Source organism: Ochrobactrum chromiisoli (assembly GCF_026241335.1).
Taxonomy (GTDB): Bacteria; Pseudomonadota; Alphaproteobacteria; order Rhizobiales; family Rhizobiaceae; genus Brucella; species Brucella chromiisoli.
In genome coordinates, this window is sequence record NZ_JAPHAV010000001.1 from 1 (window position 1) to 57119 (window position 57119).

The window sequence follows — 57119 nt, forward strand, 5'->3', positions numbered from 1 at the left end:
ACTGGCCAAAGACTTCGAGAAAACTATCGCTTCTTCCGAAGCGTGGATATACATCGCAAATATCCGCTTCCTCACACGGCGTATCGCAAGAGCCTGATATCATTACATTCATTATGATTCAGGCTCTGAGACAGGTACTATTTCCTTGTAATTAATCCGAGCCAACCTATTGAGAACCTCATAGCGCTCAGCTTTCTTTTCAGCCTGCCCTCCTTTCCTTCCATTTTCTCGGTTCTTACTGACGAGTTCTAAATGTTTTTCAGCAGCCCACTCGTGTTTCTTCTTGAACACATACTCTCGCCATAGGAACCCAAGGCGCAAATCATCACGAAGTGGACTATCCGACTTAGCAGCGGCTAAAATCATCAAGTTTGTGACGTACCAAATTCTACTAAACGGCGCAGAGAAAAGTGTCGAAGCCATCCAAATAACCCAAAAATCCGGGCATTCTGGCATCTCCTCACCTGCCATTGAAAAAATAGCTTCACCGATATTCGCGCCATCTAATTTTTCTCGTAACATCGGTGAAATTTCACCAAACTCTGTCCACCCCAACTCCTCTAATAGTGTGGAGTAGTCGAACATCAATTGCAGATTGGCGTCATCGTCAAAAACTTCGACATCCTTAAACGTGATGAATATGCCCCCTGCTTCTTTGACCCTTTTCAAAGCCTCTGGAATTCTATGCGTCGAGAGTCCAGCACAAAGATATTCCCCAATAATTTGAGCCGATGGAAAAGGCTTCTCGTCCTCATTAATCTCGATTTCGACAGGGAACAAAACTATGTCCCCGTCTCCCGGAATAGAGCGCTCGGAATACTCTTGCTGCCTTAATTTAGGCCATTGCTCGGGCTTCCCCTCAGGGAGCAAACGGTTGGGAAGGGAAAATATTTCTTCCTTAACCTCGACTTTAGGGACGGCGTAAAATTTCCGCCCCATATAATCAACGATAGGGTATTCGTCTATGTAGCGCGCAACCATCTAAACTACCCCTGCCATCTTAATGATTTGCCCTTTCGGGCTTTTTAAATAATTCGCCCATCGCTCCATCAAAACACGCCTCTGTTCCAAGAAATCAGTGCGTCGATAAGAGCGCTCGACCTTGCTGCCGACCGTGTGAGCAAGAATGGTTTCAGCAATGTCATGAGGTGTGGTTGTGGTTTCGGCAATCCAGTCCCGCAAGCTGGAGCGAAAACCATGAGGGCGGTACTCCATACCAGCACGCTCCATGTATGCCGCCATCGTCATATCGCTGATAACACCCTTGCGAATACTCGGGAAAAGAAAGCCGTCCCGCGCATGACGCCGGGCTTCTCCGATTATGTTCAAAGCTTCCTTTGAAAGTGGTACACGGAAATCTGATGTTTTCCCTTCCTCGCCCTTCATGGCCTCACCTGGAATCGTCCAGACATCGCCTTCGATCTGGTCGTCGTGAATGAACCGCAATGGCCCAGACCGAACGCCAGTCAAAATAAGCAGGCGCATTGCGAGGTGCGTCACGCTACCATCCTTCAATGATGCGTAGAAAGCGGGAACCTCTTGCCACGGCATTGCCGGGATATGTTTGACCGTGTGGCGCTGTTTACCGAGAAGTGCGCGGGCTTTTTCAGTGGCCTGCAAATCTACTTCCAAACCGAGAGCAGCAGCGTGCCTCATACAGATAGCAGGCGACCTAGAGCCTTTTCAGCCGTTGCCGCCTTTGAATGCCATATCGGTGAAAGGGCGTCACGAATATCGTTCTGATGGATTTCTGCGACAGGAACCTTGCCAAGCTTCGGCAACACATGAAGCTCAAGCGGACTAAACCAGCGCCCATTCTCGCCGTCGCCTTTCAACTCTGCCTTTCGGCTCTCAAAGGCGGATTTCGCTATATCTTCCAGCAAATGAAGATTGCGAGCAGCTTCGCGTCTCTCGCGTTCACGCTCATTGATCGGGTCAATGTTCTGCCGAACAAGGCCACGCCACTTTTCTGCATCCTCCCGCGCCGTCTTCAATGAAACCACGGGATAGGAGCCGAGGCCCATTTCCCGCTTGCGCCCATGAAGTGTGAAAATGAAAATCCACTTGCCAGCGCTCTCTGATTTCTTTTGCAGATAAAGCCCAGCACCATCGCAATATTTGCCGGACTTCATCTTGACGACAGCCAGCGCACTCAATCGGTTCACCGCGCCCATGCATATCGCCCTTCCCGCGCCAGATAGCCATAACGCCGATTTCTCAGCCCTTACCACGGCCCCTATCTCTGCTTGCGCTTTGGTGAGATTTATCGATAAGCCATGATATTGAACGTAACAAGAACACGCCCTGTGTTCAATAGGCTTGATATATGATGATAAAGGGTGATTTACAATGTAATTTCAATTAGTTGCAGACCACCCGCACCATATCAATCAAACTGCTTCAAGCGCCTGAGCAAGATCAGCGATCAAGTCGTCCGGGTGTTCAATACCAATCGACAGTCTTATGGTTGTTTCCAATACACCGATGCGTTCACGCACATCCACCGGAACACCGGAATGCGTCATTGCCGCCGGATGGCTAGCCAGCGATTCCGTTCCGCCGAGGCTAACGGCCAGCTTCAATATTTCCAGTGCATTGAGGAAGCGAAATGCTGCCGCTTGACCGCCTTTGATATCAAAGGAGAAAGTCGAACCCGCTCCGGTGCATTGGCGCTTGAACAATTGCCCAGCCGCCGAATTTTCATCCTCAAAAGGCAGATAATGCAGTTTTTCGACCCTGGGGTGCACCCGCAGGAAATCCGCAACCGCACGTGCGTTGTTGTTCGCACGTTCCATACGAATGCCAAGTGTTTCGAGCGATCGCCCCAGCATCCAGCACGAATGCGGATCAAGCTGTGTGCCAATGGCGCCACGCAGCGCTTTCACCTGTTTGACAACCGCCTTCGCGCCAAGAACGGCACCGGCAATCAGATCGGAATGGCCACCGACATATTTCGTCAGCGAATAGAGTGACAGGTCTGCACCGTGATCAAGCGGCTTCTGAAAAACCGGGCCAAGCAATGTGTTATCGCACACGATCACAGGGCGGTGGCCATTCTGCTTGGCGGCGATCTTTTCTGCAACGCGCCGGATCGCAGCAATATCGACAAGGCTGTTGGTTGGATTGGCAGGCGTTTCAATCAGAATAACCGACACGCGCCCCTTCTGTACCGCCCTATCGGCTGCCTCTTGGATAGAAGTCTCGTGGACACCGTCAGCAAAGGCCACAGCCTCAACACCGAAATTATGGAATGTCTTGGCAAGCAGCGTTTCTGTGCCGCCATAAAGCGGCTGCGAATGCAGAATCACATCACCGGGCCGAGTGAATGCAAAGAGGGTCGTGGCAATCGCCGACATGCCGGAGGAAAACAGCGCACCGCTTTCCGTGCCTTCATAAACAGCCAGGCGATCTTCTACGATCTCGCTGTTAGGATGGTTGAAACGCGAATAAACGAGCCCCGCCCCAACGCCAGCGGGAGGCTCTTTGCGCCCGGAAACAAAATCAAAAAAGTCGCGCCCATCTTCAGCGCTTTTGAACACAAAGGTCGATGTCAGAAAAACAGGCGGTTTGACAGCTCCCTCGGATAGCTCGGGATCGTAACCATAATTAAGCATCTGTGTTTCGGGATGAAGCAGATGATTGCCAATGCTGGTCTTCGATGGACGCGGCGCGGTCATGATAATCTCCTGAAAAACTTCTCCTGCCCTTAGAGGCCAGAGAAGTCTAACAGAGATATGGGGCAATCTTCTTGCGTTGTTAGTCTCTTATGCGACTGTGAGCGAACATTGCCCTGTGTTTAGCATTTTGCAGATTGCGTGATTTATTTGACCACAAGCACAGGTACAGAGCTTAAAGAGAGGATTTCAGCAGCCTGACTGCCAAGAAGTAGCTTATTGACACCACGGCGGCCATGCGATGCGATAACGATCAGGTCACTGCCTGTCTGCTTGGCGGCTTCAATGATGCCCTGCGCTGGCGACTGATTCTCAATGTGTAAAGTTTCGGCATGAACGCCTGCGGCTTCCGCCTTGGCTTTGGCTTTCAAGAGCAATTCTGTCGCCGCTTTGGTGATTGCCTCACGATATTCCTGAAAAGCAGCAGGGCTTGAGGCCCATTCTGCAGCAACCACGATCCCATAGGATGGCAGAAGCTCGGTCACAGAAACGAGCAGCACTTTCGAGCCAAACTTCTTGGCCAGCGCCACGCCCTGTTCAATGCCCTTATCGGCAAGCTCAGACCCATCGGTTGCAATCAGTATTGTCTTATACACGGCCCATGCCTCCAGTTTGCGATCACGACCCGATCATGTGCGCTCGTCGCAAAAAGAACATTGATGCGGATCAATCAGACGCCAAAAGCTTACAGACATAAGAGGCTGATCGAAAGAGCACGCGATCTGTTTTCACTTGAGCATTGCGCGATTTTCCAACAAATGATCATGCGCTTTAACGGCACGCAACAACCTGGAATATTCTTCTAGCAAGGAGAAATTTTTAGAATATAATTCCATTATTATCCAATCAGAAGCATGGAAGCAGCTATGCTTTTGCGCCATTTCCTCATAAACTTCGCCCTCAACAGAAGGAGATTATTCCATGAGCAAGCCACTTGGCGGAAAAAACGGTGAACCCGCAGGGCGCGGTCGCATCTATAATTCCATTCTCGATACAATCGGCAACACACCGCTCGTGCGCATCGACAAATTCGCCAAGGAAAAGGGCGTTGAAGCCAATCTGCTGGTAAAGCTGGAATTCTTCAATCCGCTGGCAAGCGTCAAGGACCGCATCGGTCTGGCACTGATCGAAGCGCTTGAGGCACAGGGCAAGGCTGTTCCGGGAAAAACTGTTTTTGTCGAGCCGACATCCGGCAACACCGGTATCGCGCTGGCCTTTGCTGCCGCAGCAAAGGGTTACCGCCTTGTGCTGACCATGCCTGAAACCATGTCGGTTGAACGCCGCAAGTTGCTCAAGCTTCTGGGTGCTGAACTCGTTTTGACCGAGGGTGCAAAAGGCATGAAAGGCGCGATCACAAAGGCTGAAGAAATTGCTGAAGGCAATCCAAATGCGATCATTCCACAGCAGTTTGAAAACCCGGCAAATCCAGAAATTCATCGCCTGACGACGGCTGAGGAAATCTGGAACGACACCAATGGCGAAGCCGATATTCTGATCTCAGGCATCGGCACCGGCGGCACGATCACCGGCGTTGGTCAGGTCATCAAGGCGCGCAAACCGTCTTTCAAAGTGGTTGCTGTCGAGCCAAAAGACTCGCCCATTCTTTCCGGCGGAACACCCGGCCCGCATAAAATTCAGGGCATCGGTGCCGGCTTTGCACCAAAGACCCTCGACACAAGCATCTATGACGAAATTGTTACCGTCTCCAACGAAGATTCCTTTGCCAACGCCCGTCTGATTGCACGTCTTGAAGGCATTCCGGTCGGCATTTCTTCAGGTGCCGCCCTCACCGCTGCCATCGAAATTGGCAAACGTCCTGAAAACAAGGGCAAGAACATCGTCATCATCATTCCATCCTTCGCAGAACGCTATCTTTCAACGGCACTGTTTGAAGGCTTGGAATAAGCAAAAGCGCTAAACAAAAAGCCAGAGTGGTCACCCACTCTGGCTTTTCTGTTGCCTGAAACCAGAACGAAATTCTGGAACTAGAGCATTTCCATCAAAAGTGCGAACCGGTTTTTCGATTCTAATTGACCGTGCGTGCCGCGCAAGCCGGGCCAGGTCCGCGCATATAATGGCGCTCTGGCCTGTAGCTTGGTGCGACGAATTCACGGATGACATTAACGCTGTCACGTAGCTGAACGATAATGTTCATCGTCTTCACCTCATCACGAATTTGCTGCTCGAAAAATAATGCCCGATACTGAAACGTTTAAGCTCTATTGAATGCTTTTCGCTTCCGAACATCTTAATGAAAACTTTAACCATTAAAGATGAATAACTCCTGAAGCGTCGTGGTTAAGGTTAAGTTAACGGTAAGGATATTCAAGTTTTCCACAGGCGTGGGAAATTAGACACAACTAAAAAAGCCGGTATCGAAATACCGGCTTTGGAGAAAAAAAAGACTTGATCAGCGGGTCGGAACGGGATGCTCTCCGCGATAATCATAAAAGCCACGGCCCGTTTTGCGGCCCAGCCATCCCGCTTCGACATATTTGACCAGAAGGGGACATGGGCGGTATTTCGAATCTGACAGGCCGTCATGCAGCACCTGCATAATCGAAAGACAGGTATCAAGCCCGATGAAATCGGCAAGCTGCAAAGGTCCCATCGGATGATTGGCACCAAGCTTCATGGCCGTATCGATGGCTTCCACACTGCCAACACCCTCATAAAGCGTGTAGATCGCCTCATTGATCATCGGCAACAAAATACGATTAACGATGAAGGCCGGAAAATCTTCTGCCACCGTGACGGTCTTGCCAAGCGCCGTCACAAAGTCCTTTGACTTGCGGAATGTATCTTCCTCGGTCGCAATACCGCGCACCAGTTCAACCAGCTTCATCAGCGGCACCGGATTCATGAAATGAATGCCGATGAAACGCTCCGGGCGATCCGTGGTAGATGCAAGGCGCGTGATGGAGATTGATGACGTATTGGTCGCAACGATCGCTTCCGGGTTCAGCACCGGGCAAAGCTGCGCAAAAATCTTGCGCTTGACGGTTTCGTCTTCTGTTGCGGCTTCAATGGCAAGATCGACGCCCGCCAGATCCTGCATGGAATTGGCGGCACGGATCAGCTTCATCGCATCAGCGCGCTGCTGTTCTTCGAGCTTTCCCGACGAGACCTGCCGCGCCATGTTGCCGTTGATGGTGGCAATACCCTTTTCGAGCCTGTCCGCAGCCGCATCATGCAGCAGCACGTCGTAACCTGCCAATGCGCAGACATGTGCAATACCGCTGCCCATCTGCCCCGCGCCAACAATACCGACTGTCTTGATTGCCACAGTACCAACTCCTTCATGCCAAGCATTCACGCTTATAAAAACGCTCACCTACCAAGACAGCTATAGGCAGAAAATGCAAGACAATCACATTCGCCGCCCCACTCGCCATTGTCGCAGGACCAGAGCATTTCCAGCAAAAATGCATAAGTTTTGTTGCGTAGGATAATGCGATAAAAACGACTCGGAGCGTTTCGCGTGGATCCATCAAAACGCGAAACGCTCTTAGAAGAAGAAAGCGGCAGGTCATCCCTGCCGCCTTTTAAATCAAAGCGCTTTTTCGAGCTCTGGCAGGATCGTGAAGAGATCACCGACGAGGCCATAATCGGCCACCTGGAAGATCGGTGCTTCTTCATCCTTGTTGATCGCGACGATCACGCGGCTGTCTTTCATGCCCGCCAGATGCTGGATCGCGCCGGAAATACCAACCGCAATGTAAAGCTCAGGCGCAACCACCTTACCCGTCTGGCCAACCTGCCAGTCGTTTGGTGCATAACCCGCATCAACTGCTGCACGGCTGGCACCAACCGCTGCGCCAAGCTTGTCAGCAACCGGCAGGATCACTTCCTCGAACTTTTCCGACGACCCAAGCGCACGACCACCCGAGATGATAATCTTGGCGGAAGTCAGTTCTGGACGATCACCGCCCGAAAGCGCATTTTCAACAAAGCGCGACAGACCCGGATCGCTCGCTGCATTCACGCTCTCAACCGCAGCCGAACCACCTTCGCCGGTAGCCGAGAACGAAGCCGTGCGCACGGTGATCACCTTCTTGGCATCAGTCGACTGCACGGTCTGGACCGCATTGCCGGCATAGATCGGACGCTTGAAGGTGTCAGCGGACACGACTTCCATGATTTCAGACAACTGCATCACATCAAGAAGGGCTGCCACGCGCGGCAGAATATTCTTGGCCGATGTGGTGGCTGGTGCAATGATCGTGTCGTAATTGCCAGCGAGTTCAACGATAAGCGCTGCCACTGGCTCTGCCAGCTGGTTTTCCAGCGCATCGCCTTCAGCAAGCAGAACCTTGCGCACGCCGGAAAGCTTGGCTGCTGCATCAGCCGCAGCTTTTGCGCCCTTGCCTGCAACCAGCACATCGACGTCGCCGCCGATCTGTGCCGCGGCCGTCAGAGCCTTTGCCGTCTGATCAGAAAGGCTTGCATTGTCGTGTTCGGCAATAAGAAGAATAGCCATGTGTTTGTCCTTTCCGATTTCTTACAGAACGCCGTCAGCTTTGAGCTTCTCAACCAGTTCAGAAACCGAACCAACCTTGATGCCAGCCTTACGGCCACCGGGTTCTTCGGTCTTCAAAACCTTAAGACGCGGTGCAATATCGGCGCCAAAATCAGCCGGTGACTTTTCCTCGAGTGGCTTCTTCTTGGCCTTCATGATGTTTGGCAGCGAAGCATAGCGCGGCTGGTTCAGACGAAGATCAACGGTCACAATCGCAGGCAGTTTCACATCAATGGTCTGAAGACCGCCATCGACTTCGCGTGTTATCTTGGCAGAACCATCGCCCAGTTCAACCTTGGACGCAAAGGTTGCCTGACTCCAGTTAAGCAGAGCTGAAAGCATCTGGCCGGTCTGGTTGGCATCATCGTCAATCGCCTGCTTGCCGAGAAACACGAGGTCTGGCTGTTCAGCTTCAACAACCCCCTTCAAAACCTTGGCCACGCCAAGCGGCTCGACGGTTTCTTCAACCTTAACCAGAATGCCGCGATCAGCACCCATGGCAAGAGCTGTGCGGATGGTTTCCTGCGCCTGTGCCGGACCAATCGAGACCACAACGATTTCCGAGACCTTGCCCGCTTCTTTCAGGCGCAGCGCTTCTTCAACTGCAATCTCGTCAAACGGGTTCATCGACATCTTGACATTGGCAAGCTCAACGCCAGAGCCATCACCCTTGACCCGGATCTTTACGTTGTAATCTACAACCCGCTTTACTGCGACAAGGACTTTCATCCGCGATTACCTCTTCAATGACTTTTGCGGCGCGACTATGCCGCCATGAATCTCTGCCCACATGTCAGAATCCGACATGAAAACGCTGCTGACACAAACGCCGTGAAACCGGCACCTCCCCGCAGCGTCAGGAACCGGACCGAAACCTAAAGACGGTTGACGTGCACGTCAATCACGGATGGGCGGCAATATCGATTTAAATGAATTTATTGTTACAGGTAGTCATTCCGTTTTCGCACTAACCCCGATCGCATCTGGTCCCTGTGATGCTTTCCACCATGTTTCGTCCTGCACGATCACAGGCATCCCAACTTCATAGCGTTTACAACCCCAATCTTGTGGGTTAGGAGAACCCCGTAAACATCCGGTCGCAGCCTACCCGGTCAAAACAAGGACTCAAACGATGAAAACACTCGTCATCTGCTCCGGCGGATTGGACTCTGTTTCGCTTAGCTATAAAATTGCGGCGGAACATCAGCTCACTGGCCTGATCTCTTTTGATTATGGCCAGCGGCACAAAAAAGAACTCGACTTTGCGGCCTCTTGTGCAAAGCGGCTCAATGTCCCTCATCAGATCATCGATATTCGCCCGATTGGTTCAAGCCTCACCGGTTCGGCCCTAACCGACGATGTTGATGTTCCTGACGGCCATTATGCCGAAGAAACAATGAAAATCACGGTCGTTCCCAACCGCAATGCCATTATGCTGGCAATTGCCTTTGGTGTGGCGGCAGCACAAAAAGCTGAAGCCGTGGCGCTTGCCGTTCACGGCGGCGATCATTTCATCTATCCCGATTGCCGCCCCGGCTTTATCAATGCTTTCCAGACCATGCAGGATCATGCGCTGGAAGGCTATGCCGATGTCAGGCTGCTCGCACCCTATGTGCAAAAGACAAAAAGCGACATCGTCGTGGATGGTGCGAAATACAAAACACCATTTGAGGCAACATGGTCCTGCTACAAAGGCGGTGCGCATCATTGCGGACGCTGCGGCACATGCGTGGAACGCCGCGAGGCCTTTCATCTGGCCGGGATCCAAGATCCAACGCTCTACGAAGATGCTGATTTCTGGCGTGCCGCCATCGAAAGAGGGGGTGCCTGATGTTTCGCATCACCAAGGAATTTCATTTCTCCGCCTCGCATCAGTTAACCGAACTGCCAGCCGATCATCAGTGTGCGCGGCTGCACGGGCACAATTACATCGTGGAAGTCGAGCTTTCCGCTTCGGTTCTCGATGAACACGGTTTTGTGCGTGATTATCACGAGTTGGCACCGCTCAAGCGCTATATTGATGATGAACTCGATCACCGCCATCTCAATGATGTGCTTGGCCATAATCGCGTGACGGCGGAAGTGCTGGCACGTCATCTCTTTGACTGGTGCAAGAGCCGCTGGCAGGAAGTGACGGCGGTGCGGGTCAGCGAAACGCCAAAAACATGGGCTGAGTATCGGCCCGGACATCAGCCATGAAGATCGAACCCGAAATTCGCATCAGCGAGATTTTCGGCCCAACCATTCAGGGCGAAGGCGTATTAAGCGGCGAGCCGACTGTTTTTGTGCGCACGGGCGGCTGCGACTATCGCTGCGCATGGTGTGACAGTCTGCACGCTGTTGAAAGCCGCTTTCGTCATGACTGGAAGCCAATGAGCGTCGATGCAATCTGGCATGAAGTGACGGCACTTTCTGGAAAAAGGCCCATAACAGTGTCACTTTCAGGTGGCAATCCAGCCATCCAGCCTCTTGGACCACTGATCGATCATGGTCACGCGCAAGCCTATCGTTTTGCGCTGGAAACTCAGGGATCGGTGGCGAAAGACTGGTTTGCGAAGCTCGACACGCTGGTTTTAAGCCCAAAGCCGCCATCAAGCGGCATGGTAACGGATTGGGATGCGCTTGCCGCCTGCATTGATGCGGCAGGACCGAAACCCAAAACTGTGCTGAAATTCGTGGTTTTCGACGATGCAGACTATGCCTTTGCAAAGGCCGCATCAGCGCGGCACCCGCATTTGGCCGTCTACCTTCAGCCGGGCAACCACACACCGCCGCCGCCCGAAGATGACAATGCCCGCATTGACATGGACGGCATCATGAACCGCATGCAATGGCTGGTCGACAAGGTAATGGCCGACCGCTGGTTTGAGGCGCATGTGCTGCCCCAGCTTCATGTGCTGATCTGGGGCAATAAGCGCGGGGTTTGAACTACCTGTTTTGTCCAGGCACCCACAACACATCCTTCGCGCCGTTTTCATTGACGGCGCGGGCAGCGACAAACAGGAAATCAGAGAGGCGGTTGATATATTGCAACGCCTCTTTCGAAACCACTTCGCCTTCGGTCTTTGCAAGCGCCACCATCAGACGCTCAGCGCGGCGTGAAACAGTACGTGCCAGATGCAGCGCTGCTGACGCTGCCGAACCGCCCGGCAGAATAAACGAGCGCAGTGGTGGAATATCGACATTCAGATAATCAATATCGGATTCCAGCCTTTTAACCTGTTGCTCAACAATACGCAGCGGTTCATAGCTTAGAGGCTGCCCATCATCCGGCGTTGAAAGGTCGGCACCAAGATCGAACAGGTCATTCTGGATACGCGCAAGCATCACATCGATATGCGTATAATCCACGCTCGTGGTATGAATGCGCACAAGGCCGATACAGGCATTGGTTTCATCAACCGTGCCATAGGATTCAACGCGCAAATCCGATTTGAGCCGCCGCGGTCCGCTCGTCAGACCTGTGGTGCCATCATCCCCCGTGCGGGTATAAATCTTGTTGAGCCTGACCATCTTATTGTCCACCCGTCTGGCGTGCGAAATAGACCGCTGCAACGATCAACACAATCGCGACAAACTGCAAAAGCACGCGCAACTGCATCATCCTGTTTGAAAAATTACCGTCGCCACCGCGCATCATATTGCGCAAGCCGATAATGAGCACAATCGCCACGGCAAACATCGCCACCAGAGCCGCGCCCTTGAACAGAACGTCCATTTACTTTCCTCCCATAATCCGCCGTCTTTTTTGGTCAAGACTGGTCGGACAGCATTTTATAGAGCCAGCGCGATGGTAGCAGGCGTCGTGCCAGAATACCCAGTTTCGCCGGTCGTGTAACGGCGTAATGCGGACGCGGGTTGTGCGCTTCCAAGGCATGCACAAGTACCGCGTAAACCGCTTCCGGGCCAAGCTTGTTTTTAGATTTTGTACCACCACCTTCAAGCTTTGCCATCTGGCGTTGGTATAATTCGCAATGCACGGAATGCTCAAGATCGATATTGGCCCGCGCATGTAAGGCTGCATTATAGGTAAATTGCGACGCAATCGGCCCGGGTTCAATCATAGACACCGCAATGCCTGAACCTTCGAGTTCCATGCGTTGCGCGAGCATCAACCCTTCGAGCGCAAATTTCGACGCCACATAAGCGCCACGCCATTTCATCGGCACAAGACCTAAGATCGATGAGCAATGTACGATACGGCCATGGCCCTGCGCGCGCATGGTGGGAATGATGCGGCGTGTGAGATCATGCCAGCCAAAGAAATTGGCCTCAAATTGTGCGCGCAAAGCATCCACTGGCAAATCTTCAACGGCGCCCGGCTGCGCATAGGCGCCATTGTTGAAAAGCGCATCCAGCTTTCCATCGGTTGCATGAAAAACTTGCTTGACCAGCGCTTCAATCGACTGTGGTTGCGTATAATCAAGATAGAAAGCCTCAATGCCTTTGGCTTTCAACGCTGCAATATCCGCATCTTTGCGCGCCGTGGCCAATACGCGCCAGTTGGCCCTATGCAAAGCCTCTGCACAATAAGCCCCAATCCCCGAAGAACACCCGGTTATCAGGATATTGCGCTTTGCATTTTGTGGAGCCATTGCTTTCTTCCTACAGTAGGATTTTGGCCAGAGTGCTTGATTCGCAAAAGGTTTAAAACAGTCCGCCCCTTGCATTTCCCAATTCGATACTAGATTGAAGGCCTTGAAATCCAATAAATGAGCCAAAGAGAGACAAATCTGCGGATGCGAAAAATACGACGTTTTCTCCGTCAGATCACCTTCGATGTTTACGGGCATTTCAGCAGCGACGATGGTTGGGCCTTTGCCTCTCATATAGCCCTGTCAGGACTGATGGCGCTGTTTCCGTTTTTGATCTTTGCAACCACACTCGCCGGTTTTCTTGGCACCAAAGAATTTGCCAACAATGCGGTGCACGTCATTTTTGATATGTGGCCTTCCAATATCGCCGCTCCCATCGCCAATGAAGTGATGAATGTTCTGACCGTTCAGCGCAGCGGACTTCTGACGCTGAGTGTGATCGCCGCCGCTTATTTTGCCTCCAATGGTGTGGAAGCGCTGCGCATGTCGCTCAACCGTGCCTATCGTGTCAGCGACCAGCGCTCGATCATTTTCTGCCGCCTGCAAAGCTTAGGTTTTGTGCTGATCGGTACAATCAGCCTGATGGCGATCAGCTTTCTGCTGGTTCTGGCGCCGCTTGCCGTGCGGCTGGCAGAACAATGGTTTCCGGACATCGCACCTTTCACCGGAACAATCGCCATATGGCGCTATACGATTACTGTCATCGTTCTCGTCTTGGCGCTGTTCATCGTGCATATCTGGCTGCCAGCCGGAAAACGCCGCTTGAGCGACATTCTGCCGGGCATCGGCATCACGCTGATTGCATGGCTTGCTGCCGCAACGGCCTTTGCAAAATATCTCGAAACATTTGCCAATTACGTCACCACCTATGCAGGCCTCGCCTCGATCATGGTGGCAATCGTATTTCTCTATATGCTATCGGCAATCTTCATCATTGGCGCAGAAATCAACGCGGCCATCATGATTTTCCGCAAGCGCGAACAACAGCCCGGACTTATCGACGCAAAGTAGTCAGCGCCACGCCAAAGGTTGTCACAACCATGCCCGCAATCTGAATAGGTCCCAGCGTTTCGCCAAAAATCAGATAAGCCATGATCGCAGCGGTTCCGGGCACCAGATAGAAAAGCGATGCAACTTTCGACATCGCGCCTTCGCGTATCATCACCAGAAGTGCCAGAATTGCGCCGATGGAAATCGCCAATGTCAGCCAGACCAGCGCAAAGATAAGCTGCGGCGACCAGACCATCACGCGTGTTTCAAAGGCAAAAGCACAAATCGCTGTCAAAGCGGCAGCAGCAATATACTGCACCGCCGTCCCAGTCTTCAAATCCGCCGCCGTACCAAAGCGTTTCTGCCAAACCGTTCCGGTGCTGATCGCCAGAACCGCCACAAATGCTGCCGCCAGGCTTTGCGGGTCGACGCCGCTGTGGCCAGAAAATTTCGGCCCCACCACCATTGCAACACCAACAAAACCGATCAGCAACCCCAGCCATTGCCGACCGCTTGCGCGCTCCCCCAAAAGAAGTGCTGCAATCAGTGTGGTCAGCATGGGCTGAAGCCCCGCAACAAGGCCCGACATGCCAGCCGGCAATCCGTGATGCACAGCCCAGAAAAGCGCTGAAAGATAAACGCCATGGATCAGACACCCGGCAATGGCTGCATTGATCAGCCCCCTGCCCTTCGGCCAAACGCTATGACTTGCCAAAGCCCAGAGGATCATGATGAGCGCTGCAATGGAAAAGCGCACCGCCATGAAGCTGAACGGTTCCGCATAGGGCATGGAAAGCCCGGCCCCAATAAAGCCAGTGGCCCAGAGCAGCACAAACATGATCGGGAAAAAGCGGGTGGCCATGATGCAGACTTTCTTGTTTTGCCTGCAATAGTCTTCCTCATGCGATTCCGCTATCGCATAAATCTCAATGCTGCGATCAATTTGCCAAATGCCGCAGTTCTGCCTATGAAACGGCATGGACGCTGAAAACAACACAATCCGCATTTTTGTCGATGCCGACGCCTGCCCGGTGAAGGCGGAAATCTATCGCGTGGCCGAACGCCATGGCCTGCCTGTTGTGCTGGTTGCCAACAGCTATATCGCCATCCCACGCGATGCAGAACGCGTTGAACGTGTCATCGTCTCGGACAAGCTTGATGCGGCAGATGATTGGATTGCAGAAAATTCCCGTCCCGGCATTGTCGTCATCACGGCGGATATTCCGCTCGTAAGCCGGTCCATTGAAAAGGGCGCATCGGTTATCGCACCCAATGGCAAAGTGCACACAGCAAGCACGATCGGCAACACGCTTGCAACGCGCAATCTGATGGATTCGCTGCGTTCTGCCGGGGAAGTTACACGCGGGCCAGCCCCCTTTTCACCCAAAGACCGCTCGGCATTCCTGTCGGCGCTTGAACTGGCCATTGTCCAGTTGAAACGCGCCGGTTTCGTATCAGCTTGAGCGCATCGAAGCGGTCGCGACCCCTGCGCCAATCAGCATAGTGCCGCCGGCACGGTTGAAAATACGCAAGGCACGCTCATTGGCGAAGAAACGTCGCGCACGTGTGGCAATCAGCGCATAAGCAAAAGCATTGAGAAATGCCAGCGCGAGGAACGTGCTTTCAAAGACCAGCATCTGCGTCATGAAATCACGATGCGGGCTTAAAAACTGCGGCAGGAAAGCCACGAAAAACGTAATGCTTTTCGGATTGAGCGCCGTTACCAGCCAAGCATGAAGCAGCATTTTGACCGGCTTCACCTGATCATGCCGCGCCTTGGCATTCATCGCGCCGCCGGATCGAAACAACTTTATGCCCAGCCAGATAAGATAGGCAGCCCCCATCCATTTAACCGCAGTAAAAACGGTTGCTGAAGCGGCAAGAAGTGCACCAACCCCCAGCATGGAAAGCGTCATGGCGGTGAAATCACCAAGCGCCACACCAATGGCCATCGGAAGGGCGGCCTTCCAGCCCTGCCCCAGCGCATAGGACACCACCAGCAAAACCGTCGGTCCCGGAATAATCAACATAACGATTGATGCGGCAGAGAATGCCAGCCAGACTTCCATGCTCATCGGCAATGTCCCCCTTTATGAGCATAAGGAAGCCACCAAACGTGAAACTTGTCTATCTAAAGTTTTTGTGCCGCTTCGATCAGCTTGATTGCATCCGGGCTATCCCACGGAGCTGGGCCGTTCATTGAAGCAATCTGACAGCCGTCTTTATCGACCAGCAATGTCACAGGAAGACCGAAAGCGAGATTTTTGCGCTTTAATTCATTGAAGCTCGACATGCTGGCATCGCGATTAAGGCTCAAGCTCTTCACGCCAATCTCTTCGAGAAATTTTTTCGGTTTCTCGTCCGATCCGGTATCAATGTTGATCGCGACGACATCAAAATCGCCTCCGCCCTTTTGAGCCTGAAGATGATCAAGCTCGGGCATTTCTTCGCGGCACGGCGCGCACCATGTCGCCCAGAGATTAACAAGCAGCGTCTTACCCTTGTAATCGCCAAGTGTCATCTGCTTGCCGTCAGGGCCGGTAAAAGCGATATGGGCAACAGAAATAGGCTTTTCAGCAGCCCGCATCGCAGCAACACTACCCGTCGCCGCTGCATCAAGAGCTTTCAGACTATCGGCCTTCAACGCACATTGTGCGGAAGCCTCATCACTTTGAACGTAAACTTTGCTGACGGGTGCATTGCCAGAAGGCCGTTCCATCACGTATACCGCGCCTATACCGGCGATGACACCGGCAAGTGCTGCAAGAAGGACGATCTTCCGGTTTCCTGACTTTGCCTTATCGTTGTCTTTTGCCATCTCGCGTCACTTTCCCTTAGTCTTGCATCCGAGGCATACGAGCATGAGCGAACAAAAATCAAGCAATCAGATGTGGGGCGGCCGTTTTGCCTCAGGACCCGATGCGATCATGGAAGAGATCAATGCATCGATTGGCTTCGACCGCAAGCTCTATGCGCAGGATATTCAGGGCTCGCTCGCCCATGCTGCCATGCTTGCAAAGACTGGCATCATTGCGGCAGACGATCATAAAAAGATCGAAGAGGGCCTGAAAACCATCCTCAAGGAAATTGAAGAGGGTAAATTCACCTTCTCGCGCAAGCTCGAAGACATTCATATGAATATCGAAGCGCGCCTTGCCGACCTCATCGGTCCATCCGCCGGACGCCTGCACACCGCCCGCTCGCGCAACGATCAGGTGGCTGTCGATTTCCGCCTTTGGGTCAAGCAGGAGATGCAGAAAACAGCGATTGCACTCAAAGGCCTGATCGAAGCATTTCTGGAGCGCGCAGAAGAGCATGCTGCAACCGTCATGCCGGGCTTCACGCATTTGCAGACGGCACAGCCTGTCACTTTCGGTCATCATTGCATGGCCTATGTGGAAATGTTTGGCCGGGATCTGTCGCGCGTGCGCGATGCGATTGAACGTATGGACGAATCACCTCTGGGTGCCGCAGCCCTTGCAGGCACCGGCTTCCCGATTGATCGTCACATGACGGCGCAGGCACTTGGTTTCCGCGAACCAACCCGCAACTCGCTTGATAGCGTTTCTGACCGCGACTATGCGCTCGAATTCCTGTCGCTTGCCGCCATCTGTGCGGGGCACCTGTCGCGTCTCGCTGAAGAAATCGTCATCTGGTCAACGCCGCAATTCAATTTCGTGCGCCTGTCTGATGCTTTCTCGACCGGCTCATCGATCATGCCACAGAAGAAGAACCCGGACGCTGCCGAACTGGTGCGCGCCAAAACGGGCCGCATCAATGGCTCGCTGGTAGCCCTTCTTACCATCATGAAAGGTCTGCCGCTCGCCTATTCAAAAGATATGCAGGAAGACAAGGAACAAGTTTTCGACGCTGCCGAAAATCTGGAACTCGCCATCGCTGCCATGTCTGGCATGATGCGTGACCTGACCGTCAATGTCGCTTCCATGAAAAAAGCCGCCGGTTCCGGCTATTCCACCGCAACGGATCTCGCTGACTGGCTGGTGCGCGAATTGGGCCTTCCATTCCGCGATGCGCACCATGTGACGGGCCGCGCCGTGGCTCTGGCTGAAAGCAAGCAGATTGACCTCGCAGAACTCACGCTCGCAGATCTTCAGTCGATCAATCCGGGCATTACCGATGCGATTTTCGGCTATCTGACGGTCGAGCAGTCGGTCGAAAGCCGCCAGTCATTCGGTGGCACTGCACCACAACAGGTGCGAAACCAGATTTCTTACTGGAAAAATCGCATCGCAAAGGCATAAGCTAACGATCGTGGTGAAATCGCTCCTGAAGGAGTGATTTCACTTTCAAGCATTTTGGGTTAGACCAGCCCCATAGGACAAATTCCGGGAACCAAAGCTGATGACAGGCCGCTCCGCCATTTCTTCCGTGCTTCTGATCGCAGCCCTTGCTGCCACTCTTGCCGCTTGCGGACGAAAAGGCCCGCTTGAGCCGCCGCCTGCGCAGATGATCACCAATGAACAGGGGCGCACGGTAGAGAAACCGAAGGAAGACAAGCCCTTCATCCTCGACAAAATCCTGTAATCCCCCATTCGGATTGTTTCCCGTGAATCATTTTGAATATCGCAACGGCGTTCTTCACGCCGAAAATGTAAGCCTGCCCGACATCGCAAAAGAAGTCGGCACGCCGTTCTATGTCTATTCGCGTGCCACGATTGAGCGCCATTTCCGCGTCTTCAGCGAAGCCTTTGCTGATATGGAAACGCTGGTCACTTACGCGTTGAAGGCCAATTCCAATCTGGCCGTGCTGAAAACGCTCGCCAAGCTTGGCGCAGGCGCCGACACGGTTTCGGAAGGCGAAATCCGCCGCGCTTTGGCTGCCGGTATTCCGGCGAACAAAATCGTGTTTTCCGGCGTTGGCAAAACCCCGCATGAAATGGATTTCGCGCTTCAAGCAGGCATTTACTGCTTTAATGTCGAATCCGAACCCGAGCTGGAAATTCTTTCGGCGCGCGCGCTCAAGGCTGGCAAGGTTGCATCCGTTTCGCTTCGCATCAATCCCGATGTTGATGCCAAGACCCATGCCAAGATTTCGACCGGCAAATCCGAAAACAAGTTCGGCATTCCACGCGTAAAGGCCCGTCAAGCCTATGCACGCGCCGCAAGTCTTCCGGGTATCGATGTCGTCGGTATCGATATGCATATCGGCAGCCAGATCATCGATCTCGAACCTTTCGACAACGCTTTTGCGCTGATGGCGCAGCTGGTTGAGGAATTGCGCGCTGATGGTCACAATATCCGCCACGTCGATGTTGGCGGGGGCTTGGGCATTCCCTATCGCACCGACAACAACCCGCCGCCGCTGCCCGCAGCCTATGCGGAAATCGTCGCAAAGCACATCAAGCCGCTGGGCCTTAAAACCGTATTTGAACCGGGGCGTCTGATCGTCGGCAATGCCGGTCTTCTGATAACAGAAGTCATTTTCGTAAAAGAAGGCGACGCCAAGAATTTTATCATTGTTGATGCGGCAATGAACGATCTCATTCGCCCGACCCTTTACGAAGCTTTCCACGACATCAAGCCAGTCATGGAAGCCAAGGATAGTACCCCACGCATCCGCGCTGATTTTGTCGGCCCTGTGTGTGAAACCGGCGATTATCTCGGCCTTGACCGCGAAGTGGCAAAGCCTGCTCCGGGCGATCTGATTGCTGTCTGCACGACAGGTGCTTATGGCGCGGTTCTGTCGAGTACCTATAACAGCCGCCTTCTGATCCCCGAAGTGCTGGTGGATGGCGACCGCTATCACGTCATTCGCCCACGCCGGACCTATGAAGAGCTGCTTGCGCTCGATTCCGTGCCGGACTGGTTATAAATTAAAGCGAAAGCCTCGTCTTTGCCATGATGCGTGTTATTCTATGAACAACCCATAGGCGTTACACGCATCAGAAAGCCACGATGACAAAACAGAGAAAAGACAGCAAAGACTTGCCAGCCCGCAAGCGCGATGCGTTTTTCCGCCTGTTTTCCGGTGAAGGCGCTGCCCTGCGCCGCCTTCGCCTGCGAAGTTTTCTGACAATCAGTTTCGAGCGCCTATGGCCACTCGTTCTGCCGCTGATTCTGCTGATTGCGCTTTTTGCAAGCTTAAGCTGGCTTGGGCTTTTTGCACTCATGCCGCGCTGGCTGCATCTGGGTATGCTTGGGTTCTTTGCCTTTGCAGCACTGGTTGCGCTCTGTCTGCCGTTCCGCTTTCGCCTGCCTGATGAAAATACCACCACCGCACGCATTGAAGATGTAAATGGCCTGATCCACGAGCCGTTGGCCGTGCAGACCAGCCAAATGGCGACCGGCAGCAAGGACCCTTTTTCCATCGCTCTCTGGCAGGAACATAAGCGCCGCATGGCCGGGCGGCTCAAAAATCTGCAATCAGGTGTTCCCCGCCCGCGCATTCCAGAACGCGATCCTTTTGCGCTGCGCGCAATTGTGGCGCTGCTGTTTGTGACCGCCTCTGCCTATAGTCTTAGCCCGAACAGCGGTCGTATTGCGGATGCATTTCATATTCGCGCCGGTGGCACCACAGCCGTTGCGCGCATTGATGCATGGGTAACGCCACCGCAATATACGGGCCGCGCGCCGGTTTTCCTCAGCACCACGACAGATGCGGCAGCCACCGCCAAACCCATCACCGTACCGCAGGGCAGCATCGTCAATATCCGGGTCATCGGTGGCCATTCTGAACGGCTGACCATGACCGATTCGACCGGCCATCGCAGTGACATTCAGCCCGTTGCCGCCAAAGAAGGCGAAAACCAGCAGGACCTTGTCGATGGCAGCCGTAACTTCCGTTACGATCTGCAACAGGATCAGACGCTGATGCTGTCCGGCACCGATGCGCGCTGGAGTTTTTCCGTCACGCCCGACAATCCGCCAACCATCCATTTTACCAAAGAGCCGAGCCATGCGCTGAACGGCACATTGCAACTCAGCTATGAAATTACCGACGATTACGGTGCGGCAAAAGCCTATGGCGAAATTGTACCCCTTAATATCGACCACGAAGACGAGGAAACGGTTCCTCTTTACGACGCCCCTGATCTGCCGCTTGCATTGCCGCGCCGTGGAACAAAAGAAGCGACAACATCCAAGGACCTGACCCAGCATCCATGGGCCGGTCAAAAGGTAGCGCTCACGCTGGTTGTGACCGATGCTGGCGGCAAGAGTGCGCGCAGCGAAACCAAGATCATCACCCTGCCCGAACGCCCCTTTGCCAATCCACTGGCCAAGGCCGTTGCCGAGCAGCGACGCATTCTCGCCCTTGACGCCACACAGCGCGACCATGTGCGCGATATGCTTTCAGCACTCATGATCCGCCCGGAAGAGACGATAAAGGACAAAGCCCATTACCTTGGTCTCGTCACCATCCGCACGCGGCTCAAGCTCGCAACCAGCGACGATTCCTTGCGTGATACGGCTGATTATATGTGGCAGGTGGCGCTTGGCATCGAAGACGGCAATCTGTCCGCTGCAGAACGCCGCCTGCGTCAGGCACAGGAAGCATTGCGCAGCGCACTACAAAATGGTGCCTCACAGGAACAGATAGAAAAGCTGACTGCGGAACTACGCAAGGCAATGCAGGATTTTCTGCGTGAATTCGCCCAGCGTCAGCAACAGAACCCCAATGCCCGTAATCAGCCAATAGACCCGAATGCCCGTATGCTGACCGACAAGGATTTACAGCGCATGATGGACCAGATTGAAAATCTGGCGCGTCAGGGTTCGCGTGATCAGGCTGAACAGCTTCTGTCGCAGCTGCAAGACCTGATGAACAACCTTCAGATGGGCCAACAGGGGCAACCGGGCCAGCAGGGACAAGGTCAGGGCCAGGCCAATCAGATGCAGCAGCAGATGAACAAGCTGGGCGATCTGATGCGCCGCCAGCAGCAGATGATGAACGAGACCTTCAAACTCGATCAGCAGATGCAGCAGCAGCAATATGGCAATGGTGAAGGTGAATTCTGGGATGATCAGCTTCCCGGCGATAACGGCTCTATGGGAAGAGGCGAGTCACAACAAGGTGGGCAGCCAAGCGATATACGGACAGATCTCGCTGAAGCCATGCGCAAGCTGCAACAGCAGCAACAGGCCCTTCAAGACGAACTCAAAACGTTCAACAAGGACCTCAAGGGCATGGGCATTGATCCCAATCAGGATCTTTCTGATGCGGACAAATCAATGGGCAATGCTGCCGATGCACTGGGCCGCAACGAAGGCTCGGAAGCAGGTGATCAGCAAGGCAGCGCGCTCGAAGCCCTGCGTCGCGGCGGCCGTGATATGATGAAACAAATGCAACAGGCCATGGGACAGAATGGTCAGGGCCAAAGTGGTCAAAATGGCCGTGATCCGCTTGGTCGTCAACAAGGCAGCAATGGTTTGTCCGACGGTGATGGCGTCAAGATTCCGGGCGAAATCGATATTCAGCGCGCACGCGAAATTCTTGACGAAATCCGCCGCAAGCTTGGCAACGCGCTGACGCCACAGATGGAGAAGGAATATCTCCAGCGGCTGTTGCAGTTCGATTGATACCAAAACAGCAGCTCGAAATTTGGTACTATTCCTTCACATGCCCGACATAAGGCAGTTGGCGGAAGGAATGTCCAACATCCATGCCATAGCCGACAACGAAATAGTCGGGGCATTCGAAAGCAACAAAATCGGCATCAAGATCGACCTTGCGGCGCACGCTTTTATCAAGCAGCACAGCAATGCTGACGCTGCGCGCACCACGTTCAATCATCAGTTCCCGCACGAATTTGAGCGTCTTGCCTGATTCGAGAATGTCATCAATCAGCAGCACATCGCGATCTTTTACATCGCTGTCTATATCGCGCAGCAAACGCACTTCCGTGCTGGTCGTGCCCTTGCCATAGCTGGAAACAGTGATGAATTCGACATCCGGTTCAACCCCTGCATCGTGCATGGCGCGAATAAGATCGGCTGCGAAGATAAAGGATCCCTTGAGGATCGAAATCGTCAGAAGATTGTGAAAATCGCGCTTGGCAATCTCCTTTGCAAGCGCGAGATTGCGCGCAGCAATTTCCTCCGGGCTGAAAAGCACGTCAATGGTTTTGCCGCCGACCTGAGGCATCTGCTGCGTCTCCTGATTTTTAAGCATAAAATTGCTTTGAAAGGCACGCTCTATACCATGCTTTCGCACAATTGCACCATTTGCCATTTGATTGATTTGATATAGCGTGAATCCCATGCACACAGACATCATCGAACTGCGCTCTTTTTACGATACGACGCTGGGTCATCTGACTGAGCGCTCCATCCGCATGGCGCTGGCAGCGCTCTGGGGACGTGTGCCGGGAGAGCGCCTTGTCGGCCTTGGCTATAGTCTGCCTTATCTCGACCGTTTCAGCGCGGACACCGAACGCAGCTTTGCTTTCATGCCAGCGGGTCAGGGCGCAATTGCATGGCCAAACCCGGAAAAATCGGCGACCGCGCTGGTTTTTGATGAAGAGCTGCCTTTGCCGGATTCCTCCATTGATCGCATCTTGATGGTTCATGCGCTGGAATATTCGGAAAATGCCGCTGAATCGCTCAAAGAAATGTGGCGCGTGCTCGCCCCCAATGGCAGGCTGGTGATCGTTGTTCCCAACCGGCGCGGCGTATGGGCACGTCTGGACCGCACCCCATTTGGCAGCGGTCGGCCTTACAGCCGCACCCAGCTTATAACCTTGCTGCGTGAAGCCAATTTCAGCGTCAACACGATCAGCAATGCGTTGCATTTTCCACCTGTCAAACGCCGCTGGATGATGCGCCCATGCATGGCGGTTGAAGGATTGGGACGCAAGTTCTGGCCGCTTTTTGCAGGCGTCCTGGTCGTGGAGGCACAAAAGCGGCTTTATCAAGGGCTGCCTGTTGCACAACGTTCATCGCGCCGCGTCTTTGTGCCGGTTCTGGCGCCACAGGGAACACCGGTCAGTGGCATGAGAAAAACCACGACGCAAGAACCCCAAAAATAGCGTTGCACGCTTTGACAGCAAGGTTTTTCTCGACTTGAACGCTGCGGCGGTTTATGCCCGCTGCGTAACCTTAACATCAGTCCTTTTGGCGGAGCCAAAATCATGACCAATATGCAAAACCTCTCCCGTCCCCAGCCTAAAGCCGGTCTGCTCGACATTGCAGCCTATGTGCCAGGCAAGGAACATGTTGAAGGCGTAGCAAAGGTCTATAAGCTCTCCTCCAACGAGACCCCGATCGGTCCCAGCCCTCATGCGGTTGACGCCTATCGATATTGGGCCGATCATCTGGCGATATATCCCGACGGACAGGCACTTGTGCTGCGCGAAGCCATTGCTGAATCGCAGGGCCTGAACATCGGCAATATCATGTGTGGCAATGGCTCAGATGAGTTGCTCGGCCTTCTCTGCCAGACCTATCTGGCACCGGGTGATGAAGCCATCATCACCCAGCATGGCTTTGCCGTTTATAAAATCCAGACGCTTGGCGCAGGCGCAACGCCTGTGACGGTGAAAGAAAAAGACGAGCGTCTTGATGTCGATGCGATCCTCGCTGGCGTTACAGAGCACACAAAAATGGTCTTCATCGCCAATCCTGCCAACCCGACCGGCACCTATCTGCCGTTTGAGGAAGTGCGCCGCCTGCATGCCGGCCTGCCGAAACATGTCGTGCTGGTTCTTGATGGAGCCTATGCCGAATATGTGCGCCGCAACGATTATGAATCCGGCCTTGCACTGGTATCGTCAAACGAAAACGTCGTCATGACGCGCACCTTTTCGAAGATCCACGGCCTGCCGGGCCTGCGGATTGGCTGGATGTATGCGCCCTTGCACATCATTGATGCGGTCAATCGTATCCGTGGCCCCTTCAACATGAATTCGGCAGCCATTGCTGCGGGTGCAGCAGCAATCCGCGATCGCGCTCATGTGGAAAAATCGGCCGAATTCAACGAAAAATGGCGGTCATGGCTGGTTGAAGAATTCACAAAGCTTGGTCTTCGTGTCACCCCGTCAGTGACCAACTTTCTGCTGGTCCATTTCCCGGACGATGCCGAACATTCGGCGGACAAGGCAGATGCGTATCTTTCGAAGCGCGGTTACATCCTGCGACGCGTTGGCAGCTACGGCTTTCCCAATGCATTGCGCATGAGCATCGGCACGGAAGAGGCCAATCGCGGCGTTATAGCCGCTCTCACTGAGTTTTTAAAATAGAGCAATGTCTACAACCCATTTTGAGAAAATCGCGCTTATTGGCATCGGCCTTATTGGCTCGTCGCTGGCGCGCATCATCCGTCGTGAGGGACTGGCCAATCATATCGCCATTGCCACACGCAGTGCCGAAACACTCAAACGCGCCGAGGAGCTAAACCTCGGTGACAGCTACTTTACTGACAGTGCGGCAGCCGTCAAAGACGCTGATCTTGTGATCATCTCGGTGCCGGTGGGGTCGTCCGGCACCGTTGCAAAACAGATTTCAGCACATCTGAAGCCCGGTGCCATTGTCACCGACGTCGGCTCGACAAAGGCATCGGTAATTGCGCAGATGCAGCCGGAATTGCCCGGCAACGTCCACTTCATTCCGGGCCACCCGCTGGCCGGAACGGAATATTCGGGGCCCGATGCGGGTTTTGCAGAGCTGTTCACCAATCGCTGGTGCATTCTCACGCCCCTGCCTGACACGGACCAAACGGCCATCGATAAGCTTTCCGCCTTCTGGACGGCCTGCGGCTCGCGCCTTGACCAGATGGACCCGCAGCACCACGATCTGGTGCTGGCCATCGTCTCGCACCTGCCGCATATCATCGCCTATAACATCGTTGGCACAGCCAGCGATCTGGAACAGGTCACAAAATCGGAAGTCATCAAATATTCAGCTTCCGGTTTCCGTGATTTCACACGTCTGGCGTCATCCGATCCGACCATGTGGCGCGATGTCTGCCTGCATAACAAGGATGCAATCCTTGAAATGCTGGCGCGCTTTTCGGAAGATCTTGCATCGCTGCAACGCTCGATCCGCTGGGGCGATGGCGACGCACTCTTCGACCTCTTCACGCGCACGCGTGCTATTCGTCGCAGCATCATCGATGCAGGTCAGGAAGTCGACGCGCCAAACTTCGGCCGTCAGGCAGCGAACCCGCCAAAAGGCTAAGGCTACAGACTGGGCAACCGGCCAAGCGGAATAAATCCGGCACTGGCTTTTCCCTTGCGAACGGCAATCTCGATAACGGGATTGCCGTTTTCGTCTTTCGGCATGGCAGAAAGAGCAAACAGAACAGTCGCGATATTGCCGCCCTGCTCCGGGAAAACCGTCTGTCCAGCCTGCGCAAAGGATTGGGGATTGATCATCGTAACCTTAAGGTCCGCATCAATCTCCCCTTCCATATCGATCGAAAACGGTCCTGAAACCGAAAGCATGGCACCATTGGGCATCGATAAGAATGCCTGATTGATCAAGCCGCTATGGCCGCGCATGCGCTCATTGAACGGCGACGGGCTGGGAGCCAGGAATGTTGCGGCATTGGCAACTTCCATATCGACCAGACCATCAATTTCGGGGCTTTTGGCATTGCCAATAACGGATGGCTCAAGCTTCAGCGCCGCAAAACGTCCATTGATCTTAAGCTGGTCATCTTCGCTGCTCATGCGGAAATTCATCTGCTCAAGCTTGCTGATCTGTTCCGTTTTCGTGGTTTCGGTTCGCAAGCCGACCTGCACATCGCGCGCATTCAACTCAATCTCGGTCGGGAAGGGTCGTTCAAGACGCGTGTTGGAGGTGAATGTATTCCAGTTGACTTCAAGCGGCTTGATACCGGGAAACTCGACAAAGGCCGGACCAGTCAGCGCATTGCTGAGCGAATACGGCGCATAGACCGGTGAACCGGACGTAAAGCGACCGGCACGCAATGACATGCCTTCAGAGGGCTTCTGCCATGAGACGCTGGAGCAAATCACATTCACGCGCAACGGATAGCCGCCCATATGCAGATCTTCGCACTGCACGCCGACACCCTGCGAAGCAAGCTTGGCCATATCGGCCTTGGCGCGCGCTTCAATCTTGCCTGCCACATAGAACCAGCCTGCCGTATAGGCAGCAACCAGCACAAGGACGATAACCGCAATCGTGATTGGGCGCTTTCTGGATTTCTTGTATTCAATTCCAGCATGCACCATCGAAAAAGCCCCGTTTCATCATAAGTATCAGACGTATCGGAACACGTCACCAATACGCATAAACGATTATATCTGTTTCTGTTCCCGCCAAGTGGTGTTCATATTATGGCAGGAATGAGTCATGCAAAGTTTCGCCGAATAAAAAAGAGTTATATCCTGAGAATCCCGATAAAAACTCGCCATAATAGAACATATATTGATGTCCATCATGACAATGCAGACCGACGAACAACGAATGAACGATTTCTGGGTATTTGGTTACGGCTCATTGATGTGGAGGCCGGGCTTTGCGCATGTCGAAACCATGCGTGCACGCCTGCATGGCTATCGTCGCAGCCTGTGCATCTATTCACACGTCCATCGCGGAACACCAGACCATCCCGGCCTTGTGCTGGGACTGGATGCAGGAGGGTCGTGCCTTGGCATCGCTTTCCGTGTTCCGGGCGATATGACGGAGGAGGTTATGGTTTATTTGCGCGAACGCGAAATGTCGAACAACGTCTATCATGAAAAATGGCTTGGCCTGCGCCTTGCTGATGGTCGCGACGTGAAAGCCGTAACCTATGTTGCAGACCGCCGTCATACCCAATATGCGGGATCACTCACAGCGCAGGATGCGGCAGCAATCGTCGCCACGGCGCGTGGCGAATCCGGCGCCAATGTCGATTATGTTGCAAACACGCTCGAACACCTGCGCAATATGCGTGTACGCGATCAGGCGCTGGAGCATGTGACAGACCTTGTGCGCCAAAACATTGAAAACCATAAGCGTGATGAGCGCTGATTGTTATTTTCTACGACAAGTTCAGATTTCGAAGGAGCAAGCCATAGTCCCGGACTGAAAATTTGAACTGAACGATGCCTCAACCCTTGTTCTCGCCCAATGCAACCGCTACATCTCGGCAGGCTTTCAAGGAGACTATTTTTATGATCGCATTTTTTCGCACCATTGATTTGGCGCTCGATATCTACACGTGGATCATCATCGCAAGCGCCGTTTTCTCATGGCTCTATGCGTTCAACGTGGTCAATTCTTCCAATCGGTTTGTCGCATCCATCGGTGAATTTCTTTACAAAGTCACCGAACCGGTTCTGCGCCCAATCCGCAATATCCTGCCCAATCTCGGTGGCATCGATATTTCACCGGTCGTGCTTTTGCTGATTATCTTCTTCATCCGCCAGTTTATGTGGACAACGCTGCTTCCGGCCCTTCTGTAAGAGGCCGACAACGTACCCAGCCAACAAAAACGCCCGGACTTTCATCCGGGCGTTTTTGTTTAAAACATATAAGAGGGATTACTTGCCCTTGGCGCGTTCAATCGCTTCAACGATGAACTTGCGTGCATAATCTTCATCACCCCAGTCACCGATCTTCACCCACTTGCCAGGTTCCAGATCCTTATAGTGCTCGAAGAAATGCGCGATCTGCTTGAGCGTGATTTCCGGAAGATCGGAGTAATCATGCACCTTTGCATAACGCTGCGTGAGGTTTGGCGAAGGAACGGCAATAATCTTCTCGTCCTTGCCGGAATTGTCTTCCATGACCAGAACGCCGATTGGGCGAACATTGATCACGCAACCAGGGATCAAGGGACGGGTATTGCAAACCAGAACGTCGATCGGGTCGCCATCTTCCGAAAGCGTGTGCGGCACGAAGCCGTAATTGCCCGGATAGGTCATAGGCGTATAGAGGAAACGGTCCACAATCAGGGCGCCAGCCTTCTTGTCCATCTCGTACTTGATCGGCTGTCCGCCGACCGGCACTTCGATGATCACGTTGACGTCTTCTGGCGGATTGTTGCCGATGGAGATAGCATCAATATTCATGATGGGTCCTTTCGTGTCGCGCTCTGATAACGGGTTTCATGATTGCGTGCAAGAAAAACGAAAGTTCAACAAAACGCGGCGAATTGTCATTCTCGTCAGACGAAACAGAGCGGATGGGGATGATTGGGTTGTTGTGAGGATTATTCACCAAGCTCTTTAAGCCGCTGAACGGCTGTCGGTGGCATCGGCGGAGCATTTGCGTCACGGCTTGCTGCGACCAGAAGGTCATCGCAGGCGTTTTCCGTCGTCTCGATCAATCGACGCAGGAATTCTTCTTTCTCAAGCCCTGCCGGGATCAGCGGCAGGACGCGACAACGAATGGTTCCCGGAAAACGCAGGAATTTACGGCGCGGCCAATAAAGCCCGGCATTATGCGCAATCGGCAGAACCGGAAGGTTGAGCGCTTCATAAAGATGCACAATGCCGTATTTGTATTGCGGCGGCGCACCGGGCGAGCGACGCGTCCCTTCAGGATAGATAAGAATCTGGCGGCCCTCAGCGATCGCCTTCTGAGCCCCCTTGGTGATGGAATGCAGCGCTTTCACGCGTGATCCGCGGTCAACGGGGATCATCTCCATCTTGGCAACATACCAGCCAAACAGCGGTATGCGCATAAGCTCACGCTTGAGAATGAGCACCGGATCGTCAAGCTGCGGCAAAAAAGCATACGTATCCCACGCCGACTGATGCTTGGGCGCTACAATATAAGCGCCGTGCGGAATATTCTCGAGGCCTTCGATGACATAATCGGTGCCAGCGATATATTTCTGCAGCCACAGATTGACCCGTGCCCAAAGTTTGGGAACGATCCACGCCTTCTTGCGTGGGAGCAAAAAATAGAACGGCGTATAAAGGATCATCTGCAGCAAAGTGCAGATGTAAAACACCAGATTGAATAAGACGGAGCGCAGATAGAGAAGCATCGTATCGGCGAGAACCTTTAGAGCATGTCCAGCAAAAGTGCGTAGCGGTTTTGCGAGGAGAATGCGTAAAAACAAAAAGCTTTCCCATGAAAGCTGCAGAAACCGATATATCAGGAAGTTTTGGATTTTCCATCAGGAAATCCCGCGACACAATGTTCAATTCTGTATCAGCCAAACAGCTTATCCAAGATCTTCGCTCCACCCACACGCATGGCTGCTCCGAGATATTTCACATATTCAATGAACAGAACCCGCAGCGTGTCGCCCTCGGCAACCCAGCTATGGGGGCGACTTTCGGTATTGACGACCGGATAAGGAACAAATTCCACATCCTGCATACGATAGGACATTTCAAGAATGCTGCGCGGGATATGGTAATTATTAGTGACCACGATGACGCGATGATAATTGTTGTTGCGAATCCAGCGCTCGCTCTGCGTTGCATTGCCCACCGTGTTGAGTGCGGACCGGTCGAGATCAACACAGCAATCAAACAGGCTCTGGTCGAATTGCGTGGCACGCTGCAAGGATTTTTCAGTGGTCGATGGATGCACACCGCTGATCAGCAAGCGCCTGCCCTGCTTTTCTTTGAGAAGGTCAAGCGCTGCCTTTATGCGTGACTGACCACCTGTCAAAACCACAATGGCATCAGCCGATTCTGCTATCACCGGCGATTGCATGCTGGTGACTTTCTCACTGAAGGCAACAAAGCCGATCAGGAAGGCAACAAGAGCCAGAAAAAGAACAATGGAAACCGGCTGAAGTCGTCGAAATACACGCATCAGGACTGACCACAAAAATTTACCCACCACAGGCGCAAGAGCCGGTGGTGCATCCGTTGTATGGCTGCGGCGCCACACCACAACACTCGTTGCCGAATCACGGGCAACAGCGCCGGAATGGCTTTTCGCGTCTCTGCCTGCCTCTGCATCTGTACTTTCTGGATACCCTGCCAATGCCGTCTTCTGAAAGTCGCGTGTATTTCGCTTGTTATCATAACCATCATTGCGGCGATAACTCGGAAACTTACCGGAAATTCGCATCTTCCGGCCGCTACTGGCAAAAAAGACAGTCATTCGGCACGCACCCCCGGACCGTCCATCGTGGCAAGCTGACGAACAACCGTCAAACGACTGGTCAGCATGGTCAGCACACTCACCAGAAGGATGATCGCACCCACGCCAATATAGCCATCGCGGCCAATGGCGAAATTGCCAAACATCGCCGCTGCCTGATCACCGGCAGGTGTCGCTATCTGCCGGGATGCCCACCATGAAAACACAAGGAAAACCAGCATCGCGGCCATTCCGCCAAACAGCGCGCCTTTCAGGGCTGTGCGGAAAAAATGCCATTCAAACTCACGCGCAACGAATTTCGATTCGGCACCGATGAAATGCAGAACTTCGATAATATGCCCATTGCCGGACATGGCACCGCGGGTTGCAAAGATAACCGTCAGCACTGTCGCCGCAATCACCAGCGACAACACACCGGTCCCGATCAGCACTGTGGTGTTGGCCATCGAAACCAGCCTGTCGACCCATGTGCGATGATCGTCAAAACTCGCACTTGGAATGGCGCGGGTGATTTCCGCCCGCATGGTTTCAAAATCCGGTGGTGAATTTTCGTCAATCGTCACGACAACCAGACGCGGCACTGGCAATTCATCGATATTGAGTCCGCTGCCAAGCCAGGGCTCAAGCAGACGCGCCGTCGCATCCTTGTCGATGATGCCCGTGCTTTTCACCCCGGCAAAACCGCGTGCGATGGTGCTTGCATCCTGAAGCGCCTTTTCCATATCAAGACCATCGACTGGGCGGATCTGAATGGTCGCCTCCCGCGCAATCTGGCTTTGCCATTGCGCAGCCGACGCGCGCACCAGCGTGACACCGCCAAGGGTGAGACAGGCAAGGAAGGTCATGATCGCAATCACCGCAACCAGCGCCGTGCCAGTTACGCTTCCATCGGGCACAATGGGGCTTGGCCCCTGACGCTTTCTGCGTTTACCGATGCGCACCAGCAGCATATCCTTGAGATCCTCAAAGCGTATGCGCACATCATCCATCATTTTGCGGAAAGCATTTGGGCGGTTTCTGCCAGCATCAGTCATAAATATCGAGCCGCCCATGTTCGAGAATCATGCGCCGCGCATTGACCTGTTCCATCAGGGAAAGATCATGCGTTGCGATGATGACCGCAGTTCCGGAGCGGTTAAGCTCGGTGAAAAGCCGCAACAAACGCTTGGCGAGCGGCGGATCAACATTGCCGGTCGGCTCATCCGCCAGCAGCAGTTCCGGCTGATCAATCAGCGCACGTGCAATCGCTGCACGCTGTTTTTCACCACCCGAAAGAACAGGCGGCAGCACGTTCATCCGGTCACCAAGCCCGACCCAGTGCAGAAGTTCTTCCACCTCATGACGATAGGTCGCTTCCTCCTTGCCGCGCACACGCAACGGCAGCGCAACATTCTCATAGGTTGTCATATGGTCGAGAAGACGGAAATCCTGAAATACAATTCCGATGCGTCGACGAAGAAGAGGCACCTGCTTATGATCAAGACGCGCAACATCCTTGCCAAAAATATTGATAAGCCCGCGCGTTGGTTTCAGCGCCATGAACAGCAGGCGCAGCAAAGAGGTCTTGCCGGCACCCGAAGGTCCGGTCAGAAACTGGAAGGAACGCGGCGGAATATGGAAACTGACATCCTTGAGGATCTCTGGCCCCATGCCATATCTCAGGCCGACATTCTCGAAACGTATCACCGCTGTGCTTCTCTAAATTGTCCGCATACTGATAAGGCTGCGGATGAAATCGATATCAGAATGACCTTTAACCTCCATGGTTAATGTGAGGTTAATTTGAAGTGAATTCGGGCAGAATCATCTATAAAAATTGCGCGCGCATTGTGTTTTTATAATGCAGAACATTCAGGCAAATATGCGGACAGGCGCAACAGAACATGATGCGCCAAAGCCTGCATCGGCTTTAAGCACATCCCAACGCGTCAAATCTGCAAAAAGACTTATTCCCAGCAGCCGAGATGGCGACCTTTAAGATTATGGGCATCGATGTCCGTTGCAAGACGAGCATCTTCGCGCAGAAGGACCATGGCCGTTCGCTGCTTGAGATCGATCCGCTGCCAACCGGCACATTCTGTCGGCATGGCAGGCCTGCTGTCGATCCGAACGGTTTCAGACCATGCCGAGGCGGCACAACCTGACACAACCGCACCCACAGCAACAACCATCACGGATTGTAGAATCAATCTGCATGTTCGTGCCTCAGATTGAATATTCAAGGCTGGCAACTCCCTCTAATGCCCACGAAACACCCGCTTTGCAAAATACATTTTCATCGCAATCAGCTGCATGAAAATCACTTATAGCGTGTGTACACGCACCCCCGCAATATGCAACACACGCGATCACAGCCCTTAAATTAAGGCCGTAAAATGGCCAATTTAAGGGTTGTTCAGGGCTATTTTTCACGATTTACGCTATTAACAGCGATTTCTAATATAAATGAAATTCAGTCCGTAACTTACTATCGCCCCTTCAATATAAACGGACGCTAATAAACTATAATAAAAACATAACACATTTTATGTACCAAAAAATTTGGATATATATTTATAGATATGAATCACATTGGCATTTATCACTGCAACAACACAGGGGCTTCCATGTTGAACAAACTGTCTGCGGAATTTTTTGGAACATTCTGGCTCGTCTTCGGCGGTTGCGGCAGCGCAATCTTCGCGGCAGCCTATCCCGAACTCGGCATTGGCTTTGCGGGCGTCGCTCTTGCATTCGGTCTCACCGTGCTGACAATGGCTTATGCTGTGGGGGGCATTTCCGGCGGCCACTTCAATCCGGCCGTATCGCTCGGCCTTATGGTCGCAGGGCGCTTTCCGGCCAAAGACCTCATCCCATACTGGATCGCACAGATTTTGGGCGGCGTGGTTGCGGCAACCATTCTCTACCTGATCGCAACCGGCAAAAGCGGTTTCACGGTCGGTGGCTTTGCATCCAATGGTTATGGCGAACTTTCACCCGGCGGCTACAGCCTCACATCGGCACTGATTGCCGAGACCGTTTTGACGGCATTTTTCCTGATCGTCATTCTGGGTTCGACGTCTTCATCAGCCCCATCGGGATTTGCGCCGATTGCCATCGGTCTGTCTTTGACGCTGATCCATCTTGTGTCGATCCCGATCAGCAATACGTCGGTTAATCCGGCCCGTTCGTCAGCCGCAGCGCTGTTTGCTGAAACCGGCGCAATCAATCAGCTCTGGCTGTTTTGGGTCGCACCGCTGATTGGCGCAGCCATCGGTGCAATCATCTGGAAAGGCCTGCTCGGCAAGGACTGATCAGTCCCCTGACAAATCTGTCCCGAAAACCAGCCTTTTCGGGACAGATATCAGAGCAGTTTCCGGCAAATGCGCAAAGTGCGGAGCAATCCGCGCACGAAAACGTTGTATCAGGCCTGAGGCGCAGCTTTGTTTCCAGCCTGAACCTGCGCTTCAATCTGGTCGCGATCCTCGGCCTTGATGCCGATAAGCTCCGCCACACGCCACATCACATCCACCTCAACTTCGCTGGCAACACCATCCGCATAGACGATGTTCCACATCAGCGCGATGAAATCGAGACGCGCCTGATAGTCGAGATGGCGTTTGAGAACAGAGGTGAAATCCGACAGGCTGATTGATTCCTGATCGGCTTCTTCGGCAGCACGAATGAGCTGTTTGAGTGCATCGCCCTTCAAGCCATATTTCTGCGAAAGCATGGTCGAAAGCTTGGCGCGCTCCACTTCACGCGCATCCCCATCCGCATCCATGATGTGAAACATCAGTGCAGCGGCAGCCAGTCTTGGATCATCCTCGGAAAATTTCTCGCCGCGCTCTCGCAAACCATTGCCCGGCAACTCTTTTAAAAAATCCAGCAGACGATCGAACATTCACCCTCACTACAGGAACAGTTTCGACAAAATAGCGCATCCCGAAAAACGCGAAACGCTCTTTAGAAGCATTGAAACTAGCGAGATGGTTACAAGGCACAAGACGTCAAAGCGCCTTGGCTGCGTTTCAGCAGCGCAAGGCGGTACAAGCGTGGTGTTTAAGCAACAATATTGGGGTCAGAAGAGGCGCAAACCATTGTTCTGGCTCTTCTGAGCGGCCTTGTTTTCATCCACACCGGGATCGTCAACAACAATATGACCGGGGCGTTTCTTGTTGTCATCTTCGATGTCGGGGTCAGCAAGATCCAGAACGGCTGGCTTCTCAACCTGCTTAATTTCAGGCTTAACCGGCTCCGGCTTTATCTTCACCGGTTCCGCATCCGGCACAACAACTTCCGCCTCAACCACATCTTCGAATTTCGGCTTTAGCGCATGTTTCTCAACCGGAACGATTGCCTTGCTTTCTGGGCTGCTGTCAGCAACAGCCTCAGCGATTTCCGGCTTTTCCACTTCAATCACCGGCGAAAGCTGCTCGACTGGCACTTTCCATTCAAAGCTATTCAGGCGACCTGTGAGCGGAGACACCGGTGACCATTGCTCAGACACATAGCCGTCTGCCGTCCACGCCGGATCACGCGGCGCTTTAACCGCCTGCGCAAGCCACTGCCGCACCTTGCCCTGATCGCCCGTTTCAGCCTCTTCAATATCTGCAAGCAACAGATAAGCGCTTTCGCGCGGCGCGCCGCGCAAGACCTGTTCGGCATTCTCACGCGCCAAGCGATACTCACCCGCCTCATAGGCGGCACGTGCCAGCGCAAGGCTGCCCTCCGCGTTGTTGGAGCGTAGCGCCACCAGATGCTTTGCCCGTTTCAGGCGATCCTGAACCGTGTCGCCGGCCCGGCCATAAACATAAGTCGAAGCAATATCGGGATGCGGCGAACGCTTCCATGCCGCTTCGAGAATTTTAGAGCCCTTGCGCACTTCGCCATCGGCAAACAGCGCACGCGCTGCAACAACCGCCGCAGGCACCAGATCAGGAGCCAGCTTGTTGGCTTCAAGTGCATTCGCCTTGGCTTGCGCATGGTCGACATCGATACTCGCCATGGCCTTTGCCGTGAGAAGCGCTGCACGCTCCTTTTTCACCACGTCTTTTCCATGCGCCAATGCCTGCTTGCGCGCATCAACGAGTTTCAAGGCACCATCCCAATCGCCATCCGAGCAAAGCTGCCCCATAACAGCAGACGATGCCCACTCAAGCTGCGGCGCTTCTTTGACGGCTTCCGCCGCATAATGACGAGCGGCCTCACGCGCACCGACACGTTGCGCTTCGATATAAAGGCCCCGCAAGCCCAAAAGCTTGGTTTCCGGGTCCTCAATCATCGCTTCAAAGCCCTTGCGGGCGTCATCCGTGCGCCCTTCCAGCATGGCCGTCTGGGCTTCAAGAAGCTTGATCAGCGGTTCCTGATCGGAATTGAGCAGCTTCGCTGCTTGCTTCGTCATGCGGCGCGCAGCTTCCGCATCCCCGGCGCCAGCGGCGATCAGCCCGGTCGAAAGCGACTGATAACCCCGATCACGGGTGCGCGCACGAAAATGCCGGCGCAGTGTGTAGGGTGACTGGATAATGCTTTTGATCAGCCACCAAAGGATTAAAATTGCAGCAACAAGTGCCACAACACCGGCAGCAGCGGTAATCAGCGGCACATTGTAATGATTGCCTGCAAAGGTGACATCAAGTTCGCCGGGACGATCCGCAAGCCACGAAAAGCCAAATCCCAGAACAACAACGATAGCGAAGTAAAGAATCACACGCAGCATGGACGCCTCCCTAATTTGGCGCCGGAGCGTCTGTTGCGGTCTTTGGCTTGAGGCTTTCGCTCACAAGACGCTGGATGAGCGCGTCGGCATCACGCCGTGCCTTCATCTGGCCTGCAAATTCTTCCGAAACAGCCTTGGCATCGGCAGGCAACTGCTCCCATTCCGAAACCGCACGCTCAAGATCACCAGCCTGTAGTGCTGCTTCCATACGCGCCGTTATCGGCCCGACACCTGTTCCGCTGACATTACCGGCGACAGGGCGCACACTGACAAGCCCTTTGGCGCTGGCAACCAGCTGATCCCAGATCCCCGCATCGGCAGGCAGCTTGTTTTCCGTGGCGATGATCGTGTTGGCAACAGGCCCAAACCATGCATTGAGATCGGCAATCGTCGGCACGCCTTTGTCGGCAAAAGCCGCCAAATCTTCAACGGATGTGCCCTGCGGAGCAACCGATGTAAAGGTATCAAGCTCGGCCCTGAACGATCCGCCGCGATCAATCGCTGTCTTCAACGCATTGGCTGCAATCAATACCGATGCATCGGGTTGGCGTGCGCTTTCACTCACTTTGTCCTGAAGCGATACAAGCTTTTGTTCAAGGTTCGAAATCGTGCCGCTATTGCCGGAAACACCCGCCGCGGCCTGATCGGCTTGATTCTTCGCGTGACTGAGCTGCTGCTCAAGCGATGCAAGCCGTTCGGTCAAAGCTGAAACATCGGCGGAAACCGCCGTGCTCTCGCCTGCCTTTGGCAAGGCCGCAATCTGCTGCTGAACCTCCGTCAGGCTTCCGGCAACGGCTTCCGCCTTGATCTCAGCCGCTTCGACATTCTTCTGCAAATCGGCAAGCTGAGTTTTGCTTGCAGCATCGAGCGGCGCAGGCACTGGATTGCTGCGCAAATCTGCAATCTGCTGCTCAATATGCGCAAGCTGCTCTGCCGTCACACGCGCGCCCGGCGAAGGCACGACATTGCCCCATTGCAATCCGAGCAATCCGGCCAGCGCAATCACACCACCCGCAACACTCGCCAGAAGATAGGCACCGGTCGATCCGGATTTCTTTTCATTCATAGGCGGCATCGATGCGCCAGAACGGGGCATATCTTTCGATACGTCCGGCTTAACACCTGCGGTAAAGGGCGGCTTTTCCACTTGGGGCCCTGTTTTTGAGGCTTCTGGTTTTGGAGCGCTGCCAGGCTTGGCATCGGCTTTCTGAGAAAAATCCCCGACAGGTTCGGCCTTGGGTGTCGCTTGAGCGGTCTTGTCTTCATCGACGCGTTTAACATCTGACGGATCAAGATTGATCGTCACAGGCTTGGTTGCCGGTTTGGAATGTCGCGGAGTGCCGGATTTCGCCATGGGTCCTCTCGTATTCGCCTATCAGGTGCTTCAGAGCTTATCAGATAAAATCGTCAGATGAAGGAAGGTTGCCCGGAAAAGAGTCAAAGTTTGGAAAACAAACGAAAAATACCACGCTCATCCGGATGATCGGCAACAAGCCGCCTCGCCTGCCATTCCTCTGGCAGCATACGGCCAACACGTTCAGAAATACAGAAAAACCGGGTTTCAGCATCCAACTGCGCATGAAATTGCAACTGACATTTCTGCATTATTTCCACAAAACGCTGTGCAGCAACTGCGGAGTAGAGCAGCACCGCGACAAATGGACCGTCCTTGAAAAGCGCACTGATTTCATTGGCTGAATAATCAATTGCCTCAATATCATAGACATCACAGACCTCCATATTGAGCCCGGCCTCTGAAACCCTGTCCTCAAATATGGGCTGGCGCACACGACCGGCAAGATAAAGAAGTCTGGCACTTTTCGGCAAGCGCCCGGCAAGCGTTGCAGCCAGATGCACCGCATCACCACCGCCTTCGATCACAGTCTGAAAGCCCGCGTCCTGCGCTGCCCTTGCTGTGCCTTCGCCCACCGCAAACAAGGGCAATGCCTTCAACGATTCAAGATATTCGGTGGGAACATGCCGAAAAGCATTGGCGCTCGTCACTGCCAGCGCATCGAAAGCCTCATTCTTGATTGAAAATTCAAGCGCGATGGTCCGGCTTACAGGCAGCAAAACCGGCGAAAAGCCAAGATCAGCAAGCTTTGCCGCCGTCTCTGACGCCGACGGTTCCGGCCGTGTGATCAAAACACGACCACCGGTCACTGCGTTTCGCTTTTGCGCCAATGTTACTCCCAGCCCTCGAAAAACTGTGCGCCTGCTTGCGCACGCACACGCTTGGCGGCATCTGAGCCAAGCTCGGCTGCATCCGAAGCCAAACCTTCTGCCGTGACCTCATGCGCGGCACGGCCATCCGGTGTCAGGATCAAGCCACGGAACGAGACCTTATCCCGCTCAACACGTGCAAGACCGGCAATCGGCGTACGGCATGAGCCATCAAGTGTTGCCAGAAAGGCGCGTTCACAGGCCAGCGCCACATGTGTGTCGTGATGCGCCAAAGGCTTTAGCAGCGCGTCGATTTTCTCATCACCAATGCGGCTTTCAATGCCAATTGCCCCCTGTCCCGGTGCTGGCAGGAAGATTAAAGGGTCCAGCAGATCAGTGATCACGTCGGCGAGATCAAGGCGCTTCAAACCGGCACAGGCCAGGAATGTGCCGTCCACTTCGCCCTCTTCAAGCTTACGCAGACGTGTCTGGACATTGCCGCGAAACATCACCACCTGAAGGTCAGGACGCAGGCGTTTGATCATTGCCTGACGGCGCAGCGACGACGAGCCGACGATAGCGCCCTGCGGCAGATCGAGAAACCGTTTTGAGGTGCGGCCAACAAAAGCATCGCGCGGATCTTCGCGCTCAAGAAATGTGGAAAGATGAAGACCTTCCGGCAGAACAGTCGGCATGTCCTTGGTGGAATGCACAGCCAGATCAATGCGACCCTCTTTGAGTGCGGCTTCGATCTCTTCGGTAAAAAGCCCCTTGCCGCCCACCTGCGACAGCGGACGATCCTGAATGCGATCCCCCGCAGTGGACATCGGCACGATTTCGATGGCATCTTCATCAAGACCATGCGCGGCGATCAAACGCGAGCGCGTTTCATAAGCCTGCGCAAGCGCAAGCTTGCTGCCTCTGGTGCCAATCTTCAAGGATGCTGTTTGCATATCGCGCCGTCCATGATACCGGGTTTCTCAAATATTTTAAGTAAGATTACGAGATAGACAGGGTCTAACCGCAAATGCGCATTCTTGGAATAGAGACAAGTTGCGACGAAACAGCCGCCGCCATCGTTGAACGGGACGATAGCGGCAAAGGGCATATTTTGTCCAATGTCGTGCTCAGCCAGATCGCCGAACATGAACCTTATGGTGGCGTGGTGCCCGAAATCGCTGCGCGCGCCCATGTAGAGGCGCTCGACCGGCTGGTCGAACGCGCGCTCAAAGACGCCAATCTCAAGCTTGATGAAGTGGACGCAATCGCTGCGACTGCCGGTCCCGGCCTGATCGGCGGGCTGCTTGTCGGCCTGATGACCGCCAAGGCCATGGCCATGGCTGCAAACAAGCCGTTTTATGCGGTCAATCATCTGGAAGGCCATGCGCTGACTGCGCGACTGACGGATGATCTTCCATTTCCTTATCTGCTACTGCTGGTGTCCGGTGGTCACACGCAGATGGTTCTGGTGCGCGGCCTTGGTGATTATGAACGCCTTGGCACGACCATCGACGATGCACTGGGCGAGGCTTTCGACAAAACTGCCAAGCTGCTCGGCCTGCCCTATCCCGGCGGACCGGCTGTTGAACGCATGGCGTTACAGGGCAACCCCAAGCGTTTTGCGCTGCCAAGACCGCTCAAAGGCGAAGCCCGGCTCGACTTCTCGTTTTCCGGTCTCAAAACCGCTGTGCGCCAGACGGCAACAGAACTTAGCCCCTTGTCCGATCAAGATGTTTCAGACATCTGCGCCTCGTTTCAGGATGCGGTTGCCGATACATTGTCGGATCGGGTGAAGCGGTCGCTGGAGCGTTTTAAGCTGGAGTTCCCGGATTGCGAAACACCATCGCTGATCGTGGCGGGCGGCGTTGCGGCCAACAAGACCTTGCGCGCCTCGCTTGAAAAGCTGTGCGCAAAGCACGGTTTCAGTTTCATTGCCCCCCCACTCAATCTCTGTACCGACAATGCGGCGATGATCGCCTGGGCAGGTGCTGAGCGTGCTGCAACCAAAGGCCCTGATTCGCTCAATCTCGCGCCGCGCTCACGCTGGCCGCTGGATGAAAAATCAGCACCCGTGTTCGGCACCGGACGCCGCGGAGCAAAGGCATGAGTAAGCGCGCAAAAATTGCCGTTCTGGGCGGTGGCGCATGGGGCACGGCATTGGCAAGCATGGCAGCCACAGGCAACCATGACACATGGCTTTATGCCCGTGATGCCAAAACCGTTGACCATATAAACACCCAGCGCCGCAACCCTGCTTATCTTGGCGAGATCGAACTGCCGCACGGTATTCGCGCCAGCACGGATGCGCAGGCTGTGCTTGAAAATGCCGATGCAATCCTCGCCGTCATTCCGGCACAGTCCATGCGCAAAGGTCTTCTGGAATTGAGCCGTCTCATTCCGCAATCGGCGCCCGTCATTTTATGCGCCAAGGGCATTGAGCGCGACACCGGCCGGCTGATGTCAGAAGTGGTGGCCGACGTTCTGCCCGATCATCAAATCGCAGCCCTTTCCGGCCCAAGCTTTGCCACCGATGTGGCGCGCGGCCTGCCAACGGCTGTAACCATTGCGTGCGAAGATGCCGCCATTGCCGATCAATTGGCAGCAACGCTCTCCGGCCCCGCATTCCGCTGTTATTCGACCACCGATCTCAAGGGCGTTGAGATCGGTGGCGCACTGAAAAATGTGCTGGCTCTCGCAGCAGGGGCCGCCATCGGGCGTGGCTATGGTGCGAGTGCTCAGGCAGCACTTGTCACACGCGGCTTTGCCGAACTGCGCCGTGTAGCACTTGCCATGGGCGCAAAGCCTGAAACCATCATGGGCCTCTCCGGCCTTGGCGATCTGATGCTGACCTGTTCGTCATCGCAGTCACGCAATTATTCTTACGGACTGGCTTTGGGACGTAGCGAAGACCTCACCAACCGCCCCCTGGCGGAAGGTGTTGCAACAGCTCCCATCGCAGCCGAACTTTGCAGAAAATATAGTGTTCCAGCCCCGATCATCACGGCGGTTGCAGCCCTTCTTGCAGGAAAAACAACGATTGATGAAGCTGTGACGGCTCTTCTTAACCGACCACTCAAGACCGAGGATTAAACATGCTTTTTGCTCTTCTGTGCAACGACAAGCCTGACCATCTGCAAGTACGCCTTGATACGCGCCCGGCGCATCTCGACTATCTCAAGGGCCTTGGTGATACGCTGAAGTTCGCAGGTCCTTTCCTCGGCGAAGACGGCAAGCCAAATGGCAGCCTCGTCGTGGTTGAAGCAGCCTCAAAGGCAGAAGCCGAAAAGATCGGCGCCAATGACCCTTACGCACTGGCCGGTCTTTTTGCTGATGTGAGCGTGCGCCCGTGGAACTGGGCCATCAACAATCCTGCAAACGCTTGAAGGTAGAATAATGGCTTACTGGCTGTTCAAGTCCGAACCCTTCAAATGGTCATGGGAAATGCAGAAAGCCCGTGGTGAACAAGGCGAGCAGTGGGACGGTGTGCGCAACTATCTCGCACGCAACAACATGCGCGCCATGAAGCTCGGCGACAAAGGCTTTTTTTATCATTCCAACGAAGGTCTGGAAGTGGTCGGCATTGTCGAAGTCTGCGCCCTTTCACATCCTGACAGCACCACGGACGATCCGCGCTGGGATTGTGTGGATATCAAGGCCGTGCGCGACATGCCAAAACCTGTCACGCTCAAGGATGTAAAAGCCAATCCAAAGCTCGAAAAAATGGCGCTCGTCACCTCGATGCGTCTTTCGGTGCAACCAGTGACAGAAGACGAGTGGATTGAAGTCTGCCGTATGGGTGGACTGGATGCCAAAGACATCTAATGCTTGATCCGGCACAAAAAAGCACGCGCGATTTCATACTGGCCAATACCGGCCTGCAAGCGCCACCGCATGTGCCGGAAATCAGCCTCTATCTGGCCGATGAAGCCCACGACCTCTGGCATAAAACCGAGGAAGAACTGGCAACCATCGGCCTGCCGCCGCCCTTCTGGGCTTTTGCATGGGCAGGCGGTCAGGGTGTTGCACGCTATATTCTCGATCATCCGAAGGCAGTTGCAGGCAAAACCGTGCTGGATTTCGCATCCGGCTCGGGTCTCGTCGCCATTAGCGCGATGAAGGCGGGCGCAAAAAGCGTTACCGCATCCGATATTGATCCCTTTGCGCTACCGGCAATCGAAATCAACGCGGCTGCAAACAGCGTTGCCATTACCCCGACACTCACCGACCTGATCGATCGGGATCATGGCTGGGAGGTCGTACTTGCGGGCGATGTGTTCTATGAAAAGCCACTCGCAGATCGTCTGATTCCGTGGTTTTCAAAGCTTGCTGCACGTGGTGCCCGCATCATCGTCGGCGATCCGGGCCGCGCCTATCTTCCCAAACAGCGACTTGAGCAGCTTGCCGTCTATACGGTGCCTGTCACACGCGCGCTTGAAGATGCAGAGGTCAAGCGCACAACCGTCTGGACATTCTTATAGCGCTTGTCGATGTTCCCAAAACCGGTTCCCACTTTTGGGCGACAAGCTTTTATTTAGGCAAACCTCTTCGCGCCAGCCACACACAGCACCACCACACCAGCGGTCATCACCATACCCATGCTCACCGGCTCACCCGCGATGGATGCAGCGAGCATCAGCCCGAAAAATGGCTGCAACAATTGCAGCTGTCCGACAGCCGCAGCACCGCCCTGCGCAAGCCCGCGATACCAGAAGAAAAAGCCGATCAGCATTGAAAATAACGTAACATAGGCAAGTCCACCCCATGCCATTGCGCCGATATGCCCCCATGTTTGAGGACGCATCAGAATACTGAGCGGCAGCATGATCGGCAGCGAAAAGACCAGCGCCCAGCAGATCACCTGCCAGCCGCCGAGCCTGCGTGAAAGGCTTGCGCCTTCGGCATATCCCAGTCCGCAAACGATGATTGCGCCGAGCATCAGCATATCGCCCAGCAATGTGGACTGACTGCCCTGACCGTAGGCATAGGATGCGACGATGACACCGCCAGCAACTGAAAACAGCCAGAACAAAGGACGCGGTCTCTCACCACCGCGCAGCACCGCAAACAAAGCCGTCGAAAGCGGCAGCAGGCCGATAAAGACAATCGCATGCGCTGAGGTCATATGTTGCAGCGCAAGACCGGTCAAAAGCGGGAAGCCCACCACCACACCGAGCGCCACAACAAGCAGGGAAACAATGTCTTGAGAGCGCGGAAATGGCGCACGAAAGGCAAGCAACAGCACAAGGCCAATAAGGCCCGCCATTGATGCTCGCGCCATCGTCAAAAAAGTCGGGTCGATATCGATCACCGCCAGCCGTGTGGCCGGCAGTGACCCGCTGAAAATGAGAACCCCCAGAAAACCGTTAATCCAACCCGCTGTTTTGCTCATTGCGTCTTTTCGACCTTCATCAAACTTGTTAGGTGATTTTCCATATGTGCATCCCATGCGGCCAATTGATCAGAGACAATTTGCAGACAATTCTGCTAAACTGTACCGATACAAAGGATGATACAGATGATTTCAAAGGGCCTTTTGCGCAGTCTTGAAGCCGTTGAGGCCGCCTATCTTGGCGGACACAGCGATGAAAAAGCCGCATCTGAAAAAATGCCACTCGTCGAAAAGGTCATGACCATCATTCGCGACCGCATCGCCGCGATGAGCCTTGCTCCCGGTGCCCGTCTGCCATCCATTCGCCGGCTGGCGGACACGATGAACGTCTCAAAATCAACCGTGGTCGAAGCCTATGACCGTCTGGTTGCGGAAGGCATTATTCAATCGCGCCGCGGTGCGGGTTTTTATGTTTCTGAGCGCGCGCGCCAACCCTTCACCATAACCGCAACAATGCCATACAAGGACAGGCAGATTGATCCTTTCTGGGTCATGCGGCAATCGCTTGAAGCGCACAGCGAGACTTACAAGCCGGGTTGCGGCTGGCTACCCGATGAATGGTTGCCACTCGAAGGCATCCGCCGGGCCATGCGCGCCATCGCCCGCGATGAAAATAGCAATCTTGTCACCTATGGTGAACCGCTCGGCTTTCGCCCTTTGCGAAACCATCTTGCCCGCAAGCTGTCCGAACAAGGGATCGATATGTCAGGCGGCGATATATTGCTGACCGATTCCGGCACCCATGCCATCGACCTTATCTGCCGCTTTCTGCTGCAACCAGGCGACACCGTGCTCGTGGATGATCCCTGCTATTTCAATTTTCAGGCAGCACTTCTTTCGCATCGCGTCAAACTCATCGGCATTCCCTATACGCATTCCGGCCCCGATCTGGATGCCTTCGCCAAAGTGGCTGAAGAACACGCACCAAAGCTCTATATTTCCAATGCAGGGCTGCACAATCCAACCGGCGGTATCATGACGCCTGCAACGGCACACCGTTTGCTGAAACTTGCAGAACTGCATGATATCAAACTGGTTGAAGACAATATCTTCGGTGATTTTCATCCATCCCCCTCACCGCTGCTTGCTGAACTCGACGGCTTTGACCGCGTTCTGCATATCGGCAGTTTTTCAAAAACACTCTCGGCTGCGGCGCGCGTTGGTTACATTGCCGCACGCCACGACTGGATCGACGGCCTGACCGATCTGAAACTTGCAACCTCATTCAGCAGCAATGTTTTGTCTGCGCAAATCGTCCATACGCTGCTCACCGATGGCACCTATCGCCGCCATATCGACAGCCTGCGTGCAAAACTTGCCGATGCGATGACCATGACCGCCAACCGGCTCAAAGCAGCAGGGCTTGAACTCTGGACAGAGCCGCAGGGTGGTCTTTTTCTCTGGGCCCAGCTACCCGAAGGGATGGATTCAGGCAAGATCGCGCGCTATGCCCTGCAAAAAGACGTCATGCTGGCACCGGGCGATGTTTTCAGTCCCTCGCGAAAGGCAACACGCTATCTGCGTTTCAATGTTGCGCAATCAATAGAGCCTTATATCTTTACCGTTCTTGGTGATGCGATGCGCGACGCATCCGCATAAACGCATTCACCCGCTCGCATCGAAAACAACTTCAAGAAAAACCCATGCAGTACGTTGGCCGATGAGGGATATACTCGCCCCCTGTCTTTGAGGAGAGACATCGGGAGGGATAAACGTGAATACACACCCAACCGGGATAGCGGTCAATCCACGTCCCGAAGATGAAAAACTATCCATTGCCGCCAATCTGGCCTATGGCTTCCAGCATGTTCTGACCATGTATGGCGGCATTGTCGCCGTGCCACTGATTATCGGTCAGGCAGCAGGTCTAAGTGCCAGCGAAGTCGGCCTGCTGATCACCGCCTCGCTTTTTGCAGGCGGCGTGGCAACGGGTCTGCAAACCATCGGCATTCCGTTTTTCGGTTGCCAGCTTCCGCTGGTTCAAGGCGTGTCCTTCGCCGGTGTTGCCACCATGGTGGCCATCGTCACATCAGCTCAAACAGGAGAAGTGGGGCTTCAGGTCGTACTCGGAGCCGTCATCGCTGCATCGGTGATCGGCTTTCTCATCACACCGATCTTTTCGCGGGTGACACGTTTCTTTCCGCCGCTCGTCACTGGCATTGTGATCACCACCATCGGCCTCACGCTGATGCCTGTTGCAGCCCGCTGGGCCATGGGTGGCAACAGCAAAGCGCCAGATTTCGGCAGCATGGGCAATATCGGTCTCGCCGGGCTTACACTGCTGATCGTGCTTTTGCTGAGCAAAGTCGGCAATGCCACGATTTCCCGCCTCTCCATCCTGCTTGCCATGGTCATCGGAACAGGGATTGCGTGGGCACTCGGCATGACCGACTTTTCCCGCATATCTGAAGGCCCTCTTATGGCGCTGCCGGAAATCTTCCATTTCGGCTGGCCGATTTTCAGCATTGCGGCCACATTGTCCATGTTCATCGTGATCATCGTCACACTGGTGGAAACCTCTGCCGATATTCTGGCCGTTGGCGAAATTCTGGGAACCAAAGTCAACTCGCGCCGTCTGGGCGATGGATTGCGGGCCGATATGGCATCAAGCATTCTGGCACCAGTTGTCGGCTCATTCACCCAAAGCGCCTTTGCGCAGAATGTCGGTCTTGTAGCCGTAACCGGGGTGAAAAGCCGTTATGTGGTGGCAACAGGCGGGCTTATTCTCATCACGCTCGGCCTCCTGCCTGTGATGGGACGTGTCATTGCCTGTGTCCCCCCCTCCGTGCTGGGCGGTGCCGGAATCGTGCTTTTTGGAACCGTTGCTGCAAGCGGCATCCGCACGCTTTCAAAGGTCGATTATCACAACAACATCAATCTGATCATTGTGGCAACCTCCATCGGTTTCGGTATGATCCCCATTGCAGCGCCGGACTTCTACCATCACTTCCCGAGCTGGTTTGAAACCATTTTCCATTCGGGCATCAGTTCTGCGGCCCTGATGGCAATCGCGCTCAACCTGATGTTCAATGAGTTCAAAGGCGGCAATTCAAACCAGATGTCCGTTTTTGCCGAAGGCACCGAACGCATCATTCGCCACCATCAGATCGCAGAACTGCATGATGGCGATTATGTTCAGAACGGAAAACTCTTCGATGCCGAAGGCAACGAGGTGAAAATCGTTCCTGCCGGAGCGCACTGATCACCGCAAAACGCGAACCACCGTTCTGTCGGTCAGATGTGGTAGGAGGCGCGCCATATCGGCGCGCTTGAGGGCTATACAGCCTTCAGTCGGCGTAAATCCCGGCCGCGCCAGATGAAAGAAAATCGCGCTGCCGCAGCCGCGCCTGCGTGGGCGAATGTTCCAGTCCATCACAATACAGACATCATAAACATCGTCATTGCGCCACATCTTCTCGTGGCTTGCCTTAAACGGCAGATTCACCGGACGATTGTAATTCGGATCTTTTGGCGCGTCACACCAGCCGTCGAGTTTACGCACGCGTCGCAAAGGCAGACGTGAGAAAGGCAGATGACCCGCATCTCCACGCCGATAGCCATAGAGCAATCGCATGGACGAAAGCGGCGTGGCACCATCGCCCTCGCGCTTAAAAGCGCTGATTCCCCCCTTGCCAAGCGCACATTGGAGCACCAAATTGCCTGCAACAAGCAGGCCGCGCGTCCTGTGGCCAGGTTTTGCCCTTACATCGATAATGCCAATGCCGTGGCTTTTTTGGTTTCTGGTCAAGCCTGCCTCCGCTTTCTGCCCGCTGATAAAGTTTAAACGAATGCTTAAAAAACACTCTCATTTTTTCACGGCTTCAACTTACCGCGATTAAATGTCATAAAACACCAACCACTATTTGAATCAAAGAGTAACGAGGACAGGCATGACAGGTCGTACAATACTGATCGTGGACGATGATGAAGATCTCCGCTCCATCCTCGTCGAACAGCTTGAACTGTGCGAAGAGTTCCAGATTCTTCAGGAAGACAACGCCACCAAGGGCATCCAAAGCGCCCGTAACGGTATTGTCGATCTGCTGGTCATGGATGTCGGCCTGCCGGATATGGACGGACGCGAAGCGGTTAAACTTCTGCGCAAGGGCGGCTTCAAGGCTCCGATCATCATGCTGACCGGTCACGACACCGAATCGGATACGATTCTCGGCCTCGAATCAGGGGCAAATGATTACGTCACCAAGCCATTCAAATTCGCCGTTCTGCTGGCACGCATCCGCGCACAGCTGCGCCAGCACGAGCAGAGCGAAGACGCGACATTCATCGTCGGACCTTACACCTTCAAGCCAGGTCAGAAGCTGCTTATCGATGAAAAGGGCAGCAAGATTCGCCTGACCGAAAAGGAAGCAGCGATCATCAAGTATCTCTATCGTGCAGGCGATAAGGTCATCAGCCGTGATGTGCTGCTTGAAGAAGTCTGGGGCTATAATTCCGGTGTCACGACCCACACGCTGGAAACCCATGTGTACCGTCTGCGCCAGAAAATCGAGAAGGATCCGTCCAATGCATCGCTTCTGGTTACAGAAAGCGGGGGATACAAACTTGTCCCATGATGGACAGCGCCTGTTACGAGTGTAATGACAAGCTATGGCGCTCGATGACGATATCCGCATTCTCGGCTCAGTAGGTCTGTTCGAATCTTTCTCACCCGAACAGTTGCGTCTGCTCGCCTTTGGTGCAGAGCGTCTTGTGCTGCGCGCCGGTCGTGAACTGTTTCGCGAAGGCCAGAGTGCTGATTGCGGTTATATCGTCGTGTCTGGCAAAATCACACTGTTTCACGATACCGACGAAGGGCGGATTACAATCCGCCCCGTTGAACCCGGTGCGATGCTGGGCGAAATGGCGCTGATTGCGCAGACCACACGCCTGACCGGCGCTTTTGCCGAGGAAGAAACGGAAGTCATCCGCATCAGCCGCGCCATTTTCCGGCGCATTCTGGAAGAATATCCAGAAGCCGCAGCGTCACTGCATACGCATATCAGCAAAAACCTGCTGCAACTCATTGCCGACATCGAAAAGGTCGCGCCACAATTTGGCGCCAACGACTAACATCATAACTCAATGACCCGCTTGATACCGATGGCATCGAGAAATGTCTGATCGTGGCTGACCAGCAGCAACCCACCTTCATATGCATTCAGGGCGGTTTCCAGCGCTTGAATGGAATCCAGATCAAGATGGTTGGTCGGCTCATCCAGGATCAACAATTCAGGCTTCAGCGTTCCACAAAGAATGCAGGCAAGAGCTGCACGCAACAATTCGCCACCGCTTAAGCCTCCTGCAAGGCGCGCAGCACCCTCCCCGCGAAATGAAAAACGCGCCAGTGCTGCGTAAGCATCGTTATCGCTCGCCTCCTTGTTCAGTCTGCGGAAATTCTCATAAAGCGTTGCTCCACGATCCATCAGGCTCATCTGCTGATCAAACATGGCAATCGGCACGAAGCGTTTGATCTCGCCCGAAACGGGCTGCAAATCACCTGTGATCAACCGCAGCAACGAGGTTTTACCCGCACCGTTTGCACCGCGAATGACAATACGCTCCGGCCCGACGATTTTCAGCGAGACGTCCCGAATGACGGGGTTATCCGGCACAGGGCCGCCCGAAACATTGAGCATTTCAAGCAGCACACGCCCGGAAGGCGAAAGCGATCCATCAACATGGAAGTGCATTTTCTTGATGCGTTCGACCTTTGCTTCCGCTTCCTTAAGCTGGCTTTGGGCACGCTCGGCATTGCGCTCTGCAAATGCATCGCCACGACCACCGGTCTTCTGTGCCTTATCGGCACGCGCATCAAGTGCCATCTTGCTCATACCCGCATCGGCACGGGATTTGCGCCCGCGCGCATCGCTTTTTGCCTGTCGTTCACTGGCGTCCTGTGCCTTGAGGCGGACCTGCTTCACATCGCGCTGCGCCAATTCCAGATCGCGCGCAGCCGCTTCCCGCTCCCGCTCTTTATTCTCGTGATAAAAATCCCAATTGCCGCCATAGAGCGTCAACGCGCCTTGCGATAGCTCGGCGATCGCACCCATCGCCTGCAACAATGCACGATCATGGCTGACCACCACAGCCGCCCCTCGCCATCCGGCAAGCATATCCGCGACAGCCTGACGGCCATCGTGATCAAGATTGTTGGTGGGTTCATCCAACAAAATCAGGTCAGGCTCTTGAAACAAAAGCGCGGCAAGTGCTGCGCGTGTCTGCTGTCCGCCGCTCAATTCGCAGAGAAGACTTTGCGGCGAAAGCGAAAGTGCAAAGGCCTTTAAAGCATTGTCAAAACGCTGCGGCAACAACCAGTCTGCCTGTTCGAAATCGGCATCTGCCCCCTCGCCCGCTTCAATCCGCCCAATTCTGTCAAAGGCATCACGTGCACCGAAAAGATCGGCCAACGTCTTTTGCGCATCACTACCAATATTCTGCGCAAGCACGCCGATCCGGGCGGTGCGCGTGATCGTTCCACTGCTTGGCAGCAGATCGCCGCTCATGATTTTCAAAAGCGTGGATTTGCCAATACCATTGCGCCCGACGAGGCCAATCCGACCTTCGGTGATGCTGAAATTGATGCCAGAAAAGAGAGTTCGGCCGTCAGCCGTGTGCGCTGAAACATCCTGAAGCGTGAGAAGAGAAGACATGATGAGCCTCGGAAACGTTGAAAACACTGGTCATTGAAAACAGTGCCGCACGATCCATTGCTCTTTTCTCCTCTTTTGAACTCAACTCTATATAAGTCCGAACGCGATCTTAATCCAGATCGAATGTCGCAATCACTGGTACGTGATCAGACGGACGATCCCAGCCACGCGCATCGCGCAGAACCTGAAGCCCCTGCATATGCGCTTCCAGATCAGCCGAACCCCAGACGTGATCAAGCCTGCGACCACGATCAGCGGCATCCCAATCCTTGGCGCGATAGCTCCACCAGGTGTAGATTTTCTGATCGGACGGAATCGCCTGCCGCATCAGGTCACTCCACCCGCCTTTCACACGCAGGTCTTCCAGCGTTGTGGTTTCAATCGGCGTATGGCTTACAATTTTCAGCAGTTGCTTGTGCGACCAGACATCGTTTTCAAGCGGTGCGATGTTGAGATCACCCACGAGGATCGAGGAATGTCCATCCTGCCTGTCAGCGACAATCGCTCGCATTTCCTCAAGAAAACCAAGCTTATGGGCAAATTTTGGATTAATTTCCGGGTCTGGCTCATCACCACCGGCAGGCACATAAAAATTATGGATGCGCAGCTTTTTGCCACCCGCTTCCACCACAGCGCTCAGATGACGGCAATCGCCCATCTCACAAAAGCCAATCTTCTCGACAGCGCCCAAAGGGCGTTTCGAGATGGTCGCAACGCCGTGATAGCCCTTCTGGCCACTGATCGCGATATGCTCATAGCCAAGCGCGCGAAAGCCTTTTGAAGGGAACTGATCGTCGGGACATTTGGTTTCCTGAAGACACAGAACATCCGGCTGATAATCGCTCAGAAACTGTTCGACCAGCGGCATGCGCAGACGAACGGAATTGATGTTCCAGGTAGCAACAGAAAACGTCATGGGGAAAGACTCACAGCCATCAGAAGATGGCCGCGAACCTAACGATTTATCCGATAAATGCAAACCTCAGGAATAAAGATCACTGGCCTTTGCGTTTCATTGCGATGCGCTGATAATCGATCTTGAACATATCATCCGTGAAGCGGACACCGCTGCGGACATTGAACACCATGATCGTGGTATCGAGGCCCTGCGCGTCGGTAATGGTCCACTGCTTGAGATCCTTGGTCTTGGGATCAAACATCATGGTGATTTTTGAATTACCAAATGCTGTCTTGTCCCCCACCACAAGCGTGGTCATGTCCGGGTCCTGCTTCACACTCTGAAGACGACCGCCGCCCAGATCAATCCGGTCCGCCAGAAGCATTTTGAGCGGGGTGGTTCCCAGCGCATACATATCCCACGTGTCGAGCTTTCGGTTGTTGATAACAACCTGATTGCCATCCGAAATCACGCGGATCGGGGAATCGGTGTAATTGAAGCGAATCTTGCCCGGACGTTCCAGATAGAACGTGCCGCCCGTCTGTTCGCCCTTGGGGCCGAACTGAACAAATTCACCGGTCAATGTGCGCAGTGAGGAAAAATGATCCGCAATCTGCTGCGCAGCAGCAGCACCGCTTACGCCCTGTGCCTGCGCCGCAACGGGCACAAAAGCCGGAGAAGCCGCGCCAATGCTCAAAACTCCCAATCCGAGGATGGCCGCAAAACGGCTTGCTTTCACGAATGCAGCAATACGGGAGATCATCATCGGCAAATTCTCTTTTTTCTTCATTCTCGTAAAATAATCGGGCAGTTAGGCGCGAGTGTGGCAACAGAAAGCCGATGAGATTTCAGTTAGAAATCATCGTCACCGGTCGGCACCAGTATCTCGCGCTTACCGGCATGATTGGCAGGGCCGACGATCCCTTCTTCTTCCATGCGCTCGATAATCGAAGCCGCACGGTTATAGCCAATACCCAAACGACGCTGGATATAGGACGTCGAAGCCTTCTTATCACGCAGCACCACAGCCACAGCCTGATCATAAGGATCATCGGAATTTTCAAGGTTCGATGTTCCGGCCGGACCGCCACCTTCATCCTCTTCCTCATCCTCAGTGATCGCATCCAGATATTCCGGCACACCCTGAAGTTTCAGGTGCTGAACGATACGTTCCACCTCGTCATCGCCCACAAAGGGGCCATGCACGCGCTGAATGCGGCCGCCCCCGGCCATGAACAGCATATCGCCCTGACCAAGCAGCTGCTCGGCACCCTGCTCACCCAGAATGGTTCGGCTGTCGATCTTGGATGTAACCTGAAACGAAATACGGGTCGGGAAATTGGCCTTGATCGTACCGGTGATGACATCCACCGATGGGCGCTGCGTTGCCATGATGACATGGATACCCGCCGCACGCGCCATCTGTGCCAGACGCTGCACCGTGCCTTCAATGTCCTTGCCCGCAACCATCATCAGATCGGCCATTTCGTCGATAATCACGACAATGTAGGGCATTGGCTCCAGATCGAGCTGCTCGGTTTCATAGATCGCTTCGCCAGTATTTCGGTCAAATCCGGTTTGCACGGTACGGGCAATCTGCTCGCCCTTCTTCTGTGCCTGACCGACGCGCTGATTGAAGCCGTCAATATTACGCACGCCCACTTTCGACATCTTGCGATAGCGGTCTTCCATCTCGCGCACGGTCCACTTGAGCGCGACCACAGCCTTCTTCGGATCGGTCACAACCGGCGTCAACAGATGCGGGATACCGTCATAAATCGAAAGCTCCAGCATTTTCGGATCGATCATGATCAGACGGCATTCCTGCGGCGTCATGCGATAAAGCAGCGACAGGATCATCGTGTTGATCGCAACCGACTTACCCGAGCCCGTCGTACCGGCCACAAGCACATGCGGCATCTTCGCAATATCGGCAATCACCGGCTCACCATTGATGGTCTTGCCCAGCGCCAGCGCAAGCTTTGCCTTGGTCTGTTCAAAGTCACGGCTCGCCAGCATTTCGCGCAGGTAAACCATTTCGCGCTTCTGGTTCGGCAATTCGATACCGATCACATTGCGGCCCGGAACCACAGCCACACGCGCAGCAATGGCGCTCATTGAGCGAGCAATATCGTCCGCCAAACCAATCACGCGCGATGATTTGATGCCGGGGGCCGGTTCGAGCTCATAAAGCGTTACGACTGGCCCCGGTTTCACATTGATGATCTCGCCACGCACGCCGAAATCTTCCAGCACACCTTCCAGAAGCCGCGCATTCTGTTCAAGCGCATCCTTGGACAGGGATGCGTCGCGCTGCACAAGCTTTGGTTCAGCAAGAAAATGCAGCGATGGCATTTCAAATGCACCACCTTCTTTCAGGAAGGATGTCTGCGCTTCACGCTGAATGCGTGCGCCGCTCTTTGGTGCAGGCGCGCGTTCACCGACGCGCGCTTTAGAACGCTGCGGCGGCGCATCGTGCCATTCTTCACCCGCAAGCGGCGCTCCGTCCATCGGATCATCCAAATCGAACGGCGGTTCTTCCGAAGAGGCACCATCAAAGCCCGGCTCGCGCCGCGAACCATTGCGCGCTTGCGCGCTTGCGCGCGCGCTGCGCATATCGCCATATTCATCTTCGCGCTGCTTGCGGCGGTTGATACCGGTCCAACGCCTGAAAGTCGCCGAAGCGCTGAAAATTGTATGGGTGAGAGCCCCGACAAATGCAGAGAAGCCACCAGATGATGTCTCATCCTCCTGATCTTCGTCCTCGGCAAAATCATCGCCAGCCGATGCACCCCGCGCGGAGCCGGCATCAACGAGCGCTTCACGGCGGCCAATGATCCCGCTGGCAAACAGGCAGAGCCAGAGTGCCGGGAAAACCAGCACCAGCGCAATGCCGGATGCGATCGCACCTTGCGGAAATGCGCCCAGAAACAGGCCCGGAAGGCGCAGCACCATATCGCCAAACACACCACCAAGACCAATCGGCATCGGCCAGCTTGAAGGAACAGCAAAGCAGCTTGCAATGGCTGCAAACAAAAGCGCAGCCCCCATCCATGCCAGACTGCGCCGGCCGACACGGCTGATCCCGCCGCGCGTCATGAGCAACAGCGACCAGACCACCAGCGGCAGCAGAACCGGAACGCTGGCAAGGCCAAAGAACTGCATGGCAAGATCGGAGAAAACCGCACCCGGATAGCCAAGAGCATTGGTAACCGGATTATCCGTTGCATGGCTGAGGCTGGGATCGGCAACATTCCACGTTGCAAGCGCGCCCACTGCCATAGCGGCCAGCGAAAGCAGCGCCAGACCGAACAGGATATAGAATTGCCTGCGGAAGATATTGGCCAGTTTCAGCCTGTCTTCCGAAACCCGCTCGTCGCGCAACGGGTATGAGGGCGAATATCCTTGCTGCATAAAGCCTGTCCCGAACCATATAAATGTTGCCTGCGGGCAAAGACGCCCGAGCACAATGAATCGGGCTGATCCTAATCGGGCGATGGTTAATTCCCCATTAACCATGCACTGCCTTTCACCAGAAAATGAAAAAGGCGCGGTTTCCCGCGCCTTTTTCCTCTTGAGACAAGCCTGTTCTACTGAACAGATTCGCCGTGCAACGCGATATCAAGGCCTTCCATTTCAGCCTGCTTGCTCGGGCGCAGACCCATCACGGCTTTGATCACATAAAGGATGATTGCGGTTGCGATCGCCGTGTAGACAACGGTGATGGCAGCGCCGAAGAACTGCTTGCCCATGGTTGCCCCTTCACCTGCCGCATTGATCGTAACATCGGCAAAGAAACCAGTGAGGATCGCACCGACAAAACCGCCAACACCATGAACGCCAAAGGCATCGAGCGAATCGTCATAACCAAGCGCGTGCTTGATCTTTACGGCTGCGATGTAGCAGACAGCACCCGCAATGACGCCGATGATCAATGCGCCCGTTGGGTCAACAAAGCCCGCAGCAGGCGTTACGGCAACAAGACCGGCAACCGCACCCGAAATAATGCCGAGAACGCTTGGCTTGCCCGAAATCGCCCATTCGATGAACATCCAGGCAAGAGCCGCACCAGCGGTTGCAACCTGCGTGTTGAGCATGGCAACGGCAGCCAGTGCGTTTGCACCCAGAGCCGAACCTGCATTGAAGCCAAACCAGCCCACCCACAGAAGGGCTGCACCAACAACCGAGAGAACGAGATTGTGTGGTGCCATATTGACGTGGCCGTAGCCATCGCGCTTGCCAATGATGAGCGCTGCAACCAGACCGGCAACACCGGCATTGATGTGAACAACCGTGCCACCGGCAAAATCAAGAACGCCGTCAGAGCCAAGGAAGCCGCCGCCCCAGACCCAATGTGCAACCGGCACATAGACGATGAACAGCCACAGAACCATGAAGACCAGCATCGAGGAGAACTTCATGCGTTCGGCAAACGAGCCGGCGATAAGGGCGGGTGTGATAACCGCAAAGGTCATCTGGAAGACGATGAAGAGATATTCCGGGATCGTCCCGGTGAGCGAATCCATCGTGACGCCCTTCAGAAATGCCTTATCGAAGCCGCCGATATAAGCATTCATCGAACCGCCATCGGTGAAGGCGAGCGAATAGCCGAAGAACATCCACAACACCGACATAAGGCAGGTAATGGCAAAGCTCTGCATAACTGTCGAAAGTACGTTCTTCTTGCGCACCATGCCGCCGTAAAACAGCGCAAGACCGGGAATTGTCATCATCAACACAAGCGCGGTTGAAGTCAGCATCCAGGCAGTATCGCCAGTATCAAGAGTTGGTGTCGGCTGGGATGCGTCCTGTGCCAGCGCAGTCCCTGCAAGAACGAGCAGCATAGGCAAGGTGGCTAAAGCCGTTTGCTTGAATCTTCCTGTTATCAGCATCGAATATCTCCGTCGAATGGCGGCTTCAAACGCGTCTGCGCTGAAAAGACCGGTTCGAACTGAGAGAAACAAAAATCATGCCAGTTGCGCGCGACAACCCAAAGAAAATGCAATTTTTCTCATATTCCAAACGCAGTATCTGGCAAGATCACGGTGGAGAGTGGCACATTTCCGCCCCGAAACAGGGCTTTTCGACCCTCGCGTGAAACGCAGACGCGCCTGAAATTTCTGTCAGAAAAAAGAAGACGTGGTTTTTCTACGTGAGAAAAACCACTCTAAGTGATTCATTGGATTCAGCTTTTGCAGCCGATGCCCATTTTCACCCAATCAACATTGATTAAAAATTAAACACCAGCGACGATGATGATTAAAATATCATCATTTGTCTTTTTCATGCACACGAATAAGGCCTTCCTGCGCGACTGACGCAATCAGCACACCGTCCGGCGTATAAAGCGCGCCACGGTTCAGCCCACGTGCACCGGACGCACTCGGTGTGTCCTGTGTGTAAAGAAGCCAGTCATCGAGCCGGCTTGGGCGATGAAACCACATGGCGTGATCAAGGCTTGCCACCTGCAAGTCGCGATCGAAAATCGTGCGCCCGTGCGGATGCAACGATGTATCCAGCAAAGTCATATCCGAAAGATAGGCGAGAATAGCGGCCTGTAGCG

General features: G+C 54.2%; 59 protein-coding genes and 2 pseudogenes (1 of these 61 running past the window's edge). 26 read left to right on the top strand and 35 right to left on the bottom strand.

Annotated elements, in window-relative coordinates:
* A pseudogene (locus tag OPR82_RS00005) lies at positions 1–97 on the top strand (IS5/IS1182 family transposase); the annotation flags it as partial.
* Between the two features lie 14 nt (positions 98–111).
* Here the strand turns inward: OPR82_RS00005 and OPR82_RS00010 are convergent.
* From OPR82_RS00010 to OPR82_RS00025, 4 genes and pseudogenes are all read right to left on the bottom strand, one after another.
* Positions 112–981 (bottom strand): hypothetical protein, encoded by an 870-nt coding sequence (locus OPR82_RS00010; RefSeq protein ID WP_265982298.1) that lies wholly within the window; start codon positions 979–981, stop codon positions 112–114.
* Positions 982–2174, bottom strand: a pseudogene (locus OPR82_RS00015) (tyrosine-type recombinase/integrase).
* 216 nt (positions 2175–2390) lie between these two features.
* A complete protein-coding gene (locus OPR82_RS00020; RefSeq protein WP_265982299.1) occupies positions 2391–3677 on the bottom strand; it encodes a cystathionine gamma-synthase family protein in 1287 nt (428 codons plus the stop codon).
* Positions 3678–3820: 143 nt separating this feature from the next.
* Entirely contained in the window at positions 3821–4270 is a 450-nt protein-coding gene (locus OPR82_RS00025; protein ID WP_265982300.1) for a universal stress protein, read from the bottom strand.
* Between the two features lie 325 nt (positions 4271–4595).
* Between OPR82_RS00025 and cysK the strand changes: the two genes are divergently transcribed.
* Positions 4596–5579 carry a cysteine synthase A gene (cysK, locus tag OPR82_RS00030; RefSeq protein ID WP_265982301.1) on the top strand — a complete coding sequence of 328 codons (984 nt, stop codon included), beginning with the start codon at positions 4596–4598 and terminating at the stop codon, positions 5577–5579.
* A gap of 121 nt (positions 5580–5700) precedes the next feature.
* Here cysK and OPR82_RS00035 read toward each other — a convergent pair whose 3' ends face one another.
* From OPR82_RS00035 to OPR82_RS00050, 4 genes are all read right to left on the bottom strand, one after another.
* Positions 5701–5829: a hypothetical protein gene (locus OPR82_RS00035; RefSeq protein WP_260525696.1), complete on the bottom strand. Its 129-nt coding sequence runs from the start codon at positions 5827–5829 to the stop codon at positions 5701–5703.
* A 255-nt stretch (positions 5830–6084) separates the two neighbouring features.
* Positions 6085–6960 carry a 3-hydroxybutyryl-CoA dehydrogenase gene (locus tag OPR82_RS00040; protein ID WP_265982303.1) on the bottom strand — a complete coding sequence of 292 codons (876 nt, stop codon included), beginning with the start codon at positions 6958–6960 and terminating at the stop codon, positions 6085–6087.
* 264 nt (positions 6961–7224) lie between these two features.
* Entirely contained in the window at positions 7225–8154 is a 930-nt protein-coding gene (locus OPR82_RS00045; protein ID WP_265982305.1) for an electron transfer flavoprotein subunit alpha/FixB family protein, read from the bottom strand.
* A 21-nt stretch (positions 8155–8175) separates the two neighbouring features.
* Positions 8176–8922, bottom strand: coding sequence for an electron transfer flavoprotein subunit beta/FixA family protein (locus OPR82_RS00050; RefSeq protein ID WP_265982306.1), 747 nt, complete (start codon positions 8920–8922; stop codon positions 8176–8178).
* Between the two features lie 403 nt (positions 8923–9325).
* On the opposite strand from OPR82_RS00050, the gene queC reads away from it, so the two are divergent.
* From queC to queE, 3 genes are read left to right on the top strand one after another with little or no spacing between them, the layout of a single operon-like run.
* Complete coding sequence (gene queC / locus OPR82_RS00055; protein WP_265982307.1) at positions 9326–10024, top strand: 7-cyano-7-deazaguanine synthase QueC; 699 nt, start codon at positions 9326–9328, stop codon at positions 10022–10024.
* Entirely contained in the window at positions 10024–10392 is a 369-nt protein-coding gene (gene queD / locus OPR82_RS00060) for a 6-carboxytetrahydropterin synthase QueD (protein WP_265982308.1), read from the top strand. The genes queC and queD overlap by 1 nt, the downstream gene beginning before the upstream one ends.
* Positions 10389–11120 (top strand): 7-carboxy-7-deazaguanine synthase QueE, encoded by a 732-nt coding sequence (gene queE / locus OPR82_RS00065; RefSeq protein ID WP_265982309.1) that lies wholly within the window; start codon positions 10389–10391, stop codon positions 11118–11120. The genes queD and queE overlap by 4 nt, the downstream gene beginning before the upstream one ends.
* A 1-nt stretch (position 11121) precedes the next feature.
* On the opposite strand, the gene OPR82_RS00070 is transcribed toward queE, so the two are convergent.
* The 3 genes from OPR82_RS00070 to OPR82_RS00080 are packed head-to-tail and all read right to left on the bottom strand — an operon-like array spanning position 11122 to position 12788.
* Positions 11122–11706, bottom strand: coding sequence for a cob(I)yrinic acid a,c-diamide adenosyltransferase (locus OPR82_RS00070; protein WP_265982310.1), 585 nt, complete (start codon positions 11704–11706; stop codon positions 11122–11124).
* 1 nt (position 11707) lies between these two features.
* Positions 11708–11911: a twin transmembrane helix small protein gene (locus tag OPR82_RS00075; RefSeq protein ID WP_265982312.1), complete on the bottom strand. Its 204-nt coding sequence runs from the start codon at positions 11909–11911 to the stop codon at positions 11708–11710.
* Between the two features lie 34 nt (positions 11912–11945).
* Positions 11946–12788: an SDR family oxidoreductase gene (locus OPR82_RS00080; protein ID WP_265982314.1), complete on the bottom strand. Its 843-nt coding sequence runs from the start codon at positions 12786–12788 to the stop codon at positions 11946–11948.
* A gap of 144 nt (positions 12789–12932) precedes the next feature.
* On the opposite strand from OPR82_RS00080, the gene OPR82_RS00085 reads away from it, so the two are divergent.
* Complete coding sequence (locus OPR82_RS00085; RefSeq protein WP_265982316.1) at positions 12933–13799, top strand: YihY/virulence factor BrkB family protein; 867 nt, start codon at positions 12933–12935, stop codon at positions 13797–13799.
* On the opposite strand, the gene OPR82_RS00090 is transcribed toward OPR82_RS00085, so the two are convergent.
* The gene (locus tag OPR82_RS00090) at positions 13783–14640 is read right to left on the bottom strand and encodes a DMT family transporter (protein WP_265982317.1); all 858 of its coding nucleotides are present in this window, start codon (positions 14638–14640) and stop codon (positions 13783–13785) included. The two genes, OPR82_RS00085 and OPR82_RS00090, sit on opposite strands and share 17 nt — an antisense overlap.
* Positions 14641–14755: 115 nt before the next feature.
* On the opposite strand from OPR82_RS00090, the gene OPR82_RS00095 reads away from it, so the two are divergent.
* Positions 14756–15241, top strand: a complete 486-nt coding sequence (locus tag OPR82_RS00095) for a YaiI/YqxD family protein (protein ID WP_265982318.1) — start codon at positions 14756–14758, stop codon at positions 15239–15241.
* On the opposite strand, the gene OPR82_RS00100 is transcribed toward OPR82_RS00095, so the two are convergent.
* Positions 15233–15853 (bottom strand): LysE family translocator, encoded by a 621-nt coding sequence (locus OPR82_RS00100; RefSeq protein ID WP_265982319.1) that lies wholly within the window; start codon positions 15851–15853, stop codon positions 15233–15235. The genes OPR82_RS00095 and OPR82_RS00100 overlap by 9 nt on opposite strands.
* A 56-nt stretch (positions 15854–15909) precedes the next feature.
* Positions 15910–16596 (bottom strand): thiol:disulfide interchange protein TlpA, encoded by a 687-nt coding sequence (gene tlpA / locus OPR82_RS00105; protein ID WP_265982320.1) that lies wholly within the window; start codon positions 16594–16596, stop codon positions 15910–15912.
* Positions 16597–16639: 43 nt separating this feature from the next.
* On the opposite strand from tlpA, the gene argH reads away from it, so the two are divergent.
* The 4 genes from argH to OPR82_RS00125 all read left to right on the top strand — a co-directional run bounded on the left by argH (position 16640) and on the right by OPR82_RS00125 (position 22316).
* The gene (argH, locus tag OPR82_RS00110) at positions 16640–18040 is read left to right on the top strand and encodes an argininosuccinate lyase (protein ID WP_265982321.1); all 1401 of its coding nucleotides are present in this window, start codon (positions 16640–16642) and stop codon (positions 18038–18040) included.
* A gap of 100 nt (positions 18041–18140) precedes the next feature.
* Positions 18141–18323, top strand: a complete 183-nt coding sequence (lptM, locus tag OPR82_RS00115; protein ID WP_024898585.1) for an LPS translocon maturation chaperone LptM — start codon at positions 18141–18143, stop codon at positions 18321–18323.
* A gap of 22 nt (positions 18324–18345) precedes the next feature.
* Positions 18346–19611, top strand: coding sequence for a diaminopimelate decarboxylase (lysA, locus tag OPR82_RS00120; RefSeq protein ID WP_265982322.1), 1266 nt, complete (start codon positions 18346–18348; stop codon positions 19609–19611).
* 83 nt (positions 19612–19694) lie between these two features.
* Positions 19695–22316 carry a TIGR02302 family protein gene (locus OPR82_RS00125; RefSeq protein ID WP_265982323.1) on the top strand — a complete coding sequence of 874 codons (2622 nt, stop codon included), beginning with the start codon at positions 19695–19697 and terminating at the stop codon, positions 22314–22316.
* 28 nt (positions 22317–22344) lie between these two features.
* Here the strand turns inward: OPR82_RS00125 and hpt are convergent, their stop codons facing one another.
* Positions 22345–22881 (bottom strand): hypoxanthine phosphoribosyltransferase, encoded by a 537-nt coding sequence (gene hpt / locus OPR82_RS00130; RefSeq protein WP_265982324.1) that lies wholly within the window; start codon positions 22879–22881, stop codon positions 22345–22347.
* A 115-nt stretch (positions 22882–22996) separates the two neighbouring features.
* Here hpt and OPR82_RS00135 point away from each other — a divergent pair, with 115 nt between their 5' ends.
* The 3 genes from OPR82_RS00135 (at position 22997) to OPR82_RS00145 (ending at position 25910) form a co-directional block, all read left to right on the top strand.
* Positions 22997–23764 carry a class I SAM-dependent methyltransferase gene (locus tag OPR82_RS00135; RefSeq protein WP_265982325.1) on the top strand — a complete coding sequence of 256 codons (768 nt, stop codon included), beginning with the start codon at positions 22997–22999 and terminating at the stop codon, positions 23762–23764.
* Positions 23765–23866: 102 nt separating this feature from the next.
* Entirely contained in the window at positions 23867–24973 is a 1107-nt protein-coding gene (hisC, locus tag OPR82_RS00140) for a histidinol-phosphate transaminase (RefSeq protein WP_265982326.1), read from the top strand.
* 4 nt (positions 24974–24977) lie between these two features.
* Positions 24978–25910: a prephenate/arogenate dehydrogenase family protein gene (locus tag OPR82_RS00145; RefSeq protein WP_265982327.1), complete on the top strand. Its 933-nt coding sequence runs from the start codon at positions 24978–24980 to the stop codon at positions 25908–25910.
* A gap of 2 nt (positions 25911–25912) precedes the next feature.
* On the opposite strand, the gene OPR82_RS00150 is transcribed toward OPR82_RS00145, so the two are convergent.
* Positions 25913–26932, bottom strand: coding sequence for a DUF2125 domain-containing protein (locus OPR82_RS00150; RefSeq protein ID WP_265982328.1), 1020 nt, complete (start codon positions 26930–26932; stop codon positions 25913–25915).
* Positions 26933–27146: 214 nt separating this feature from the next.
* Here OPR82_RS00150 and OPR82_RS00155 point away from each other — a divergent pair, with 214 nt between their 5' ends.
* Both OPR82_RS00155 and OPR82_RS00160 read left to right on the top strand, forming a co-directional pair.
* Positions 27147–27716 (top strand): gamma-glutamylcyclotransferase, encoded by a 570-nt coding sequence (locus OPR82_RS00155; protein WP_265983795.1) that lies wholly within the window; start codon positions 27147–27149, stop codon positions 27714–27716.
* Positions 27717–27859: 143 nt separating this feature from the next.
* Positions 27860–28150 carry a YggT family protein gene (locus OPR82_RS00160; RefSeq protein ID WP_265982329.1) on the top strand — a complete coding sequence of 97 codons (291 nt, stop codon included), beginning with the start codon at positions 27860–27862 and terminating at the stop codon, positions 28148–28150.
* Positions 28151–28228: 78 nt separating this feature from the next.
* Here the strand turns inward: OPR82_RS00160 and ppa are convergent, their stop codons facing one another.
* The 6 genes from ppa to OPR82_RS00190 form a co-directional block, all read right to left on the bottom strand.
* Complete coding sequence (gene ppa, locus OPR82_RS00165) at positions 28229–28759, bottom strand: inorganic diphosphatase (RefSeq protein ID WP_024898574.1); 531 nt, start codon at positions 28757–28759, stop codon at positions 28229–28231.
* A gap of 140 nt (positions 28760–28899) precedes the next feature.
* Positions 28900–29682, bottom strand: coding sequence for a lysophospholipid acyltransferase family protein (locus OPR82_RS00170; RefSeq protein WP_265983796.1), 783 nt, complete (start codon positions 29680–29682; stop codon positions 28900–28902).
* 167 nt (positions 29683–29849) lie between these two features.
* A complete protein-coding gene (locus OPR82_RS00175) occupies positions 29850–30758 on the bottom strand; it encodes a YdcF family protein (protein WP_265982330.1) in 909 nt (302 codons plus the stop codon).
* On the bottom strand, positions 30755–31750 hold the full coding sequence (locus OPR82_RS00180; protein WP_265983797.1) for a cell division protein FtsX: 996 nt from the start codon (positions 31748–31750) through the stop codon (positions 30755–30757). The genes OPR82_RS00175 and OPR82_RS00180 overlap by 4 nt, the downstream gene beginning before the upstream one ends.
* A gap of 34 nt (positions 31751–31784) precedes the next feature.
* The gene (gene ftsE / locus OPR82_RS00185; RefSeq protein ID WP_265983798.1) at positions 31785–32408 is read right to left on the bottom strand and encodes a cell division ATP-binding protein FtsE; all 624 of its coding nucleotides are present in this window, start codon (positions 32406–32408) and stop codon (positions 31785–31787) included.
* 296 nt (positions 32409–32704) lie between these two features.
* Positions 32705–32980 (bottom strand): hypothetical protein, encoded by a 276-nt coding sequence (locus OPR82_RS00190; RefSeq protein ID WP_265982331.1) that lies wholly within the window; start codon positions 32978–32980, stop codon positions 32705–32707.
* A 384-nt stretch (positions 32981–33364) separates the two neighbouring features.
* On the opposite strand from OPR82_RS00190, the gene aqpZ reads away from it, so the two are divergent.
* On the top strand, positions 33365–34051 hold the full coding sequence (gene aqpZ, locus OPR82_RS00195) for an aquaporin Z (RefSeq protein ID WP_265982332.1): 687 nt from the start codon (positions 33365–33367) through the stop codon (positions 34049–34051).
* 110 nt (positions 34052–34161) lie between these two features.
* Here aqpZ and OPR82_RS00200 read toward each other — a convergent pair whose 3' ends face one another.
* From OPR82_RS00200 to hemC, 5 genes are all read right to left on the bottom strand, one after another.
* Positions 34162–34641 carry a tellurite resistance TerB family protein gene (locus OPR82_RS00200; protein ID WP_265982333.1) on the bottom strand — a complete coding sequence of 160 codons (480 nt, stop codon included), beginning with the start codon at positions 34639–34641 and terminating at the stop codon, positions 34162–34164.
* A 177-nt stretch (positions 34642–34818) separates the two neighbouring features.
* Positions 34819–36456, bottom strand: coding sequence for a heme biosynthesis protein HemY (locus tag OPR82_RS00205; RefSeq protein ID WP_265982335.1), 1638 nt, complete (start codon positions 36454–36456; stop codon positions 34819–34821).
* 10 nt (positions 36457–36466) lie between these two features.
* Complete coding sequence (locus OPR82_RS00210; RefSeq protein ID WP_265982336.1) at positions 36467–37810, bottom strand: COG4223 family protein; 1344 nt, start codon at positions 37808–37810, stop codon at positions 36467–36469.
* A gap of 83 nt (positions 37811–37893) precedes the next feature.
* Positions 37894–38640, bottom strand: a complete 747-nt coding sequence (locus OPR82_RS00215; protein WP_265982337.1) for a uroporphyrinogen-III synthase — start codon at positions 38638–38640, stop codon at positions 37894–37896.
* Positions 38641–38642: 2 nt separating this feature from the next.
* Positions 38643–39572, bottom strand: a complete 930-nt coding sequence (gene hemC, locus OPR82_RS00220) for a hydroxymethylbilane synthase (RefSeq protein WP_265982338.1) — start codon at positions 39570–39572, stop codon at positions 38643–38645.
* Between the two features lie 74 nt (positions 39573–39646).
* On the opposite strand from hemC, the gene tsaD reads away from it, so the two are divergent.
* Genes tsaD through OPR82_RS00245 form a run of 5 tightly spaced genes read left to right on the top strand, consistent with a single transcriptional unit; the run spans position 39647 to position 43097 of the window.
* The gene (gene tsaD / locus OPR82_RS00225) at positions 39647–40726 is read left to right on the top strand and encodes a tRNA (adenosine(37)-N6)-threonylcarbamoyltransferase complex transferase subunit TsaD (RefSeq protein ID WP_265982339.1); all 1080 of its coding nucleotides are present in this window, start codon (positions 39647–39649) and stop codon (positions 40724–40726) included.
* A complete protein-coding gene (locus tag OPR82_RS00230) occupies positions 40723–41709 on the top strand; it encodes an NAD(P)H-dependent glycerol-3-phosphate dehydrogenase (RefSeq protein WP_265982340.1) in 987 nt (328 codons plus the stop codon). Before tsaD ends, OPR82_RS00230 begins: the two co-directional genes overlap by 4 nt.
* Before the next feature lie 2 nt (positions 41710–41711).
* Complete coding sequence (locus tag OPR82_RS00235) at positions 41712–42002, top strand: YciI-like protein (protein ID WP_265982342.1); 291 nt, start codon at positions 41712–41714, stop codon at positions 42000–42002.
* A 10-nt stretch (positions 42003–42012) separates the two neighbouring features.
* Positions 42013–42441 carry an EVE domain-containing protein gene (locus OPR82_RS00240; protein ID WP_265982343.1) on the top strand — a complete coding sequence of 143 codons (429 nt, stop codon included), beginning with the start codon at positions 42013–42015 and terminating at the stop codon, positions 42439–42441.
* Positions 42441–43097, top strand: a complete 657-nt coding sequence (locus OPR82_RS00245) for a class I SAM-dependent methyltransferase (protein WP_265982344.1) — start codon at positions 42441–42443, stop codon at positions 43095–43097. Before OPR82_RS00240 ends, OPR82_RS00245 begins: the two co-directional genes overlap by 1 nt.
* Before the next feature lie 53 nt (positions 43098–43150).
* On the opposite strand, the gene OPR82_RS00250 is transcribed toward OPR82_RS00245, so the two are convergent.
* Positions 43151–44008, bottom strand: a complete 858-nt coding sequence (locus OPR82_RS00250) for a DMT family transporter (RefSeq protein WP_265982345.1) — start codon at positions 44006–44008, stop codon at positions 43151–43153.
* Positions 44009–44134: 126 nt separating this feature from the next.
* Here OPR82_RS00250 and OPR82_RS00255 point away from each other — a divergent pair, with 126 nt between their 5' ends.
* Entirely contained in the window at positions 44135–45607 is a 1473-nt protein-coding gene (locus OPR82_RS00255; protein WP_265982346.1) for an aminotransferase-like domain-containing protein, read from the top strand.
* Positions 45608–45722: 115 nt separating this feature from the next.
* Positions 45723–47210, top strand: coding sequence for a nucleobase:cation symporter-2 family protein (locus OPR82_RS00260; protein ID WP_265982347.1), 1488 nt, complete (start codon positions 45723–45725; stop codon positions 47208–47210).
* Here the strand turns inward: OPR82_RS00260 and OPR82_RS00265 are convergent, their stop codons facing one another.
* Positions 47211–47756 (bottom strand): L,D-transpeptidase family protein, encoded by a 546-nt coding sequence (locus OPR82_RS00265; RefSeq protein WP_265982348.1) that lies wholly within the window; start codon positions 47754–47756, stop codon positions 47211–47213.
* 142 nt (positions 47757–47898) lie between these two features.
* Between OPR82_RS00265 and OPR82_RS00270 the strand changes: the two genes are divergently transcribed.
* On the top strand, positions 47899–48582 hold the full coding sequence (locus tag OPR82_RS00270) for a response regulator transcription factor (RefSeq protein WP_265982349.1): 684 nt from the start codon (positions 47899–47901) through the stop codon (positions 48580–48582).
* A gap of 34 nt (positions 48583–48616) precedes the next feature.
* The gene (locus OPR82_RS00275) at positions 48617–49078 is read left to right on the top strand and encodes a cyclic nucleotide-binding domain-containing protein (RefSeq protein ID WP_265982350.1); all 462 of its coding nucleotides are present in this window, start codon (positions 48617–48619) and stop codon (positions 49076–49078) included.
* Between the two features lie 2 nt (positions 49079–49080).
* Here the strand turns inward: OPR82_RS00275 and OPR82_RS00280 are convergent, their stop codons facing one another.
* The 6 genes from OPR82_RS00280 to tesB all read right to left on the bottom strand — a co-directional run.
* Positions 49081–50658, bottom strand: coding sequence for an ABC-F family ATP-binding cassette domain-containing protein (locus tag OPR82_RS00280; protein ID WP_265982351.1), 1578 nt, complete (start codon positions 50656–50658; stop codon positions 49081–49083).
* Positions 50659–50767: 109 nt separating this feature from the next.
* Positions 50768–51574 carry an exodeoxyribonuclease III gene (locus OPR82_RS00285; protein WP_265982352.1) on the bottom strand — a complete coding sequence of 269 codons (807 nt, stop codon included), beginning with the start codon at positions 51572–51574 and terminating at the stop codon, positions 50768–50770.
* A gap of 79 nt (positions 51575–51653) precedes the next feature.
* Entirely contained in the window at positions 51654–52322 is a 669-nt protein-coding gene (locus OPR82_RS00290) for an outer membrane lipoprotein carrier protein LolA (RefSeq protein ID WP_265982353.1), read from the bottom strand.
* An 86-nt stretch (positions 52323–52408) separates the two neighbouring features.
* Positions 52409–54970, bottom strand: coding sequence for a DNA translocase FtsK (locus tag OPR82_RS00295; protein WP_265982354.1), 2562 nt, complete (start codon positions 54968–54970; stop codon positions 52409–52411).
* A 176-nt stretch (positions 54971–55146) separates the two neighbouring features.
* The gene (locus OPR82_RS00300; protein WP_265982355.1) at positions 55147–56448 is read right to left on the bottom strand and encodes an ammonium transporter; all 1302 of its coding nucleotides are present in this window, start codon (positions 56446–56448) and stop codon (positions 55147–55149) included.
* Positions 56449–56826: 378 nt separating this feature from the next.
* Positions 56827–57119: the final stretch of an acyl-CoA thioesterase II gene (gene tesB, locus OPR82_RS00305; RefSeq protein ID WP_265982356.1), read on the bottom strand. Its footprint extends 619 nt past the window's final position; 293 of the gene's 912 nt are visible here — the last part of the coding sequence; its start codon lies beyond the right edge, outside the window; the stop codon is at positions 56827–56829.

Coding starts and splice junctions, on each gene's coding strand:
- lptM (WP_024898585.1), top strand. CDS start 18,141: ATGACAGGCCGCTCCGCCATTTCTTCCGTGCTTCTGATCGCAGCCCTT.
- OPR82_RS00295 (WP_265982354.1), bottom strand. CDS start 54,970: ATGCAGCAAGGATATTCGCCCTCATACCCGTTGCGCGACGAGCGGGTT.
- OPR82_RS00230 (WP_265982340.1), top strand. CDS start 40,723: ATGAGTAAGCGCGCAAAAATTGCCGTTCTGGGCGGTGGCGCATGGGGC.
- OPR82_RS00095 (WP_265982318.1), top strand. CDS start 14,756: ATGGACGCTGAAAACAACACAATCCGCATTTTTGTCGATGCCGACGCC.
- queD (WP_265982308.1), top strand. CDS start 10,024: ATGTTTCGCATCACCAAGGAATTTCATTTCTCCGCCTCGCATCAGTTA.
- OPR82_RS00155 (WP_265983795.1), top strand. CDS start 27,147: ATGCAGACCGACGAACAACGAATGAACGATTTCTGGGTATTTGGTTAC.
- aqpZ (WP_265982332.1), top strand. CDS start 33,365: ATGTTGAACAAACTGTCTGCGGAATTTTTTGGAACATTCTGGCTCGTC.
- ftsE (WP_265983798.1), bottom strand. CDS start 32,408: ATGGGGCCAGAGATCCTCAAGGATGTCAGTTTCCATATTCCGCCGCGT.
- OPR82_RS00010 (WP_265982298.1), bottom strand. CDS start 981: ATGGTTGCGCGCTACATAGACGAATACCCTATCGTTGATTATATGGGG.
- OPR82_RS00045 (WP_265982305.1), bottom strand. CDS start 8,154: ATGGCTATTCTTCTTATTGCCGAACACGACAATGCAAGCCTTTCTGAT.
- hemC (WP_265982338.1), bottom strand. CDS start 39,572: ATGCAAACAGCATCCTTGAAGATTGGCACCAGAGGCAGCAAGCTTGCG.
- OPR82_RS00070 (WP_265982310.1), bottom strand. CDS start 11,706: ATGGTCAGGCTCAACAAGATTTATACCCGCACGGGGGATGATGGCACC.
- OPR82_RS00240 (WP_265982343.1), top strand. CDS start 42,013: ATGGCTTACTGGCTGTTCAAGTCCGAACCCTTCAAATGGTCATGGGAA.
- tlpA (WP_265982320.1), bottom strand. CDS start 16,596: ATGGCAAAAGACAACGATAAGGCAAAGTCAGGAAACCGGAAGATCGTC.
- OPR82_RS00255 (WP_265982346.1), top strand. CDS start 44,135: ATGATTTCAAAGGGCCTTTTGCGCAGTCTTGAAGCCGTTGAGGCCGCC.
- OPR82_RS00090 (WP_265982317.1), bottom strand. CDS start 14,640: ATGGCCACCCGCTTTTTCCCGATCATGTTTGTGCTGCTCTGGGCCACT.
- OPR82_RS00275 (WP_265982350.1), top strand. CDS start 48,617: ATGGCGCTCGATGACGATATCCGCATTCTCGGCTCAGTAGGTCTGTTC.
- OPR82_RS00175 (WP_265982330.1), bottom strand. CDS start 30,758: ATGACTGTCTTTTTTGCCAGTAGCGGCCGGAAGATGCGAATTTCCGGT.
- OPR82_RS00085 (WP_265982316.1), top strand. CDS start 12,933: ATGCGAAAAATACGACGTTTTCTCCGTCAGATCACCTTCGATGTTTAC.
- OPR82_RS00300 (WP_265982355.1), bottom strand. CDS start 56,448: ATGCTGATAACAGGAAGATTCAAGCAAACGGCTTTAGCCACCTTGCCT.
- OPR82_RS00285 (WP_265982352.1), bottom strand. CDS start 51,574: ATGACGTTTTCTGTTGCTACCTGGAACATCAATTCCGTTCGTCTGCGC.
- OPR82_RS00210 (WP_265982336.1), bottom strand. CDS start 37,810: ATGGCGAAATCCGGCACTCCGCGACATTCCAAACCGGCAACCAAGCCT.
- OPR82_RS00250 (WP_265982345.1), bottom strand. CDS start 44,008: ATGAGCAAAACAGCGGGTTGGATTAACGGTTTTCTGGGGGTTCTCATT.
- ppa (WP_024898574.1), bottom strand. CDS start 28,759: ATGAATATTGATGCTATCTCCATCGGCAACAATCCGCCAGAAGACGTC.
- OPR82_RS00235 (WP_265982342.1), top strand. CDS start 41,712: ATGCTTTTTGCTCTTCTGTGCAACGACAAGCCTGACCATCTGCAAGTA.
- OPR82_RS00200 (WP_265982333.1), bottom strand. CDS start 34,641: ATGTTCGATCGTCTGCTGGATTTTTTAAAAGAGTTGCCGGGCAATGGT.
- OPR82_RS00050 (WP_265982306.1), bottom strand. CDS start 8,922: ATGAAAGTCCTTGTCGCAGTAAAGCGGGTTGTAGATTACAACGTAAAG.
- argH (WP_265982321.1), top strand. CDS start 16,640: ATGAGCGAACAAAAATCAAGCAATCAGATGTGGGGCGGCCGTTTTGCC.
- queE (WP_265982309.1), top strand. CDS start 10,389: ATGAAGATCGAACCCGAAATTCGCATCAGCGAGATTTTCGGCCCAACC.
- OPR82_RS00280 (WP_265982351.1), bottom strand. CDS start 50,658: ATGTCTTCTCTTCTCACGCTTCAGGATGTTTCAGCGCACACGGCTGAC.
- OPR82_RS00180 (WP_265983797.1), bottom strand. CDS start 31,750: ATGATGGATGATGTGCGCATACGCTTTGAGGATCTCAAGGATATGCTG.
- OPR82_RS00145 (WP_265982327.1), top strand. CDS start 24,978: ATGTCTACAACCCATTTTGAGAAAATCGCGCTTATTGGCATCGGCCTT.
- OPR82_RS00205 (WP_265982335.1), bottom strand. CDS start 36,456: ATGCTGCGTGTGATTCTTTACTTCGCTATCGTTGTTGTTCTGGGATTT.
- OPR82_RS00035 (WP_260525696.1), bottom strand. CDS start 5,829: ATGAACATTATCGTTCAGCTACGTGACAGCGTTAATGTCATCCGTGAA.
- OPR82_RS00290 (WP_265982353.1), bottom strand. CDS start 52,322: ATGATGATCTCCCGTATTGCTGCATTCGTGAAAGCAAGCCGTTTTGCG.
- OPR82_RS00080 (WP_265982314.1), bottom strand. CDS start 12,788: ATGGCTCCACAAAATGCAAAGCGCAATATCCTGATAACCGGGTGTTCT.
- OPR82_RS00100 (WP_265982319.1), bottom strand. CDS start 15,853: ATGAGCATGGAAGTCTGGCTGGCATTCTCTGCCGCATCAATCGTTATG.
- OPR82_RS00150 (WP_265982328.1), bottom strand. CDS start 26,932: ATGGTGCATGCTGGAATTGAATACAAGAAATCCAGAAAGCGCCCAATC.
- OPR82_RS00245 (WP_265982344.1), top strand. CDS start 42,441: ATGCTTGATCCGGCACAAAAAAGCACGCGCGATTTCATACTGGCCAAT.
- OPR82_RS00270 (WP_265982349.1), top strand. CDS start 47,899: ATGACAGGTCGTACAATACTGATCGTGGACGATGATGAAGATCTCCGC.
- OPR82_RS00020 (WP_265982299.1), bottom strand. CDS start 3,677: ATGACCGCGCCGCGTCCATCGAAGACCAGCATTGGCAATCATCTGCTT.
- hisC (WP_265982326.1), top strand. CDS start 23,867: ATGACCAATATGCAAAACCTCTCCCGTCCCCAGCCTAAAGCCGGTCTG.
- queC (WP_265982307.1), top strand. CDS start 9,326: ATGAAAACACTCGTCATCTGCTCCGGCGGATTGGACTCTGTTTCGCTT.
- OPR82_RS00075 (WP_265982312.1), bottom strand. CDS start 11,911: ATGGACGTTCTGTTCAAGGGCGCGGCTCTGGTGGCGATGTTTGCCGTG.
- OPR82_RS00160 (WP_265982329.1), top strand. CDS start 27,860: ATGATCGCATTTTTTCGCACCATTGATTTGGCGCTCGATATCTACACG.
- OPR82_RS00135 (WP_265982325.1), top strand. CDS start 22,997: ATGCACACAGACATCATCGAACTGCGCTCTTTTTACGATACGACGCTG.
- OPR82_RS00170 (WP_265983796.1), bottom strand. CDS start 29,682: ATGCTTCTCTATCTGCGCTCCGTCTTATTCAATCTGGTGTTTTACATC.
- hpt (WP_265982324.1), bottom strand. CDS start 22,881: ATGCCTCAGGTCGGCGGCAAAACCATTGACGTGCTTTTCAGCCCGGAG.
- OPR82_RS00125 (WP_265982323.1), top strand. CDS start 19,695: ATGACAAAACAGAGAAAAGACAGCAAAGACTTGCCAGCCCGCAAGCGC.
- cysK (WP_265982301.1), top strand. CDS start 4,596: ATGAGCAAGCCACTTGGCGGAAAAAACGGTGAACCCGCAGGGCGCGGT.
- tsaD (WP_265982339.1), top strand. CDS start 39,647: ATGCGCATTCTTGGAATAGAGACAAGTTGCGACGAAACAGCCGCCGCC.